The organism is Burkholderia sp. HI4860 (assembly GCF_002223045.2).
Taxonomy (GTDB): Bacteria; Pseudomonadota; Gammaproteobacteria; order Burkholderiales; family Burkholderiaceae; genus Burkholderia.
Genome location: NZ_NKFO02000003.1, coordinates 1521054 through 1577212 on the forward strand (window position 1 = coordinate 1521054; position 56159 = coordinate 1577212).

Annotated in this window: 57 protein-coding genes, 1 tRNA gene and 1 riboswitch (1 of these 59 only partly in view); of the genes, 6 read left to right on the top strand and 52 right to left on the bottom strand. The window is 66.9% G+C overall.

Features of this window, described 5'->3' with window-relative positions; translation table 11 throughout:
* Positions 1-47 precede the first annotated feature (47 nt).
* The 7 genes from CFB34_RS22285 to CFB34_RS22315 all read right to left on the bottom strand — a co-directional run bounded on the left by CFB34_RS22285 (position 48) and on the right by CFB34_RS22315 (position 5189).
* A tRNA-Thr gene (locus CFB34_RS22285) sits at positions 48-123 on the bottom strand.
* An 18-nt stretch (positions 124-141) separates the two neighbouring features.
* On the bottom strand, positions 142-669 hold the full coding sequence (locus CFB34_RS22290) for a ClpXP protease specificity-enhancing factor (protein ID WP_089439080.1): 528 nt from the start codon (positions 667-669) through the stop codon (positions 142-144).
* Positions 670-740: 71 nt separating this feature from the next.
* Entirely contained in the window at positions 741-1352 is a 612-nt protein-coding gene (locus CFB34_RS22295) for a glutathione S-transferase N-terminal domain-containing protein (RefSeq protein ID WP_006400565.1), read from the bottom strand.
* A gap of 92 nt (positions 1353-1444) precedes the next feature.
* Positions 1445-2203 (bottom strand): cytochrome c1, encoded by a 759-nt coding sequence (locus CFB34_RS22300; RefSeq protein WP_089439079.1) that lies wholly within the window; start codon positions 2201-2203, stop codon positions 1445-1447.
* A 21-nt stretch (positions 2204-2224) separates the two neighbouring features.
* Positions 2225-3607: a cytochrome bc complex cytochrome b subunit gene (locus tag CFB34_RS22305; protein ID WP_089439078.1), complete on the bottom strand. Its 1383-nt coding sequence runs from the start codon at positions 3605-3607 to the stop codon at positions 2225-2227.
* Positions 3604-4224, bottom strand: a complete 621-nt coding sequence (petA, locus tag CFB34_RS22310) for a ubiquinol-cytochrome c reductase iron-sulfur subunit (RefSeq protein ID WP_089439077.1) — start codon at positions 4222-4224, stop codon at positions 3604-3606. The genes CFB34_RS22305 and petA overlap by 4 nt, the downstream gene beginning before the upstream one ends.
* Before the next feature lie 218 nt (positions 4225-4442).
* Entirely contained in the window at positions 4443-5189 is a 747-nt protein-coding gene (locus CFB34_RS22315; protein ID WP_089439076.1) for a Nif3-like dinuclear metal center hexameric protein, read from the bottom strand.
* A 21-nt stretch (positions 5190-5210) separates the two neighbouring features.
* Between CFB34_RS22315 and CFB34_RS22320 the strand changes: the two genes are divergently transcribed.
* On the top strand, positions 5211-6416 hold the full coding sequence (locus tag CFB34_RS22320) for a Do family serine endopeptidase (RefSeq protein ID WP_089439075.1): 1206 nt from the start codon (positions 5211-5213) through the stop codon (positions 6414-6416).
* 213 nt (positions 6417-6629) lie between these two features.
* Here CFB34_RS22320 and tatC read toward each other — a convergent pair whose 3' ends face one another.
* The 29 genes from tatC to CFB34_RS22465 all read right to left on the bottom strand — a co-directional run bounded on the left by tatC (position 6630) and on the right by CFB34_RS22465 (position 28116).
* Entirely contained in the window at positions 6630-7418 is a 789-nt protein-coding gene (gene tatC, locus CFB34_RS22325) for a twin-arginine translocase subunit TatC (RefSeq protein WP_046544799.1), read from the bottom strand.
* 41 nt (positions 7419-7459) lie between these two features.
* Positions 7460-7990, bottom strand: a complete 531-nt coding sequence (gene tatB / locus CFB34_RS22330) for a Sec-independent protein translocase protein TatB (RefSeq protein ID WP_089439074.1) — start codon at positions 7988-7990, stop codon at positions 7460-7462.
* 26 nt (positions 7991-8016) lie between these two features.
* Positions 8017-8247: a Sec-independent protein translocase subunit TatA gene (tatA, locus tag CFB34_RS22335; RefSeq protein ID WP_089439073.1), complete on the bottom strand. Its 231-nt coding sequence runs from the start codon at positions 8245-8247 to the stop codon at positions 8017-8019.
* Positions 8248-8340: 93 nt separating this feature from the next.
* Positions 8341-8706 carry a histidine triad nucleotide-binding protein gene (locus tag CFB34_RS22340; protein ID WP_059491979.1) on the bottom strand — a complete coding sequence of 122 codons (366 nt, stop codon included), beginning with the start codon at positions 8704-8706 and terminating at the stop codon, positions 8341-8343.
* Between the two features lie 31 nt (positions 8707-8737).
* Positions 8738-9130, bottom strand: coding sequence for a membrane protein (locus CFB34_RS22345; RefSeq protein ID WP_046544796.1), 393 nt, complete (start codon positions 9128-9130; stop codon positions 8738-8740).
* Between the two features lie 69 nt (positions 9131-9199).
* Positions 9200-9565: a phosphoribosyl-ATP diphosphatase gene (locus tag CFB34_RS22350; RefSeq protein WP_011546603.1), complete on the bottom strand. Its 366-nt coding sequence runs from the start codon at positions 9563-9565 to the stop codon at positions 9200-9202.
* A complete protein-coding gene (gene hisI / locus CFB34_RS22355) occupies positions 9562-9978 on the bottom strand; it encodes a phosphoribosyl-AMP cyclohydrolase (RefSeq protein WP_039366640.1) in 417 nt (138 codons plus the stop codon). The genes CFB34_RS22350 and hisI overlap by 4 nt, the downstream gene beginning before the upstream one ends.
* Positions 9978-10751 carry an imidazole glycerol phosphate synthase subunit HisF gene (gene hisF, locus CFB34_RS22360; protein WP_011350732.1) on the bottom strand — a complete coding sequence of 258 codons (774 nt, stop codon included), beginning with the start codon at positions 10749-10751 and terminating at the stop codon, positions 9978-9980. Before hisF ends, hisI begins: the two co-directional genes overlap by 1 nt.
* A gap of 107 nt (positions 10752-10858) precedes the next feature.
* A complete protein-coding gene (gene hisA / locus CFB34_RS22365) occupies positions 10859-11614 on the bottom strand; it encodes a 1-(5-phosphoribosyl)-5-[(5-phosphoribosylamino)methylideneamino]imidazole-4-carboxamide isomerase (protein ID WP_039366646.1) in 756 nt (251 codons plus the stop codon).
* 164 nt (positions 11615-11778) lie between these two features.
* Positions 11779-12420 carry an imidazole glycerol phosphate synthase subunit HisH gene (gene hisH / locus CFB34_RS22370; protein WP_089439072.1) on the bottom strand — a complete coding sequence of 214 codons (642 nt, stop codon included), beginning with the start codon at positions 12418-12420 and terminating at the stop codon, positions 11779-11781.
* Complete coding sequence (locus tag CFB34_RS22375) at positions 12417-13037, bottom strand: YchE family NAAT transporter (protein ID WP_039366649.1); 621 nt, start codon at positions 13035-13037, stop codon at positions 12417-12419. The genes hisH and CFB34_RS22375 overlap by 4 nt, the downstream gene beginning before the upstream one ends.
* Positions 13038-13103: 66 nt before the next feature.
* Positions 13104-13691: an imidazoleglycerol-phosphate dehydratase HisB gene (gene hisB / locus CFB34_RS22380; protein WP_011350728.1), complete on the bottom strand. Its 588-nt coding sequence runs from the start codon at positions 13689-13691 to the stop codon at positions 13104-13106.
* A gap of 65 nt (positions 13692-13756) precedes the next feature.
* Positions 13757-14830, bottom strand: a complete 1074-nt coding sequence (gene hisC, locus CFB34_RS22385; protein WP_089439071.1) for a histidinol-phosphate transaminase — start codon at positions 14828-14830, stop codon at positions 13757-13759.
* A 144-nt stretch (positions 14831-14974) separates the two neighbouring features.
* A complete protein-coding gene (gene hisD / locus CFB34_RS22390; RefSeq protein ID WP_089439070.1) occupies positions 14975-16291 on the bottom strand; it encodes a histidinol dehydrogenase in 1317 nt (438 codons plus the stop codon).
* A gap of 24 nt (positions 16292-16315) precedes the next feature.
* Entirely contained in the window at positions 16316-16969 is a 654-nt protein-coding gene (gene hisG, locus CFB34_RS22395) for an ATP phosphoribosyltransferase (RefSeq protein ID WP_011350725.1), read from the bottom strand.
* Positions 16966-18315, bottom strand: coding sequence for a UDP-N-acetylglucosamine 1-carboxyvinyltransferase (gene murA, locus CFB34_RS22400; protein WP_089439069.1), 1350 nt, complete (start codon positions 18313-18315; stop codon positions 16966-16968). The genes hisG and murA overlap by 4 nt, the downstream gene beginning before the upstream one ends.
* Before the next feature lie 14 nt (positions 18316-18329).
* Positions 18330-18569, bottom strand: a complete 240-nt coding sequence (locus CFB34_RS22405) for a BolA family protein (protein WP_006477131.1) — start codon at positions 18567-18569, stop codon at positions 18330-18332.
* Positions 18570-18625: 56 nt separating this feature from the next.
* Positions 18626-19381: an ABC transporter permease gene (locus CFB34_RS22410; RefSeq protein WP_011350723.1), complete on the bottom strand. Its 756-nt coding sequence runs from the start codon at positions 19379-19381 to the stop codon at positions 18626-18628.
* Positions 19378-20304, bottom strand: a complete 927-nt coding sequence (locus CFB34_RS22415; protein WP_011350722.1) for an ABC transporter ATP-binding protein — start codon at positions 20302-20304, stop codon at positions 19378-19380. The genes CFB34_RS22410 and CFB34_RS22415 overlap by 4 nt, the downstream gene beginning before the upstream one ends.
* 192 nt (positions 20305-20496) lie before the next feature.
* On the bottom strand, positions 20497-20772 hold the full coding sequence (locus tag CFB34_RS22420) for an STAS domain-containing protein (protein ID WP_089424333.1): 276 nt from the start codon (positions 20770-20772) through the stop codon (positions 20497-20499).
* Positions 20769-21398 carry an ABC transporter substrate-binding protein gene (locus tag CFB34_RS22425; RefSeq protein ID WP_089439148.1) on the bottom strand — a complete coding sequence of 210 codons (630 nt, stop codon included), beginning with the start codon at positions 21396-21398 and terminating at the stop codon, positions 20769-20771. Before CFB34_RS22425 ends, CFB34_RS22420 begins: the two co-directional genes overlap by 4 nt.
* A gap of 111 nt (positions 21399-21509) precedes the next feature.
* Entirely contained in the window at positions 21510-22475 is a 966-nt protein-coding gene (locus CFB34_RS22430) for a VacJ family lipoprotein (protein WP_089439147.1), read from the bottom strand.
* Between the two features lie 30 nt (positions 22476-22505).
* Positions 22506-23069 (bottom strand): outer membrane lipid asymmetry maintenance protein MlaD, encoded by a 564-nt coding sequence (mlaD, locus tag CFB34_RS22435; RefSeq protein ID WP_089439068.1) that lies wholly within the window; start codon positions 23067-23069, stop codon positions 22506-22508.
* Positions 23070-23093: 24 nt separating this feature from the next.
* Positions 23094-23861: a lipid asymmetry maintenance ABC transporter permease subunit MlaE gene (gene mlaE, locus CFB34_RS22440; RefSeq protein WP_089439067.1), complete on the bottom strand. Its 768-nt coding sequence runs from the start codon at positions 23859-23861 to the stop codon at positions 23094-23096.
* On the bottom strand, positions 23858-24679 hold the full coding sequence (locus CFB34_RS22445; RefSeq protein WP_039366673.1) for an ABC transporter ATP-binding protein: 822 nt from the start codon (positions 24677-24679) through the stop codon (positions 23858-23860). The genes mlaE and CFB34_RS22445 overlap by 4 nt, the downstream gene beginning before the upstream one ends.
* An 84-nt stretch (positions 24680-24763) precedes the next feature.
* Positions 24764-25888, bottom strand: coding sequence for a thiamine phosphate synthase (gene thiE, locus CFB34_RS22450; protein ID WP_089439066.1), 1125 nt, complete (start codon positions 25886-25888; stop codon positions 24764-24766).
* Positions 25885-26700: a thiazole synthase gene (locus tag CFB34_RS22455; RefSeq protein ID WP_089439065.1), complete on the bottom strand. Its 816-nt coding sequence runs from the start codon at positions 26698-26700 to the stop codon at positions 25885-25887. Before CFB34_RS22455 ends, thiE begins: the two co-directional genes overlap by 4 nt.
* A 49-nt stretch (positions 26701-26749) precedes the next feature.
* Complete coding sequence (gene thiS / locus CFB34_RS22460; protein WP_011350713.1) at positions 26750-26947, bottom strand: sulfur carrier protein ThiS; 198 nt, start codon at positions 26945-26947, stop codon at positions 26750-26752.
* Between the two features lie 32 nt (positions 26948-26979).
* The gene (locus CFB34_RS22465) at positions 26980-28116 is read right to left on the bottom strand and encodes an FAD-dependent oxidoreductase (protein ID WP_089439064.1); all 1137 of its coding nucleotides are present in this window, start codon (positions 28114-28116) and stop codon (positions 26980-26982) included.
* A 225-nt stretch (positions 28117-28341) separates the two neighbouring features.
* Positions 28342-28465: riboswitch (TPP riboswitch) on the bottom strand.
* 259 nt (positions 28466-28724) lie between these two features.
* Here CFB34_RS22465 and CFB34_RS22470 point away from each other — a divergent pair.
* The 4 genes from CFB34_RS22470 to CFB34_RS22485 all read left to right on the top strand — a co-directional run bounded on the left by CFB34_RS22470 (position 28725) and on the right by CFB34_RS22485 (position 34105).
* On the top strand, positions 28725-30494 hold the full coding sequence (locus CFB34_RS22470) for an ABC transporter ATP-binding protein/permease (RefSeq protein ID WP_089439063.1): 1770 nt from the start codon (positions 28725-28727) through the stop codon (positions 30492-30494).
* Positions 30491-31267 (top strand): SDR family oxidoreductase, encoded by a 777-nt coding sequence (locus CFB34_RS22475; RefSeq protein ID WP_089439062.1) that lies wholly within the window; start codon positions 30491-30493, stop codon positions 31265-31267. The genes CFB34_RS22470 and CFB34_RS22475 overlap by 4 nt, the downstream gene beginning before the upstream one ends.
* Positions 31268-31500: 233 nt before the next feature.
* Positions 31501-32763, top strand: a complete 1263-nt coding sequence (locus CFB34_RS22480; protein WP_089430505.1) for an MFS transporter — start codon at positions 31501-31503, stop codon at positions 32761-32763.
* Positions 32744-34105 carry a D-amino acid dehydrogenase gene (locus CFB34_RS22485; RefSeq protein WP_347404559.1) on the top strand — a complete coding sequence of 454 codons (1362 nt, stop codon included), beginning with the start codon at positions 32744-32746 and terminating at the stop codon, positions 34103-34105. The genes CFB34_RS22480 and CFB34_RS22485 overlap by 20 nt, the downstream gene beginning before the upstream one ends.
* 87 nt (positions 34106-34192) lie before the next feature.
* On the opposite strand, the gene thpR is transcribed toward CFB34_RS22485, so the two are convergent.
* The 5 genes from thpR to CFB34_RS22510 all read right to left on the bottom strand — a co-directional run bounded on the left by thpR (position 34193) and on the right by CFB34_RS22510 (position 43897).
* A complete protein-coding gene (thpR, locus tag CFB34_RS22490) occupies positions 34193-34783 on the bottom strand; it encodes an RNA 2',3'-cyclic phosphodiesterase (protein ID WP_089439060.1) in 591 nt (196 codons plus the stop codon).
* Positions 34780-36270 carry an alanine/glycine:cation symporter family protein gene (locus tag CFB34_RS22495; protein WP_089439059.1) on the bottom strand — a complete coding sequence of 497 codons (1491 nt, stop codon included), beginning with the start codon at positions 36268-36270 and terminating at the stop codon, positions 34780-34782. The genes thpR and CFB34_RS22495 overlap by 4 nt, the downstream gene beginning before the upstream one ends.
* Positions 36271-36638: 368 nt before the next feature.
* Positions 36639-38105 carry a glutamate synthase subunit beta gene (locus CFB34_RS22500; RefSeq protein ID WP_039366713.1) on the bottom strand — a complete coding sequence of 489 codons (1467 nt, stop codon included), beginning with the start codon at positions 38103-38105 and terminating at the stop codon, positions 36639-36641.
* A gap of 85 nt (positions 38106-38190) precedes the next feature.
* The gene (locus tag CFB34_RS22505) at positions 38191-42894 is read right to left on the bottom strand and encodes a glutamate synthase-related protein (protein WP_089439058.1); all 4704 of its coding nucleotides are present in this window, start codon (positions 42892-42894) and stop codon (positions 38191-38193) included.
* A gap of 289 nt (positions 42895-43183) precedes the next feature.
* Positions 43184-43897 (bottom strand): transposase, encoded by a 714-nt coding sequence (locus tag CFB34_RS22510; RefSeq protein WP_006477151.1) that lies wholly within the window; start codon positions 43895-43897, stop codon positions 43184-43186.
* Positions 43898-44090: 193 nt separating this feature from the next.
* Between CFB34_RS22510 and CFB34_RS22515 the strand changes: the two genes are divergently transcribed.
* A complete protein-coding gene (locus CFB34_RS22515; protein WP_089439057.1) occupies positions 44091-44822 on the top strand; it encodes an OmpW family outer membrane protein in 732 nt (243 codons plus the stop codon).
* A 170-nt stretch (positions 44823-44992) separates the two neighbouring features.
* Here CFB34_RS22515 and ugpQ read toward each other — a convergent pair whose 3' ends face one another.
* The 11 genes from ugpQ to CFB34_RS22570 form a co-directional block, all read right to left on the bottom strand.
* Entirely contained in the window at positions 44993-45766 is a 774-nt protein-coding gene (gene ugpQ, locus CFB34_RS22520) for a glycerophosphodiester phosphodiesterase (protein ID WP_089439056.1), read from the bottom strand.
* 28 nt (positions 45767-45794) lie between these two features.
* Positions 45795-46880 carry a sn-glycerol-3-phosphate import ATP-binding protein UgpC gene (locus CFB34_RS22525; protein ID WP_089439055.1) on the bottom strand — a complete coding sequence of 362 codons (1086 nt, stop codon included), beginning with the start codon at positions 46878-46880 and terminating at the stop codon, positions 45795-45797.
* Between the two features lie 32 nt (positions 46881-46912).
* Positions 46913-47758: a sn-glycerol-3-phosphate ABC transporter permease UgpE gene (gene ugpE, locus CFB34_RS22530; RefSeq protein ID WP_039366729.1), complete on the bottom strand. Its 846-nt coding sequence runs from the start codon at positions 47756-47758 to the stop codon at positions 46913-46915.
* Positions 47755-48639: a sn-glycerol-3-phosphate ABC transporter permease UgpA gene (gene ugpA, locus CFB34_RS22535; protein WP_039366730.1), complete on the bottom strand. Its 885-nt coding sequence runs from the start codon at positions 48637-48639 to the stop codon at positions 47755-47757. The genes ugpE and ugpA overlap by 4 nt, the downstream gene beginning before the upstream one ends.
* Before the next feature lie 103 nt (positions 48640-48742).
* Positions 48743-50077 (bottom strand): sn-glycerol-3-phosphate ABC transporter substrate-binding protein UgpB, encoded by a 1335-nt coding sequence (gene ugpB / locus CFB34_RS22540; RefSeq protein ID WP_089439054.1) that lies wholly within the window; start codon positions 50075-50077, stop codon positions 48743-48745.
* A 90-nt stretch (positions 50078-50167) separates the two neighbouring features.
* The gene (locus tag CFB34_RS22545) at positions 50168-51352 is read right to left on the bottom strand and encodes a deoxyguanosinetriphosphate triphosphohydrolase (RefSeq protein WP_241025923.1); all 1185 of its coding nucleotides are present in this window, start codon (positions 51350-51352) and stop codon (positions 50168-50170) included.
* A gap of 65 nt (positions 51353-51417) precedes the next feature.
* A complete protein-coding gene (gene aroB, locus CFB34_RS22550; RefSeq protein WP_089439053.1) occupies positions 51418-52497 on the bottom strand; it encodes a 3-dehydroquinate synthase in 1080 nt (359 codons plus the stop codon).
* The gene (locus tag CFB34_RS22555) at positions 52494-53048 is read right to left on the bottom strand and encodes a shikimate kinase (RefSeq protein WP_089424313.1); all 555 of its coding nucleotides are present in this window, start codon (positions 53046-53048) and stop codon (positions 52494-52496) included. Before CFB34_RS22555 ends, aroB begins: the two co-directional genes overlap by 4 nt.
* A 40-nt stretch (positions 53049-53088) precedes the next feature.
* Positions 53089-54720: a type IV pilus secretin PilQ gene (gene pilQ, locus CFB34_RS22560; RefSeq protein WP_089439052.1), complete on the bottom strand. Its 1632-nt coding sequence runs from the start codon at positions 54718-54720 to the stop codon at positions 53089-53091.
* Positions 54717-55586 (bottom strand): pilus assembly protein, encoded by an 870-nt coding sequence (locus CFB34_RS22565; RefSeq protein WP_089439051.1) that lies wholly within the window; start codon positions 55584-55586, stop codon positions 54717-54719. The genes pilQ and CFB34_RS22565 overlap by 4 nt, the downstream gene beginning before the upstream one ends.
* Positions 55583-56159 carry the 3' portion of a fimbrial protein gene (locus CFB34_RS22570; RefSeq protein WP_089439050.1) on the bottom strand. 32 nt of this gene lie beyond the right edge of the window, so only the last 577 of its 609 coding nucleotides appear in the window; its start codon lies off the right edge, out of view — the gene reads right to left on this strand; its stop codon occupies positions 55583-55585. The genes CFB34_RS22565 and CFB34_RS22570 overlap by 4 nt, the downstream gene beginning before the upstream one ends.

The following is a 56159-nucleotide window of genomic DNA, read 5'->3' on the forward strand; positions in this document are numbered from 1 at the left end:
AACGAACAAGGGGTTACGCGAAAACTCACGTAACCCCTTGATTTTATTGGTGCCGGCTGCAGGACTCGAACCCGCCACCTGATGATTACAAATCAACTGCTCTACCAGATGAGCTAAGCCGGCGTAGCGCGAGATTCTACCTCATTTCACGATCTTGAGGCGAGGTCTGCTGCCACCTTTTGAACCGTCGCCATCGCCGTCGGTTTTCGGCGGTTCGTCGGCGCCTTCGGAGGGCTCCTCGTTCGCGCCGCTGTCGGCCACCGGCGTCAACACCGCAGGCGATTCGTCGCGCTGCGCCTCATCCGTCTGCGCCGCTTCATCATCGAACGCACCCGAATCCGCGCCTTCACCCGCGACCGCATCGACCTGGAACGCCATGCCCTGCCCGTTCTCGCGCGCATAGATCGCGAGCACGTTGGCAACCGGAATCTCGATCTTGTGCGCCTTCCCGGAGAACCGGGCCGTGAACTCGATCCACTCGTTGCCCATCTGCAACTGGCTCGTCGCCTCGAAGCTGATGTTGAGCACGATCTCGCCGTCACGCACGAACTGACGCGGTACGCGCGTCGAGTTGTCGACCCTCACCGCGATATGCGGCGTGTAACCGTTATCGGTGCACCACTCGTACAACGCGCGCAGCAGATAAGGCTTCGTTGAAATCTCTTGCATCACAATCCTCGAACCCGGAGCGGGGGCGCGGCACGCCGCGCCGCCCTCTCCGTCATGCACTCATTGCACCATCAACGACGCATGACCTTTTCGGACGGCGTCAGTGCTTCGATGTAGGCCGGACGGCTGAAGATCCGCTCGGCGTACTTCATCAGCGGCGCCGCGTTCTTCGACAGCTCGATGCCGTAGTGATCCAGACGCCACAGCAGCGGCGCGATCGCGACGTCGAGCATCGAGAATTCCTCGCCGAGCATGTACTTGTTCTTCACGAAGATCGGCGCGAGCTGCGTCAGGCGATCGCGGATCGCAAGGCGTGCCTTCTCGTGGTTCTTCTCCGCTGCCTTGCCCTTCTCGTTCTCGAGCGTGCTGACGTGGACGAACAGCTCCTTCTCGAAGTTGAGCAGGAACAGGCGTGCACGTGCGCGCTGCACGGGGTCGGCCGGCATCAGCTGCGGATGCGGGAAGCGCTCGTCGATGTACTCGTTGATGATGTTCGATTCGTACAGGATCAGGTCGCGCTCGACCAGGATCGGCACCTGACCGTACGGGTTCATCACCGAAATGTCTTCCGGCTTGTTGAACAGGTCGACGTCACGGATTTCGAAGTCCATGCCCTTCTCGAACAGCACCAGCCGGCAACGCTGGGAGAACGGGCAAGTTGTGCCGGAATACAGAACCATCATGTTTGCGTTTCCTCAAAAAAGCCGAGGGCCGGCACGCGGCGAACCCCTTCCGGGGTTCCACCTTGCGCCGGCCCCACGCCGGTCAGGCGTGATTACTTGATATCTTTCCAGTACGCGGCATTGAGCCGCCAGGCCAGGAAAGTCAGGACACCGAGAAAGATCAGCACCCATACGCCGAGGCGTTTGCGGGTCTGCTGAGCCGGCTCGGACATCCAGGTCATGTACGCCACCAGGTCGGCAACCGCAGAATCATAATCCACCGCGGACAGTGTCCCCGGTGTGACCTGCTGGAAGCCGACGAGCGTATGGACCTTCTCGCCCGTCTCCTCGTCCGTCTTGTCTTCGAATTTGGCGGTGCGCTGCCCCTGCAGTTGCCACAGTACATGAGGCATGCCGACGTTCTCGAACACCGCGTTGTTCCAGCCGCTCGGCCGTGTATCGTCGCGGTAGAAGCTCCGCAGATACGTATACAGCCAGTCGCGGCCGCGCGCACGCTCCTCGACCGACAGGTCGGGCGGCGAGGTGCCGAGCCAGTTCTTCGCGTCTTCGGGCCGCATCGCAACGGACATCGTGTTGCCGACCTTGTCGGTCGTGAACAGGAGATTCTTTTCGATCTCCTTCTGGGATATGCCCAGATCCGTCAGACGGTTGTAGCGCATCAGGTTCGCGCTGTGGCAGTTCAGGCAATAGTTTACAAACAATTGCGCGCCGTGCTGAAGCGAAACGAGATTTTCCGTGTTATCGGGCGCCCGGTCGAGCGGAAAATTACCTTCCGCCCGAACCGCCGGCGCCACCAGCAGCGCACACGCGATCGCCCCGATCAGCGCGAGTGTCGAAAGCAGTTTCTTCATGTCGTTCTCTCCTCGCTCACGTTAATGGGGCTTGAAGCGCACCCGCTCCGGCGGCTGCTTGAACGTGCCAAGCGGCGTCCAGACGGGCATGCCGAGGAAGAACGCGAAGTAGATCAGCGCACAGGCCTGCGCGATCAGCGTCGAAGCCGGCGATGGCGGCCGCGTGCCGAGGAACCCGAGGGTCAGGAACGCCACGACGAAGATCCCCAGGAACACCTTGTGGAACAGCGGCCGGTAGCGGATCGACTTCACCGGGCTGCGGTCTAGCCACGGCAGGAAGAACAGCGAGACCACCGCGGAACCCATCACGACGACGCCCCAGAACTTCGACTCCGTCAGGTACATGAACACGACGATCGCCGCGGCCAGCACCGGCAGGCCGACCTTCCACTTGCCGCGCGCGCGGATCAGCGCGAGCACGCCGAGCAGCGCGATCACGATCATCAGCACGATCTTGAACGGGTCGGTGGTCGCGCGCAGCATCGCGTAGAACGCGGTGAAGTACCAGACCGGCGCGATCTCGGGCGGCGTCTGCAGCGGGTTCGCCGGGACGAAGTTGTTCGCCTCGAGGAAGTAGCCGCCCATCTCCGGCGAGAAGAACACGATCAGCGCGAATACCATCAGGAACACGCACACGCCGAGGAAATCGTGCACCGAGTAGTACGGGTGGAACGGGATGCCGTCGAGCGGAATACCGTTCTCGTCCTTCTTCGCCTTGATCTCGATGCCGTCCGGGTTGTTCGAGCCCACTTCGTGCAGCGCGACGAGGTGCGCGATCACGAGGCCGACCAGCACGAGCGGAATCGCAATCACATGGAACGCGAAGAAACGGTTCAGCGTGACGTCCGACACGACGTAGTCGCCGCGAATCCACAGCGACAGGTCCGGGCCGACGAACGGGATCGCCGAGAACAGGTTCACGATCACCTGCGCGCCCCAGAACGACATCTGGCCCCACGGCAGCAGGTAGCCGAAGAACGCCTCGGCCATCAGGCACAGGAAGATCGCGCAGCCGAAGATCCACACCAGCTCGCGCGGCTTGCGGTACGACCCGTAGAGCAGCCCGCGGAACATGTGCAGGTAGACGACCACGAAGAACATCGACGCGCCCGTGGAGTGCATGTAGCGGATCAGCCAGCCCCACGGCACCTCGCGCATGATGTACTCGACCGACGCGAACGCGAGCGTCGAGTCGGGCTTGTAGTTCATCGTCAGGAAGATGCCGGTGACGATCTGGTTGACCAGCACCAGCAGCGCGAGGGAGCCGAAGAAGTACCAGAAGTTGAAGTTCTTCGGCGCGTAGTACTCGGAAACGTGCTTCTTCCAGGTGGACGTGAGCGGAAAGCGCTGATCGATCCAGCCGGTGAGACCTGTCGTGGAGACTTCCTTGTTGTCGGCCATCACGCTTCTCCTTTCTCGTCCTTGCCGATCACGAGGGTCGTTGCCGACGTGAACATGTAGGGCGGGATGTCGAGATTCTGAGGCGCCGGTTTGTTCTTGAACACACGGCCGGCGAGGTCGTAGGTCGAACCATGGCACGGGCAGAGGAAACCGCCCGGCCAGTCGTCCGGCAGGTTCGGCTGCGGACCCGGCGTGAAGCGTTGGCTTGGCGTGCAGCCGAGGTGCGTACACACGGCCATCACGACGAGAATGTTCTTGCGATCGGCCCGCGCGCGATATTCGTTCGCGCAATACGCGGGCAACGGCATCGTATAAGGCTTTTCGGTGGCCGGATCGGCCACTTCCTTGTCGGCCTTGACCACATCGGCGAGCATTGCGTCGGTGCGGTTCAGGATCCACACCGGCTTGCCGCGCCACGGCACCGTGACCATTTCACCAGGCTTCAGCCCGCTGATGTCGACTTCGACCGGTGCACCGGCCGCTTTCGCTTTCGCGGACGGCGCAAGCGACGCCGCGAAAGGTATGACGGTGGCTACGCCTCCCACGCCACCTGCTACGGATGTCGCAATCAGCCAGGTACGGCGGCCGCTGTCGACGCGTTTCTCTTCCTTGTCTCGCATCACACGCCCCACTTCTGAGTTGGATTTTCCGTCACGACTTTTCATTCCGCCGCTAGTTTGCGCGAATGGAGTCGCCATTTACAAGGCCCGGAGATGAAAATCCCTTCGAAGTGATTGATAGTTAAGGGTTTTCCCCCACTATCGGAGCGATTAAATCATTTCGCTTTTAAGCACTTGCTACATTGAGAAATTTCGATGCGCTGCCGCAAATCCGGTATTCAGACCGGGTTATGGATATCGATAAAAAGGTGTTCGATATCGAATTCTTCGGACAAGTGGGCGCCAAGTGCCTGGATTCCGTAGCGCTCGGTCGCATGGTGCCCTGCCGCAACGAACGCGACACCGCTCTCGGCCGCCGTATGCGTCACGTATTCGGACACCTCGCCGGTCAGGAACACGTCCGCGCCGGCGTCGATCGCCGCGTCGAAATAGCTTTGCGCGGCGCCCGTGCACCACGCGATGCGGCGCAGCTGCATGTCCGGATCGCCGAGTACGAGCGGCGTGCGGCCAAGCGTGCGCTCGACCTTCGCGACGAAATGCTCGAGCGTGACGGGCATCGGCAGCGTGGCCATCCAGCCGAGGTCGCCTTCGCCGAACCGCTGCTCGCCGATCAGGCCGAGCCGGTCGCCGAGCTGCGCGTTGTTGCCGAATTCGGGATGCGCGTCGAGCGGCAGATGGAACGCGAACAGGTTCAGGTCGTTCGCGAGCAGCAGCTTCAGGCGCTGGTACCTGCGGCCCGTGATCTGCGGCGGCTCGTTGCGCCAGAAATAGCCGTGATGGACCAGCACGGCATCTGCCCCCCATTCGAGCGCGGCTTCGAGAAACGCGACCGACGCCGTCACGCCGGTCGCGATCTTGTCGATCTTGCGACGCCCCTCGACCTGGAGGCCATTCGGGCAATAGTCCTTGAAGCGCGCGGTTTCAAGGGTATTGTTCAAGTACAATTCAAGTTCGATCCGATCCATATAAACCTCTAATCCATTCAGATGCTTAGACGCTTCTGGCTGTTCTTCGCGCAGGCGGTTACCGTGCTGCTCGCGCTGATGTTCATCGTCGTGACGCTCAAGCCGCAATGGCTGCAACGGCAAGGACAGCTCGGCAAGCAGCTCGCGACGCCGATCGTCGCGCTGCGGGAAGTCGCGCCGGGCATCGGCGGCGCACCGGCGACCACGTCGTACGCCGAAGCCGCGCAAAAGGCGATGCCGGCCGTCGTCAACGTGTTCTCCAGCAAGGACGGCTCGCTGCCGCCCGACCCGCGCGCGAAAGATCCGCTGTTCCGCTATTTCTTCGGCGACCGCAACGCCCGCAAGCAGCAGGACGAACCGGCCGCCAACCTTGGCTCGGGCGTTATCGTGAGCCCTGAAGGTTACATTCTAACGAACCAGCACGTCGTGGACGGCGCCGACCAGATCGAAGTCGCGCTCGCCGACAGCCGCACGGCCACCGCGAAGGTGATCGGCAGCGATCCCGAAACCGATCTCGCCGTGCTGAAGATCAACATGACGAACCTGCCGACGATCACGCTCGGCCGCTCCGACCAGTCGCGGGTCGGCGACGTCGTGCTCGCGATCGGCAACCCGTTCGGCGTCGGCCAGACGGTCACGATGGGGATCATCAGCGCGCTGGGCCGCAACCACCTGGGCATCAACACGTTCGAGAACTTCATCCAGACCGATGCGCCGATCAACCCCGGCAACTCGGGCGGCGCGCTGGTCGACGTGAACGGCAACCTGCTCGGCATCAACACCGCGATCTACTCGCGTTCGGGCGGCTCGCTCGGCATCGGCTTCGCGATCCCCGTGTCGACCGCGCGCACGGTGCTGGAAAGCATCATCACGACGGGCTCGGTCACGCGCGGCTGGATCGGCGTCGAGCCGCAAGACGTCACGCCGGAGATCGCCGAGTCGTTCGGGCTGACGCAGAAATCGGGCGCGATCGTCGCCGGCGTGCTGCAGGGCGGCCCGGCCGACAAGGCCGGCATCAAGCCGGGCGACATCCTGATCTCGGTCAACGGCGACGAGATCACCGACACCACGAAGCTGCTGAACACCGTCGCGCAAATCAAGCCCGGCACGGCGACCAAGGTGCACGTCGTGCGCAAGGGCAAGGCGTTCGACCTGAACGTGGTGATCGGCAAGCGGCCGCCGCCGCCGAAGCAGGCGCTCGACGAACAGGACAGCGATACCGAGTGACGTCGGGCGAGCGGCGCGCGGCCGCATGCCCCGAACACCGTCGGAAAATGACAAAGGGCAGCCGGTTGGCTGCCCTTTTGCTTTGTCTCGAAAGACCAGTGTTGCCGGGCAGATGGCCCCGCCCTCCGCTTACCGACCGACTACGCCACCGGGTTTCGCTCAAGCCCGGCGCCCGGAAGTCCGGCTACCCGCGCGCCGCCCGGTGCGCTGCCGTCAACTGGCGGCTTCGCCGTTCTCCGCCTCGCCTTCCTCGGCCGGCTTCTTCGGCACGAAGAACCGCGCCGCCAGCAGCCCGATTTCGAACAGCACGACCAGCGGCAAGGCGAGCATCAGTTGCGAGAACACGTCCGGCGGCGTGACGACCGCCGCGACGACGAACGCGCCGACGATCACGTACGGACGCATCTCCTTCAACTTCTTCAGCGACAGCACGCCCATCCGGACGAGCAGCACGACGACGATCGGCACCTCGAACGTGACCCCGAACGCGATGAACATCCCGAGCACGAAGCTCAGGTAGTTGTCGATGTCGGTGGTCATTTCCGCGCCGAGCGGCGCGTTGTAGTGCGCCATCACGCGGAAGATGGTCGGAAACACGAGGAAGTACGCAAACGCCATCCCGCACAGGAACAGCAGGTAGCTGCTGCCGACGAGCGGCGCGACGAGCTTCTTCTCGTGCTGGTACAGGCCGGGCGCGACGAACGCCCAGATCTGGTACAGCACGATCGGCAGCGCGATCACGAGCGCGACGAGCATCGTGACCTTCATCGGCACGAAGAACGAGCCGGTGACGTCGGTGACGATCATCTTGCCGTCCTTCGGCAGGTTCTCCATCAGCGGCCGCGCGAGCAGCCGGAAGATGTCGGGCGCCCAGTAGACGAGCCCGAGGAACACGACGATCACGGCCGCGCCCGCGCGAATGATGCGGTCGCGAAGCTCGACGAGATGGGAAATGAAGGTTTCTTCCGGGGCGTCGCCCGGGTTCTGCTGGGGGTCGCTCACACCGGCCCTCGGTAGGATTGACGAGCGAGCATGCGCTCGGCTCAGAAGAAGCGCGTCGGCCGGCGCAGGCTGGCCGGCTGGTGGCGCGCGACACGCGCGGCGCCCGACTGCACGTGCGTACGGCGGGTGGTCGCGCGCTTGTACCAGGCAGGCGCAGCCGCCTGCTTGACGCGCCAGTTGCGGCGCTTCGGCGCGAGCGCGGCCGTACTGCCGCGCCACGACGGCGTGGCAGGCATGCCGGAACCGATCGAACCGGCGTCGCCCGCCGCTTCGTTGAGACCGCCGACCGCGGAATGCCACGTGTCGTTCAGGTCCTTCTCGTGCTCACGCAGGTTGTCGTGAATCGTCGTCTCGACATTGCGCGCGGCCGCCTCGAAATCGGTCTTCATCGTGCGCAACGCGTCGAGTTCGATTTCGCGCGAGACCTCGGCCTTCACGTCGTTGATGTACCGCTGCGCACGGCCGAACAGCGCGCCTGCCGTGCGCGCAACGCGCGGCAGGCGCTCGGGGCCGAGCACCACGAGCGCGACGACGCCGATCAGCGCCATCTTCGAAAGACCGAGATCCAGCATCGCGAATGCCTGTCAGCGTACCGGCGTTACGCCTTGTTCGAGTCGGAACGCGTCGTTTCCTTCGCGTTGACGTCGACCGAGCCCGCACGCGGCAGTTGCTGCGCGTCCGCCGGTGCTTCGCCGTCCTTCATGCCATCCTTGAAACCCTTCACGGCGCTGCCGAGATCGTTGCCGATGTTGCGCAGCTTCTTCGTACCGAAAACCAGCGCGACGATCAGCAGCACGATCAGCCAGTGCCAAATGCTCAATCCACCCATGATGAAACCTCTCCTCAACCACGCCGCGATGCGGCGTAAATCGCCGGCAACGCGCCGGCTTCGACCATCGATGCGGGGAAACGCCCCGCGCCGTCAACCCATCCGCTGCCAGGGGCGCGGGCCGGCCAGGATATGCGCGTGCAGGTGGTAGACCTCCTGCCCGCCGCCCGGGCCCGTGTTGATCACCGTACGGAAACCGGTTTCGCCGCCCGTATATGCGACGCCGAGCTGGCCGGCGAGACGCGAGACGAGCAGCATCAGCCGGCCGAGCATCGGTGCATCGGCGTCGCTCGCGGCCGACAGCGTCGGCAGATGCTGGCGCGGAATCACGAGCACGTGTGTCTCGGCCGCCGGGCGGATGTCGCGGAACGCGACGAATTCGTCATCCTCGTGCACCTTCGTGCTCGGGATCTCGCCTGCCGCGATCTTGCAGAACAGGCAATTCGGATCGTGACTCATGTTGCTCCTGCAGACGCCCGAGCGCGGCCGGTCAGAACCAGGCCTGCGGATCGAGCGGCTTGTTGTCGTTCAGGTACAGCCAACCCTTGATGATACGGTACAGCGTCCAGATCCATGTGACAAACATCACTGCGAATCCGACCACCACGAACATCAGCGCGAACCCGATCACATAGGCGATCAGCGCGCGCCAGAACGTGCGGATCTGCCACTCGAAGTGGGCCGCATACGGCGTGCCGGCCACATCGTCGCGCTTCACGTAGTTGATGATGATCGCGATGATGCCCGTGACGCCGCCCGTCAGCCAATGAAACGCATAGAGGCCGTAGAGCACGTGAGTCAGCGTGCGCAGCCCGTTCAGGCGCTCGGCGTCCGCGGCCCCCGGCACCGACGGCGGCGGAAACTGGCTTGGCGTATCGGTCATGATGCTACCCCCGTTAGATGACAATTCTTACAGCTTACCGCACTGTGGCCATCCTGCGACAAGGGCCTGTCAACCGCCGTTTTCCTCGCGCTCGCGACGCTTGCGCAGGGCCTTCTCCTCGATACCCGACAGCCCTTCGCGGCGCTCGAGCTCGGCGATCACGTCGGCCGGGCTCAGGTCGAAATGCGACAGCATCACGAGGCAGTGGAACCACAGGTCGGCCACCTCGCCGACGAGCGCGCTCGGCGCGCCGCCCTGGCGCACGTCCTTCGCGGCCAGCACGACTTCCGTCGCCTCTTCGCCGATCTTCTTCAGCACCGCGTCGTCGCCCTTGTGGAACAGGCGCGATACGTACGATTGATCGGGATCGCCGCCCTTGCGGCTATCGATCACGGCCGCGAGGCGCAGCAGCGTGTCTTCGGTCGATTGCGTCATTTGTAGATGTGTTCGGGATCTTTCAGCACCGGTTCGACCGCGACCCAGTCGCCGCTGTCGACGGTGCCTTCGAATTTCTGGAAGAAGCACGAATGCCGGCCGGTGTGGCACGCGATGCCCGACACCTGCTCGACCTTCAGCAGCACGACGTCCTCGTCGCAGTCGAGCCGCACCTCGTGCACGTGCTGCACGTGGCCCGACTCCTCGCCCTTGAACCACAGGCGCTTGCGCGAGCGCGAATAGTAGACCGCGCGCTGCGTCTCGATCGTCTTCGCCAGTGCCTCGCGGTTCATCCACGCGAACATCAGCACGTCGTTCGTCGACGCTTCCTGCGCGATCACCGGCACGAGGCCGTTGTCGTCCCAGCGGACCTTGTCGAGCCACGCGGGCAATGCATTCGTTTCCGTATTCATCACAGCCTCACCGGGATGCCCTGGTCGGCCATGAAGCGCTTCGCCTCGCCGACCGTGTGCTCGCCGTAGTGGAAGATACTCGCGGCCAGCACCGCGTCGGCGCGGCCGTCCTTGATGCCGTCGGCCAGGTGCTGCAGCGAGCCGACACCGCCCGATGCGATCACCGGCACCGGCACCGCGTCCGACACGCCGCGCGTGAGCGCGAGGTCGAAGCCCGACTTGGTGCCGTCGCGGTCCATGCTCGTGAGCAGGATCTCGCCCGCGCCGAGCTCGGCCATCTTGCGCGCCCATTCGATCGCGTCGAGGCCCGTGTTCTTGCGGCCGCCGTGCGTAAAGACTTCCCAGCGCGGCGTCTCGCCATCGGCCGACACGCGCTTCGCATCGATCGCGACGACGATGCACTGCGAGCCGTACTTGTCGGCCGCGTCGCGCACGAGCTGCGGGTTCGCGACCGCCGACGAATTCATGCTGACCTTGTCCGCGCCCGCGTTCAGCAGGCGCCGCACGTCCTCGACGGCGCGCACGCCGCCGCCGACGGTCAGCGGAATGAACACCTGCGACGCGACGGCTTCGATGATCGGCAGGATCAGGTCGCGCTGGTCGGACGTCGCGGTGATGTCGAGGAACGTCAGTTCGTCGGCGCCCTGGTCGTCGTAGCGGCGGGCGATTTCGACGGGATCGCCGGCATCGCGCAGCTCGACGAAGTTGACGCCCTTGACGACACGCCCGGCAGTCACGTCCAGGCAGGGGATGATGCGTTTAGCTAGAGCCATGATGTTGCGCCAAATGCCGCGATGGGACGGCCGGTTGCGGAAAGCCTCGCGCGAGGCTTCCGGTCGGGGCCGCCTGCAGGCAGCCCCGGCGAGCGGGACAACCGCGCTTACGCGTTGTCGAGTTCGCCGTTCAGTTCGTCCGCGCGCTTTTGCGCGGCCGCGAAATCGAGATCGCCGGAGTAGATCGCACGGCCGCAGATCACGCCTTCGACACCGTGCTCCTCGACTTCGCACAGGTTCTCGATGTCCGTGAGGTTCGACAGGCCGCCGCTGGCGATCACGGGGATGCCGACTGCCTGCGCGAGCTTCACAGTCGCCTCGATGTTGATGCCCTGCAGCATCCCGTCGCGGCCGATGTCCGTGTAGACGATCGATTCGACACCGTAGTCCTCGAACTTGCGCGCAAGGTCGATCACTTCGTGGCCGGTCAGCTTGCTCCAGCCGTCGGTCGCGACCTTGCCGTCCTTCGCGTCCAGGCCGACGATGATGTTGCCGGAGAACGCGGTGCACGCGTCCTGCAGGAAGCCGGGGTTCTTCACCGCGGCCGTACCGATGATCACGTAGGACAGGCCGGCGTCGAGATACTTCTCGATCGTCTCGAGGCTGCGGATGCCGCCGCCGAGCTGGACGGGAATTTCATCGCCGACCTCGTCGAGGATCGCTTCGATCGCCTCGAGATTCTTCGGCTTGCCGGCGAACGCGCCGTTCAGGTCGACGAGATGGAGCCGCCGGGCGCCGAGATCGACCCACTTGCGGGCCATCGCCGCCGGGTCCTCGGAAAAAATCGTGGCCTGGTCCATATCGCCCTGTTTGAGGCGCACACACTGACCGTCTTTGAGGTCGATGGCCGGAATCAGCAACATAGCAATCGGGTGTCGTCGTGGAAAAAGAAAAGAATCCGGCGCGTACCGGCCAATCCGGTACCGCGCCGTCTCGCTAGTTTAGTACAACTCTTTCGGCGCTTAGGCGCGAGCGCGCCGTGCGACAGGCCGTTCGGCCAGATCGACTGTGGCTCGCGCACCACGTTTCACGGTTTCCAGTGTACGAAGTTGCGATACAGACGCAACCCGACCTCCGCGCTTTTCTCGGGGTGGAATTGGGTCGCGAAGAGGTTGTCCCGCGCGACCGCGGACGTAAACGGCGCGCCGTAGGCCGTTTCGCCAACCGTATGCGCCGGGTTGTCCGGCGTGACGTAATAACTGTGCACGAAGTAGAAATACGCGTCGTCGGGCACGCCGTCCCACAGCGGGTGCGGCTGCGACTGGCGCACGCGGTTCCAGCCCATCTGCGGCACCTTGAAGCGCGAGCCGTCGTCCTGCAGGCGGCCGTCGAGCGCGAAACGCACGACCTTGCCGGGCAACAGGCCGAGGCCCTTGGTGTCGCCTTCCGCGCTCCAGTCGAACAGCATCTGCTCGCCGACGCACACGCCGAGCAGCGGCTTGGTGCGCGAGGCCTCGATCACGGCCTCCTGCAGGCCCGATTCGCCGAGGCTGCGCATGCAGTCGGGCATCGCGCCCTGGCCGGGCAGCACGACACGGTCGGCCGCGCGGATCGCGGCCGGCGTGTCGACGATCGCCACGTCGGCGGCCGGTTCGGCCTTCTTGAGCGCCTGCGCGACCGAGCGCAGGTTGCCCATCCCATAATCCACAATCGCAATCGAAGTTTTCATCTCAGTGCAGGCAGTAGCGCCCTCAGTCCATTGACGATGAATTCCACCGCCAGCGCCGACAGCATCAGACCCATCAGCCGCGTGGCGATGTTGATGCCCGTGCGGCCGATCCAGTTCGCGATCGGCTCGGCGAGCCGCATCGCGACGAAACACAGAAAAGCCAGGACCGCGCCGATCGCGACCAGCCCGGCCCGCTCATACCAGTGATGCGAGTTCGCCGCATAGATGATCACCGTGCTGATCGAGCCGGGGCCCGTGAGCAGCGGAATCGCCAGCGGCACGACCGCGATGTTGTCCTTCAGCTCGGCCTCGTGGCGCTCCTCCGGCGTCGATCGCGTGTTGCCGATCTGCGCGTTCAGCATGTTGATCGCCATCAGCAGCATGATGATCCCGCCGCCCACTTCGAGCGACCCGACCGAAATGCCGAAGAAGTCGATGATCTGCTGCCCGAGCAGCGTCGTCACCGTGATCACGCAGAACACCGACACCGACGCGATCCGGATCGTGCGCCGCCGCTCGGCATCCGTCTGCTGCGCCGTCAGGCTCAGGAAGAACGGCACCGCGCCGACCGGGTTGATCAGCGCCAGCAGCGAGATGAACGATTTGAGCAGATCCATCGCAAGCCGGCGCCGCGCGCCGAAGCCGTGAGGTTGTCCTTGACGCGCCGTCCGGTCAGTTCAGGTTCAGAGACTGCCCTTCGTCGACGGGATCTGCCCCGCCGCACGTTCGTCCAGCTCCACCGCTGCGCGCAGCGCACGGCCGAAGGCCTTGAACACCGTTTCGAGCTGATGGTGCGCGTTGATCCCGCGCAGGTTGTCGATGTGCAGCGTGACGCCCGCGTGGTTCACGAAACCGCGGAAGAATTCGATCGACAGGTCGACGTCGAACGTGCCGATCCGCGCCCGCGTGAACGGCACGTGGAATTCGAGGCCCGGCCGGCCGGAGAAGTCGATCACGACGCGCGACAGCGCCTCGTCGAGCGGCACGTACGAATGGCCGTAGCGGCGGATGCCCTTGCGGTCGCCGATCGCCTTCGCGACGGCCTGGCCGAGCGTGATGCCGACATCCTCGACCGTGTGGTGGTCGTCGATATGCGTATCGCCATGCGCTTCAACCTCGAGATCGACCAGACCGTGTCGCGCGATCTGGTCGAGCATATGGTCGAGGAACGGCACGCCGGTGGCCAGCTTCTGCTGGCCCGTGCCGTCGAGATTGAGCTTCACACGGATCTGCGTTTCGCTGGTATTGCGAACGACTTCCGCCACACGCATGGCAATTCCTTGACTGAGTCGATGTAAATGGGGATTGATCGTTTCGCGCTGCGGCGCCCTGAGGCTCAACCGGGCAGCGCGAGTTTCAAAGCGGCCAGCAGGCGCGCGTTTTCGTCGGGAGAACCGACGGTCAGCCGCACGCATTCAGCCAGCAACGGATGCATTTTACTCACGTTTTTGACCAACACCCGCTCGGTGAGCAGCGCGTCGAACACGGCGGCCGCGTCCGGCACGCGCACCAGCAGGAAATTGCCGGCGCTCGGGAACACCGTCGTGCCCGGCAGCGCGGCCACTTCCCGTGCGAGGCGCGTGCGTTCCGCTCGCAGGTTGGCCGCCTGCGCGTCGAGCACGTCGAGGTGATCGAGCAGGAAATCGGCGGTCGCCTGGGTCAGCACGTTGATGTTGTACGGCGGGCGCACCTTGTCGAATTCGGTCAGCCACGCGGGCGAACCGACCAGATAGCCGAGGCGGATGCCCGCGAGGCCGAGCTTCGACACCGTACGCATCACGACGACGTTGTCGAATTCGGCGGCGCGCGGCAGCCACGAGCGCACGGCGAACGGCTGGTAAGCCTCGTCGATCACGACCAGGCTGTGCCGCGCGGCCGCGACGATCCGTTCGATGTCGGCATCGTCGTACAGCGTGCCGGTCGGGTTGTTCGGGTACGCGAGATAGACGAGCGCCGGACGATGCTCGGCAACAGCCGCGAGCATCGCGTCGACGTCGAGCGTCAGATCGGCCTTCAGCGGCACGCCGACGAATTCGAGCTGCGCGAGCTTCGCGGACAGTTCGTACATCACGAAGCCCGGCACCGGCGCGAGCACCTTCGCGCCCGGCTTCGCACAGGCCATCGACATCATGCTGATGATTTCGTCCGAGCCGTTGCCGAGCAGCACGTCGCAGCCGGCCGGCACGCCCATCGCATGGCGCAGCTTGTCGAGCAGCGCGGCCGGGCGCGGCGCCGGGTAGCGGTTCAGCGCGACCTGCGCGAGACGCTCGCCAAGCGCCGCGGCGAGCGGTTCGGGCAGCGGGTACGGGTTCTCCATCGCGTCGAGTTTCACGAACCCGCTCGCGTCAGGCACCGGATAGCTCGTCATCGCGAGCACGTCGCGGCGGATGATGTCTTGTGGCGTCGTCATGGTCTCAAGCCGGCGTACGTCGCGCCGGCGTCAATGGGTCGGCAAAGCGGCGGCTGCCGCCCTGCCCAGATGTCTCCCGCCCCGGCCTTCCGGGGCAGGCCGGGCGGCACGTCAGCGCCGGCCGCGGCCCCGCGCAGCGCGCGGTCAGTTCTTCATCCGGAACTCGGCGCTCTTCGCGTGCGCCTGCAGCCCCTCGCCGTACGCGAGCTCGGATGCGATCTCGCCGAGCGTCTGCGCACCTTCCGCACTGACCTCGATCACGCTCGAGCGCTTGATGAAGTCATACACGCCGAGCGGCGACGAGAAGCGCGCGGTGCGCGACGTCGGCAGCACGTGGTTCGGGCCCGCGCAGTAGTCGCCGAGGCTTTCGCTCGTGTAGCGGCCGAGGAAGATCGCGCCCGCATGGCGGATCTGCTGGCCCCATTGCTGCGGCTCCAGCGCGGAAATTTCCAGGTGCTCGGGCGCGATGTCGTTCGCGATCCGGCAGGCCTCGGCCATGTCGCGCACCTTGATCAGCGCGCCACGGCCTTCGAGCGACGCGCGGATCACGTCCTGGCGCGGCATCGACGGCAGCAGCTCGTCGATCGCCTTTGCGACGCGCTCGAGGAACGCACCGTCCGGGCACAGCAGGATCGATTGCGCGAGTTCGTCGTGCTCGGCCTGCGAGAACAGGTCCATCGCGACCCAGTTCGGATCGGTCGTGCCGTCGCACAGCACGAGGATTTCCGACGGCCCGGCGATCATGTCGATGCCGACCGTGCCGAACACGCGGCGCTTCGCCGACGCGACGTACGCATTGCCGGGGCCGCAGATCTTGTCGACGGCCGGCACCGTCGCCGTGCCGTAGGCGAGCGCGCCGACCGCCTGCGCACCGCCGATCGTGAACACGCGATCGACGCCGCCGAGCAGCGCCGCGGCGAGCACGAGGTCGTTCTTCACGCCGTCCGGCGTCGGCACGACCATCACGATCTCGCCGACGCCCGCGACGCGCGCGGGAATCGCGTTCATCAGCACCGACGACGGATACGCGGCCTTGCCGCCCGGCACGTACAGGCCGACGCGGTCGAGCGGCGTGATCTTCTGGCCGAGCACCGTGCCGTCGCTTTCCGTGTATTGCCAGCTATGCGTGCCGCACTCGATCTTCTGCTTCTCGTGGTACGCACGCACCCGCGCGGCAGCGGCTTCCAGCGCCGCGCGCGCCTTCGGCGCGAGGCCGTCGAGCGCCGTCTGCAGCGCGTCCTGCGGCAGCTCCAGCGCGGCGACGCTCGTCGCGTTCAGCCGGTCGAAGCGGTTCGTGTACTCGAGCACCGCGGCGTCGCCGCGTGACTTCACGTCGGCGAGGATCTGCGCGACCGATTGCTCGATCGCCGCGTCTTCGCTCGCCTCGAATGCGAGCAGCGCGCGCAGCTCGGCGCCGAAGCCTTCGCTCGTCGAATCGAGCTTGCGGATGGTGATGGACATGGGAGTTCCGTTACGGTGATGCGCTCAACCGCCATTCTGCGACGCGCGTTCGAACGCGTCGAGGATCGGCTTGAGCGCCGTGCGCTTCAACTTCAGCGCAGCCTGGTTCACGACGAGGCGCGACGAGATCGCCATGATCTCCTCGACCTCGACCAGATTGTTCGCCTTCAGCGTGCCGCCCGAGCTGACGAGGTCGACGATCGCATCGGCCAGCCCGACCAGCGGCGCCAGCTCCATCGAGCCGTACAGCTTGATCAGGTCGACGTGCACGCCCTTCGCGGCAAAGTGTTCGCGGGCGGTTTCGACGTACTTCGTCGCGACGCGCAGCCGCGCGCCCTGGCGCACCGCGCTCGCGTAGTCGAAACCGGCCGATACGGCCACCGACATCCGGCAGCGCGCAATGTTCAGATCGATCGGCTGGTACAGGCCCGAGCCGCCGTGCTCGACCAGCACGTCCTTGCCGGCCACCCCGAAATCGGCCGCGCCGTATTCGACATAGGTCGGCACGTCGCTCGCGCGCACGATGATCACGCGCAGGTCCGGGTTCGTCGTCGGCAGGATCAGCTTGCGCGACGTTTCGGGATCCTCGGTCACCTGCACGCCGGCCGCGGCCAGCAGCGGCAGGGTTTCCTCGAAAATCCGGCCCTTCGACAGGGCAAGGGTCAGCGGCGCGGTCATGCTTGGCTCCCGGAAAGGCGGCGCACGTTCGCGCCGACGGCGGTCAGTTTGGCTTCCATGCGGTCGTAGCCGCGGTCCAGATGATAGATGCGGTCGACCAGCGTTTCGCCGTCGGCACGCAGCCCGGCGATCACGAGGCTCGCCGACGCGCGCAGGTCGGTCGCCATCACGTTCGCGCCCGACAGCTTCTCGACCCCCGTCACGAGCGCGGTGTTACCGTCGATCGTGATGTTCGCGCCGAGCCGGTTCAGCTCCTGCACGTGCATGAAACGGTTCTCGAAAATGGTTTCGACGACCTGCGCGGTGCCCGTCGCGACCGTATTGAGGGCCATGAACTGCGCCTGCATGTCGGTCGGGAACGCCGGGTATTCCGACGTGCGGATCGTCACCGCCGACGGGCGGCGGTCCATCTTCACGCGCAGCCAGCTGTCGCCTTCCTCGATCGACACGCCGGCTTCGCGCAGCTTGTCGATCACCGCGTCGAGGATGTGCGGGCGCACGCCCGTCAGCATCACGTCGCCGCCGGCCGCCGCGACCGCGCACAGGAACGTGCCGGCCTCGATGCGGTCGGGGATTACCGAGTGGCGCGCGCCGTGCAGCCGCTCGACGCCCTGGATCACGAGGCGATCGGTGCCGATGCCGTCGATTTTCGCGCCCATCGCGACCAGCAAGTGTGCGAGATCGCTCACTTCCGGCTCGCGCGCGGCATTTTCGATCACCGTCTCGCCATCGGCGAGCGTCGCGGCCATCAGCAGGTTTTCCGTGCCCGTCACCGTGATCATGTCGGTCACGATGCGCGCGCCCTTCAGGCGCTTCGCGCGGGCTTCGATGAAGCCGTGCTCGATGCTGATCTCGGCGCCCATCGCCTGCAGGCCCTTGATGTGCTGGTCGACCGGACGCGCGCCGATCGCGCAGCCGCCCGGCAGGGACACCTTCGCCTCGCCGAAGCGCGCGAGCAGCGGCCCGAGCACGAGGATCGACGCGCGCATCGTCTTCACGAGCTCGTACGGCGCGACGAGGTTGTCGACGCGCGACGCGTCGAGCCGCACGCGGCAGCCGTCCGTCTCGCTCTTCACGCCCATCTGGTTCAGCACCTTCAGCGTGGTCCGCACGTCCTTGAGATTCGGCACGTTGTCGAGATCGACCGGGTCACCGGTGAGCAGCCCCGCGCACAGGATCGGCAGCGCGGCATTCTTCGCGCCCGACACGACGATCTCGCCCGACAGGCGGTGGCCGCCTTCGATCACGAGCTTGTCCATCCCATGGCCATGCGCTTCCCCGTTGGCGGCCGGGTGTGCCGTGGCGACGCTCTGGACGGCGTCGCGCTCGTTGACGGTGACTTGCACTCAGTGATTTCCGTTTATGCGTTCTGCCATTCGGCGGGCGTCAGCGTCTTCATGCTGAGCGCGTGAATTTCCTGTTTCATGCGATCGCCGAGCGCCGCATAGACGAGCTGGTGCCGCTGGATCGGCCGCTTGCCTTCGAAGGCCGCCGACACGATCGTCGCGAAGAAATGCTGGCCGTCGCCTTCGACTTCCAGATGCGTGCAGGCGAGACCGCCGGCGATGTATTGCTTGACCTGTTCGGGAGTCGGCAACATGGTGTAAGGCTCCTGTCGGCGCGCGCCGCCCGGATGGCGGCCGCTGCCTGTCGATATCAATGACGCAGTTTGTAGCCGGTCGCGAGCAGCCGCATCGCGATCAGCGCGAGCAGCACGAAGAAACCGGTGACGATCGCGAGGCTCGCGAACGGGTTGATGTCGGACGCGCCGAAGAACCCGAAACGGAAGCCGTCGATCATGTAGAAAAACGGATTGAGACGCGAGATCTCGCGCCACACGGGCGGCAGCGAGTGCGTCGAATAGAACACGCCGGACAGGAACGTCAGCGGCATGATCAGGAAGTTCTGGAACGCGGCGAGCTGGTCGAACTTCTCGGCCCAGATCCCGGCGATCAGGCCGAGCGTGCCGAGGATCGCCGAGCCGAGCAACGCGAACGCAATGATGAACAGCGGCGCCGCGAAATGCATCGGGATAAACCAGATCGTCACGACGAACACGCCCGTGCCGACGGCGAGGCCACGCACCACGGACGCGAGCACGTACGCGCCGAAGATGTCGCGGTACGACAGCGGCGGCAGCAACATGAACACGAGGTTGCCGGTGATCTTCGACTGGATCAGCGACGACGAGCTGTTCGCGAACGCGTTCTGCAGCACGCTCATCATCACGAGGCCCGGTACGAGAAAGCTCACGTACTCGACGCCCGGATAGACCTCGACGCGGCCCGACAGCGCATGACCGAAGATCGTCAGATACAGCAGCGCCGTGACGATCGGCGCGCACACCGTCTGGAACGACACCTTCCAGAAACGCAGCAGTTCCTTGTAGAACAGCGTTTGAAACCCGCTCATGCCAATCCCTCGATGACGTCGGCTCCGTTCATCACCTGGACGAACACATCCTCGAGGTCGGCCTTGCGGACCTCGATCTCGTCGAACGTGCAGCCCGCCGCGCGGCACTGCGCGAGGATGCGTTCGACATCGTCGTAGCTCGTCAGGCGCAGCAGGTGCTCGCCCGGCGCGCGGGCGGCCGGGTCGGACTCCAGCCCGCGCAGCTCGGACGGCAGCGCGCCGGTCGCGAGGCGCAGGTAGAGCTGCAGCCCCGCGAAGCGGCGCAGCAGCGCATCGGTGCGGTCGAGCGCAACCACTTCGCCACGGCGCAGCATCGCGATACGGTCGCACAGCGACTCGGCTTCCTCGAGGTAATGGGTGGTCAGCACGATCGTGTGGCCTTCGCGGTTCAGGCGCGAGATGAATTTCCACAGCGTCTGGCGCAATTCGACGTCGACGCCGGCGGTCGGTTCGTCGAGCACGATCACGGGCGGCCGGTGCACGAGCGCTTGCGCGACCAGCACGCGGCGCTTCATCCCGCCCGACAGCGCGCGCATGTTCGCGTCGGCCTTCTCGGTCAGGTCGAGATTGGCCATCACTTCGTCGATCCAGTCGTCGTTGCGGCGCAGCCCGAAATAGCCGGACTGGATCCGCAGCGTCTCGCGGACGGTGAAGAACGGATCGAACACGAGTTCCTGCGGCACGACGCCGAGTGCACGGCGCGCGCCACGGAAGTCCTTGACGACGTCGTGACCGCGCACCGAGATACTGCCTTCGTCGGCCCGGGCGAGCCCGGCGAGGATACTGATGAGCGTGGTCTTGCCTGCGCCGTTGGGGCCGAGCAGACCGAAAAACTCGCCCTCCTCGACCGACAGGCTGACGCCCTTGAGCGCCTGAAGCGACTTGTAGCGCTTCTTGACGTGACGGATTTCTATGGCTGACATGACTGTGCGCGACGCCAGGGCCGCGACGCCTATTCTGTGCTTGCTGCGTATGAAAATGGGGGCCGGACGCCGATTGGCTGCCCCGCAAAACGCTTGATTATAGGGCAAACCGGCTGGGGGAGCCGGTGCCGGAGGCACGCGGCCTGAAGCTTGCGCGCGCCGGGCGGCGCGGCAGGCTCCGGTCGGACAGGGTCAATGTCGCCCGGTGCCGTCGATGAGCGCGTCGACGCCGTACGCGCGCGCGAGGCTGGCGAGCTTCGGGGGGAGATTGTGGATGTCGAGGGTCGCGCCGCGCGCCTTGGCGGCACGTTGCCATGCGAGCAGCACGGCGAGCGCGGACGAGTCGAACTGCGTCAGCGCCGCGCAATCGACGGCGGTCGCGCCCGCGCCGATGCGCGCAAGACCGTCCGCGAGCGCGGACTTCGCGCTCGCGACGGTCAGCGAGGAACCGGCTTCGAAGCCGCTCACGACGCTTGCTTGCCGGCGGCAAGTTGCTGGTTGCGCTGCGTGAGGAACTGGATCAGGCCTTCCACGCCGCTTTGCTGGATCTTCTCGTTGAACTGCTGCTGGTACGTCTGGATCAGCCACGCGCCGAGCACGTTCAGGTCATACACCTTCCAGCCGTTGGCCGTCTTGTACAGGCGGTAGTCGATCTGGACCGGCTGGCCGTTGTTCATCGCGACCGTCTTGACCACGACATCGGTATCGGCCGGATCGGCACGGAACGGCGGGTACTGGATCTGCTGGTCCGGCTTCAACTGCGCCAGCGCACCCGAGTACGTGCGGATCAGCAGCAGCTTGAACTGCTCCTGAACCTGCTGTTGCTGGTCGGCCGTCGCGGTGCGCCAGTTACGGCCCATCGCGAGCTGCGTGGTGCGGCGGAAATCGGTGTACGGCAGGATGTCCTTGTTGACGATCGAAATGATGCGGTTGGTGTCGCCCTGCTTGATCGTCTGCTGCTTGACTTCGTCGAGCACCTGCTGCGTCGCCGTCTTGATCAGCGCCTGCGGGTTCGACTGGTCGACTTGCGCGTGGGCTGCGCTGCCGAACGAGAACAGCGCCGCGAAAACGGGGATCAGGAACAGTTTTTTCATCATAGTGGCCTGCATGAATGAGTCGATGCGAAGGTTGGAGCAGGTAGCTTACGCGCAAGTTCGCATACGCTACCGACTGAATCGTTTCCGGCTGTAACGAATGTAAATCCGTCAGTGCAGCCGGATGCTCGGGAAGCGGAACCCGCCCGGCGACGGCGGCGCCACCTGCATCGCCGGCACGTTCGTTTCGCTGGCCGGGTTCGGCGATTCGGCCGTGCCCGAAGCCGGCGCGGCCACCGCCGCGCCCGATGCGCCTGCCGGCGCCGTTGCACCGCCCACCGCCGCTGCGCCCGCCGCACCGGCCGCGCCGGCTGCCGCCGGGGCCGCGCCGTCTTCCGGCAGGTCGTACTTCGGCAGCGCGTCGTTGCCCGACGTCGCGGCCGCCTCGCCGCGCGCGTTGCTGATCAGCATCTGGCGGCGTTGCAGGTACGCGTTACGGACGAACGAATACTTGTCGAGCGCCGCGGCATCCAGCACGTCGCCCGCGCCGAGCAGGTTCGAGCGCGTGTTGACGAGGTTCACGCCGAACAGGCCCCAGCTCAGGCCATCCGGTTTCACGTACGTAAGCGGGTTGCCGACGTAGTCGACGCCCAGGCCGGCCGTGTCGCGCAGCGTGCTCGGGCCGAGCAGCGGCAGCACGAGGTACGGACCCGACGGCATGCCGTAGCGGCCCATCGTGATCCCGAAGTCGGCCGTGTGCTTCGGCAGCTTCGCGATCGTCGCGACGTCGAACAGGCCGCCGACGCCGAACACCGTGTTGATCACGACGCGCATGATGTCGCCCACGCCGTCGGCAATGCGCAGCTGCACGATGTTGTTCGCCGCGATGTAGACGTCGCCGATATTCGAGAAGAAGTTCGTCACGCTGTCGCGCACCGGCTGCGGCACCACGTACTGGTAGCCCTTCGCGACCGGCTTCAGCGCGTACGTGTCGACCGTGTCGTTGAACTTGTACATCGACCGGTTGAAGCCTTCGAGCGGATCGCCCTTGGTCGGCGTCTGCACGGTCGCGCAGCCGCTCAACGCGGCGACTGCCGCTACCGCCAGCGCGGCCTGCCTGATGCGGATCGTCTGCATGGTCATTCCCTCTTGTTTTCTCTCGTGTGGTTATTGGCCGGCCGAACCGGACACCGCCGACGCCGGCACCGCCACCGGTGCGGGCGCGGCGGGCGCGGCGGCCGATGCGCCGGCGGCCGGCTTCGCACCGCCCGCATCGGCGGCCTTGCTGTACAGGAACTGGCCGATCAGGTTCTCGAGCACGATCGCCGATTGCGTCATCGTGATCGTATCGCCCGACTTCAGCATTTCGGTGTCACCGCCCGGATCCAGGCCGATATATTGCTCGCCGAGCAGGCCCGACGTCAGGATCTTCGCCGACGAATCCTTCGGGAACTGATACTGGCCGTCGACATCGATCGTGACGAGCGCCTGGTACGTGTTCGTGTCGAAGCCGATCGACTTCACGCGGCCGACCACGACGCCCGCGCTCTTCACGGCCGCGCGCGGCTTCAGCCCGCCGATATTGTCGAATTTCATCCTCACCGAATAGGTCGGCTGAAACGACAGCGAGCTCATGTTGCCGACCTTGAGCGCCAGGAACAGCACCGCAAGGAAGCCCACCACCACGAACAGGCCGACCCAGAAGTCGAGAGCAGTCTTTTTCATCGTCATCCCAAAATTTGGCTTGGCTGAGGCTTAGCTGAACATCAGCGCGGTCAGCAGGAAATCGAGGCCGAGTACGGCGAGCGACGCGAACACGACCGTCTTGGTGGTCGCGCGCGACACGCCCTCGGGCGTGGGCTTCGCTTCATACCCTTGATACAGCGCAATGAAGGTCACGGCGAACCCGAACACGATGCTCTTGATCACGCCGTTGCCGACGTCGGCCCAGACCTGCACGCCGCCCTGCATCTGCGACCAGAACGCGCCCGGATCGACGCCGATCAGCACGACGCCGACGAAGTAACCGCCGAGCACGCCGACCGCGTTGAAGATCGCCGCCAGCAGCGGCATCGCGATGATGCCCGCCCACATGCGCGGCGCGATCACGTTCTTGATCGGGTCCACCGCCATCATCTCGAGCGCGGTGAGCTGTTCGCCGGCTTTCATCAGGCCGATCTCGGCCGTGAGCGACGTGCCCGCACGCCCCGCGAACAGCAGCGCGGTGACGACCGGCCCGAGCTCACGCACGAGCGACAGCGCGACCAGCAGGCCGAGCGCCTGCTCGGAACCGTAGCGGTTCAGCGTGTAATAGCCCTGCAGGCCAAGCACGAAGCCGACGAACAGCCCCGACACGGCAATGATCACGAACGAATAGTTGCCGAGGAAGTGGATCTGCTTCGTGACCAGCCGCGGCCGGCGCAGCAGCGGGAAGAATTGCAGCACGAGGCGCGCGAACAGCCGCGTGCCGTAGCCCGCGCGTTCGAGGCCGCCGATGACGTAACGTCCGATCGCGCTGATCATGCGCGCCCTCCGCCGAGGCCGAAATCCGCTGCGAGCGGCGGGCTCGTGTAATGAAATTTGAACGGGCCGTCCGGCGCGCCGTCGATGAACTGCCGCACGCTCGGATCGGTCGACGCGCGCAGCTCGTCGGGCGTGCCCTGCGCGAGCACGCCGCCGTTGGCCAGGAAATACACGTAGTCGGCGATCGCGAACGATTCCGGCACGTCGTGCGTGACGAGGATCGACGTGGCACCCAGCGCCTGGTTCAGCGTGCGGATCAGGTTCGCGGTGATGCCGAGCGAGATCGGATCGAGGCCCGCGAACGGCTCGTCGTACATGATGAGCTGCGGATCGAGCGCGATCGCGCGTGCCAGCGCGATACGGCGCGCCATCCCGCCCGACACCTCGGACGGCATCAGGTCGCGCGCGCCGCGCAGCCCGACCGCGTTGAGCTTCATCAGCACGAGGTCGCGGATCAGGTCTTCGGGCAGGTCGGTGTGCTCGCGCAGCGCGAACGCGACGTTCTCGAACACCGACATGTCGGTGAACAACGCGCCGAACTGGAACAGCATGCCCATCTTGCGGCGCAGCGCGTACAGGCCGTCGCGCGTCTGCGCGCCGACATCGGCGCCGTCGAACAGCACCTGGCCGCGGCGCGCACGCACGAGACCGCCGATCAGGCGCAGCACGGTCGTCTTGCCGCAACCCGACCCGCCCATGACCGCAACAACCTGCCCACGCCCGAAGCGCAGGTTCAGGTTGGACAGGACGAGGCGGTCGCCGTAGCCAAAGTCGACGTCGCGAAGTTCCAGCAGTGACTCGGTAGGAGTGGGGCTCACGGAGCTGACAGTCCTTTTACGCAGAACGCCGAATTATAGGGCCTGCATTGGAATGATGTCGTGAAGCCGTTCCGGGCCCTGCGGTCAACGATTGTCAAATTGTCCCGGAAAGCATTGCTGCAACGCAGCAATGGCAGCCCGATAGTCAGCCGCGCCGGTCACCGCACTGACCACCGCGACACTGCCGACGCCCGTTGCCAGCACGCCCGGCAGCGCGTCGAGCCCCACTCCGCCGATCGCGACGAGCGGCGCCTGGGTGCCCGCGAAGCGCGCATAGCGGGTGATCCGCGCGAGGCCCTGTGGCGGCGCAGCAACGGCCTTGGTCGCAGTCGCGTACACGGGGCCGAGCGCGAGGTAGCTCGGGCGCTCGTGCAATGCCCGCAACATTTCGTAATAGCCGTGGCTCGAAAGTCCGAGCCGCAGGCCCGCGCGCGCGATCGCGGCCAGATCGGCCGTCTCGAGGTCTTCCTGACCCAGATGCACGCCGTACGCGCCCTCTTCTGCAGCGATCTGCCAGTGATCGTTGATGAACACGCGCGCATCGGGATAGCGTCGCCCGGCCGCGACCGCGCGGGCGATTTCCCGTCGCATCACGTCCGGCGTCGCGCCTTTCACACGCAGTTGCACGGTCCGCACGCCGCAATCGAGCACGCGTTCGACCCATTCGGCGTCCGGCACGACCGGATACAGGCCGAGTTGCGCGGGGCACGGCGCGAATGCGGGTTCGGGCGCGGCCGGCAGCCCGGCGACCCGCGGGAACTGCGCGGCGTCGACCGGCCACGCATCGGCGGCGCGGGTTTCATCGCCGTCGCGCCAGGCCAGCGCGAGCACCAGCGCATCGATCGGCGCGAAGCCGCAATCGAGGAACGCCGCAAGTGCGGCGATCCAGTCGTCCCCGAGCGGATGCGCGGCGTCGAGCGCATAACGCGCGCCCGCTGCGTGAAACACCGCGCCCTGCTCGTCGAATTCGATCGCGACGGCGCCCGGCGCCGCGGGCCGCGACGCGGCCGACACGCGCGCCTGCGCGGCGCGGTCGCCAGCCGAGACGATCAGCACGTCGCCATCGGCCGGCGCATCGGGCACCGCGACGCAGAGCCGCCACGGCGCAGCGCCGCGCGGCCAGTCGCCGAGCCGTGCGCGAATCCGTTCGGCCGCTTCGGCCAGTTCGTCGGCCGGCGGCCAGAATGCATCGGCGAAACGCGCGCTCATGCACCGCCTCCGTCCTGGTGCCAGAACGGCATCCCGACGACCGGCGTGCTCGCATGCGCGGTCTCGCGCGCATCCATCGGCCCGGCGAGATACGCGGCACGGCCGGCCTCGACGCCCTGCGCAAACGCGCGCGCCATGATCTCGGGATGCGTGGCCTGCGACACGGCCGTGTTCAGCAACACGCCGTCGAAGCCCCACTCCATCACCTGGCACGCATGCGACGGCACGCCGAGCCCCGCGTCGACGATCAGCGGCACGTCCGGCAGCCGCTCGCGCAGCACGCGCAGGCCGTACGGGTTCACGACGCCCTTGCCCGTGCCGATCGGCGCGCCCCACGGCATCAGCGCCTCGCAGCCGACGTCGAGCAGGCGCCGGCCGATCACCAGATCCTCGGTGCAGTACGGCAGCACCTTGAAACCGTCCTTGACCAGTTGCGCGGCCGCTTCGATCAGGCCGACCGGGTCGGGCTGCAGCGTGTAGTCGTCGCCGATCAGTTCGAGCTTGATCCAGTCGGTGCCGAAGACCTCGCGCGCCATGAGCGCGGTCGTCACGGCTTCGGCGACGGTCTGGCAGCCGGCCGTGTTCGGCAGCAGCGGCACCGCGTGGCGCTTGAGCAGGTCGAAGAAGCCGGCTTCGGCCGTGCCGCCCGTCATCTGGCGGCGCAGCGCGACCGTCACCATCCCGGGACGCGACGCGGCGATCGAATCGGACAGCGACTGCAGCGACGGGTAGCGCGACGTGCCGAGCAACACGCGGCTTGCGAAGGTTTCGCCGTACAGCGTCAACGCGTCGGCGGAGGTGAGGGACGTCATGTCGTTTTCCTGAATGAGCGGGGACGATGCGTGAACAACGCGGCGGCGCTCAGCCGCCCGCGACCGGGTGCACGACGTCGAGCTTGTCGCCCGCCGCGAGTGCGCGCGCCGCGTGCTGCGTGCGCGCGACGAAGTTGCCGTTCAGCGCGACCGCGTACGGCGGACGCGCGCCGTATGCGGCGAGCGCGTCGGCCACCGTTGCGCCGTCGGGCAACGTCAGGTTCTGTTGGTTGATCTGGATGTCCATGAGGCTTCGTCGAATTCGGTCGGCAACGCGCGTCAGGCCGGCTGGCGCGCGTCGTTGCGGTGATGAAGGAGCGTCGGCCAGCGCTCGGCGTCGCGCCACGCGGCGAACGCATCGGCATCGCCGAACGCGCCGCCGAGCGCGGCTTCGGCGAACGCGACCGCCGCGTGCGCGACTTCCGGCGCGATCATGAAGCCGTGCCGGTACAGGCCGTTGACGGCGAGCGTCGACGCGCCATCCCAGATCACCGCCGGGCGATGATCGGGCAGCGTCGGCCGGCACTGCGCATTGAGTTCGAGGATGCGCGCCTCGCCGAACGCCGGATGCACGGAGAACGCCGCGCTCAGCAGTTCGAGCGCGGAGCGCACGCTGACGGGCGACATGTCCTCGCCCTCCACCTCGGTCGCGCCGATCACATAGAGATCGTCCTGCTTCGGTGCGATGTACAGCGGGTAGCGCGGATGCAGCAGCCGCACGGGCCGCGTGAGCCCGATGCCGGGCGCGCGCACGCGCGCGACTTCGCCGCGGATGCCGCGCAACGCGGGCAGCGTGGGTTTCGCGCCGAGCCCGCGGCAATCGATCGTGAAATGCGCGGCAGGCAGGTTCGCGTCGTCGATCGTGACGTGCCAGTGCAGGTCGACGCCGCGCTCGACGAGGCCGGCCGCGAGCGCGCGCAGCGCCTGGCGATTGTCGAGCTGGCCTTCGTTCGGCAACAGCAGGCCACGCGCGAAGCGGCCCGCGAGCACGGGCTCGGCCGCGTCGACCTGCGCGCCGGCGAGCGTCACGAAACCGCGGTCGAACAGGTCGGCCGGCGCGTTCGCGCGCACGCGCCGCTCGAACAGCGGCGCCTCCGCGCGATCGGCGTGGTGCCAGACGACGAGCGTGCCGTGCTGCTGGAAGAAGACGGGTTCGGGCAGTTCCGCGAGCCACTGCGGCCAGCGCGCGAGCGACGCGGCGCCCAGCTCGGTGATCAGCAGCTCGGCGCTCGCCGCTTCCGCGAGCGGCGCGAGCATCGCGGCCGCGATCCACGCGGCCGACTGCTCGCCGTCCGGGCCGCCGCGCTCGTAAAGCGCGACGCGATGCCCGTCGCCCGCGAGCCGCCAGGCGATCAGGCGGCCGACGAGGCCGCCGCCGAGCACCGCGAAATCGGGTCGGGAATCCCGGGCGTTCATCGCGCGCCCTCCGCGCCCGCGCGCACGACGAGCGTCGACGCGCACGCGCCGCCGGATGCGAACGCACGCGGCATCGGGCCGGGAATCATGCAAAAGACTGAAGATTGTGCGGTCATCATTCCTTCCGTAACGCGCAAAGCGCGTACCCAAAAGGACGAAACCGGCACCAAAGGCCGGCCGGGCGGGACAAGGGCGCTGACCATGTGGGATGGCAGCCAGCGCGACCCGGCGGGATCAGAAACTTCCCTCGCCGGTATTACCCGGATCGGGTGCGAAGGGTCTTTCTCAGCCTCATCGCGCTGCCCGGAACATCTGCCGGCCGCGCCACGAAGCACCCCTGTTTCGTCGTCGGCCATTAGACCATAAAAGCGGAAAGCGCCGCAAACTGTCCCCCTTGCGGCAAATTCGCCGACGTGACGCGCCGCTCTGGCACAATGCCCGCAGGCCGGCCGCGCGAGCGGCCGGTTGCCGCGTCACCGCCGGCCTTAAGTGCCGTTTAAGACGCGCGGGCGACCATCCGGACGCCCGCCGTCAGTCGGCGCCGCGTCCCGGCATGCCGTATCGCGGCGCGCGCCCGGCCCGCGCGCCGGCTACTCATCAGGAAGCACATGACCCAATCGATCGATCCCGTCCGCTCCGCCTCCGACGCGCCGCAGGACGAGCGCCCGGTATCCGCATGGAGCCTCATCAAGCCCTACTGGGTATCGTCCGAATGGAAAATCGCGTGGGGCCTGCTGGTCACGATCATCGCGATCAACCTCTGCGTGGTCTGGATCAACGTCCGGCTGAACAAGTGGAATGCGGAGTTCTACAACGCGCTGCAGTCGAAGGACGTCCACGACTTCCCGAACCTGCTGATGCAGTTCTCCGCGCTCGCGTTCGCGTTCATCATCCTCGCCGTGTACGGCCGCTACCTGCGGCAGATGCTCGGCTTCCGCTGGCGCCAGTGGCTCACCGACCGCTTTCTCGGCCAGTGGCTCGGCGATCGCGCGTTCTACCGGATCGAGCGTGACCGCCTCGCCGACAACCCCGACCAGCGGATCACCGACGACCTCCAGTCGTTCGCGACGACCACGCTCGCGCTGTCGCTCGACCTGCTGTCGACGGTCGTCACGCTCGTGTCGTTCATCACGATCCTGTGGTCGCTCGCCGGCGCGCTGACGATTTCGCTCGGCGCGACGCCGATCGCGATCCCCGGCTACATGGTGTGGGCGGCCGCGCTGTACGCGGTGGTCGGCTCGCTGATCATCCAGAAGGTCGGCCATCCGCTCGTGTCGATCAACTACCAGCAGCAGCGCGTCGAGGCCGACTTCCGCTTCGGGCTGATCCGCGTGCGCGAGAACGCCGAGCAGATCGCGTTCTACGACGGCGAGAAGACCGAGACCGGCAACGCGCAAAACCTCTTCATGCGCATCCGTGACAACTGGTGGCGCGTGATGAAGTACACGAAGCGACTCACGTTCGTGCTGAGCTTCTACGGGCAGATCGCGATCATCTTCCCGCTCGTCGTCGCCGCGCCGCGCTATTTCGCGGGCGCGTTCTCGTTCGGCGTGCTGATGCAGATCTCGTCCGCGTTCGGCACCGTCAGCGACTCGTTCTCGTGGTTCATCAACAGTTACTCGACCCTCGTCGAATGGCGCGCCACCGTCAACCGTCTGCGCGAATTCAAGCGCGTGATGGGCACGTCGCACCTGAAGGAAAGCCTGTCGCCCGCGACCGAGCACGGCGGCATCAACCTGCACTACGTCGACGACGCGAAGCTGTCGACGTCGTCGCTCAAGCTCGCGCTGCCGAACGGCAACGCGCTCGCGACCATCGGCAGCGTCACGATCGAGCCCGGCTCGCGCTGGCTCGTGGTCGGCAAGTCGGGTTCCGGCAAGAGCACGTTCATGCGCGCGCTCGCGGGCCTGTGGCCGTTCGGCGACGGCGCGATCGATGCACCGGTCGGCGCGCGGATGATGTTCGTGCCGCAGACGAGCTACTTGCCGATCGGCACGTTGAAGGCCGCGCTCACCTATCCGGCGACGGCCGACGCGTTCAGCGACGAAGCCTGCCGCGACGCGCTGCGCGCATGCCGCCTCGAGGATTACGTCGGCCGCCTCGACGAAACCGCGCACTGGACCCGCGTGCTGTCGCCGGGCGAACAGCAGCGCCTGGCCGGCGCGCGCGTCCTGCTGCACAAGCCCGACTTCCTGTTCCTCGACGAAGCGACCAGCGCGCTCGACGCCGACAACGAAGCGCGCCTGTACCACCTGTTCGCCGAACGGCTGCCGAAGGCCGCGATCGTCAGCATCGCGCACCGCGAGTCGCTGGCCGCGTTCCATGTGGGCACGATCAACGTCGAGCGCGTGAACGACAGCGATAAGGTCGCGGCTTGAGCGCACGCGCCGCGCCCATCGCACGGATCGCGCTGATCACCGGCGCGGGTTCGGGGATCGGTGCGGCGCTCGCGCGGCGGCTCGCGGCACCCGGCATCGCGCTGGCGCTGCACGCGCGCGGCGCGGACGAAGCGGCGCGCGCCCGGCTCACCGACGTTGCTCATGCATGCACGGCGGCCGGCGCGGAGTGCGTCACGCTCACCGGCGATCTCGGCGAGCCGGGCGTCGCCGCGTCTCTCGTCGATGCAACCGCCACGCACTTCGGCGGCCTCGATCATCTCGTCGCCAATGCCGGCTTCGCCGCGCGGCAATCCTTTTCCGGTCTTTCCGCGGATGCGCTCACGTCGGCCTTCGCGGCGATGCCCGGCGCGTTCTCGGCGCTCGCGGGCCGCGCGCGGCCGCTGCTCGAAGCGTCGGTGGCGCCGCGAATCGTCGCGGTCAGTTCGTTCGTCGCGCACCGCTACCGCGCCGACGCGCCGTTCGCGGCCACCGCCGCGGCGAAGGCCGCGCTCGAATCGCTCGTGCGCTCCGCGGCCGCCGAATTCGCCGCGCGCGGCATCACCGTCAATGCGGTCGCGCCCGGCTTCACGCGCAAGGACCACGGGCCGAGCGCCGGCAATGCCGCCGCCTGGGCGCAGGCCGAACAGGCGACACCGCTCGGCCGGATCGCCGAACCCGACGATGTGGCCGCGCTGATCGCGTTCCTGCTGTCGGACGCCGCGCGGCAGATCACCGGCCAGGTCGTGCATGTCGACGGTGGCCTGACGCTCTGAAGCACGTGCCGGCGCACGGTGCCGGCGCGTGGACCGCCACCTTTGCCCAGGCCTGCACGACGCCCCAGCGCGATTGGGTCCGCCATCCCGCCTTCCGCGAGCGAACACCCGCCGCCCTCACCGCTCATTGAGCCGCCACGCACCGGCACTCCCCTTTTTGGCACCCCGCATCCCGCCCGTAAAATAGCCGCCAGACGGCAGCGCGAGACGAGACAGAAGAGGGGGCGGCAAGCATGCAGGCATTCCAGTGGTTCAACGAGCTGTCGACGCGCGAGCGCAGGACGCTGTACGCCGGCTTCGGCGGCTACGCGGTCGATGCGTTCGACTTCATGATCTATTCGTTCCTGATTCCGACGCTGATCGCCACCTGGGGCATGACGAAGAGCGAGGCCGGGATGATCGCGACGAGCTCGCTGATCTCGTCGGCGCTCGGCGGCTGGGTCGCCGGCATCCTCGCCGACCGCTACGGCCGCGTACGCGTGCTGCAGTGGACCATCGCGACGTTCGCGCTGTTCACCTGCCTGTCCGGCTTCACCCATTCGTTCTGGCAACTGCTCGCGACGCGCACGCTGCAGGGCTTCGGCTTCGGCGGCGAATGGTCGGTCGTGACGATCATGATGGCCGAGACGATCCGCTCGCCCGAGCATCGCGGAAAAGCGGTCGGCACCGTGCAGAGCAGCTGGTCGTTCGGCTGGGGCGCGGCCGCGATCCTCTACTGGGCCTTCTTCGCGCTGCTGCCCGAGCAGGTCGCGTGGCGCGCGTGCTTCTGGATCGGCATCCTGCCCGCGCTGTGGATCCTGTATATCCGCCGCAACGTCAGCGATCCCGACATCTACACGGCCACCCGCCGCGCGCGCGACGAAGGCCGCGTGTCGGGCCACTTCCTCGAGATCTTCTCGCCGCCGCACCTGCGCGCGACGCTGTTCGGCAGCGCGCTGTGCACCGGGATGCTCGGCGGCTACTACGCGATCACGACGTGGCTGCCCACCTACCTGAAAACCGTCCGCCACCTGTCGGTGTTCAACACGAGCGGCTATCTCGTCGTGCTGATCGTCGGCTCGTTCGTCGGCTACGTGGTCGGCGCGATCCTGTCCGACCGGCTCGGCCGCCGCGCGTCGTTCATCCTGTTCGCGATCGGCTCGTTCTCGCTCGGCATGGCGTACACGATGCTGCCGATCACCGACACCGCGATGCTGCTGCTCGGCTTCCCGCTCGGCATCGTCGTGCAGGGAATCTTCGCGGGCGTCGGCGCTTATCTGTCGGAGCTGTATCCGGGCGCGATCCGCGGCTCGGGCCAGGGCTTCTGCTACAACCTCGGGCGCGGGCTCGGCTCGTTCTTCCCGATTCTCGTCGGCGCGCTGTCGCAATCCATGTCGCTCGTGAAGGCGATCGGCCTCGTGGCGGGCGGCGGCTACCTGCTCGTGATCGTCGCCGCGCTCGTGCTGCCGGAAACGCGCGGCAAGTCGCTCGTCGACGATCCGGCCGTCGCGTCATGAGCGGCCTCCTCGTTCGGGAAACCGCATGCACGTGATCGTTCTCGGCGCCGGCGTGATCGGCGTCACCACCGCCTGGCACCTGTGCGAAGCAGGCTGCGACGTCACCGTGATCGAACGCGAAGCCGACGTCGCGCTGGCGACGAGCCTCGGCAACGCGGGCGTGATCGCCCCCGGCTACGTGACGCCGTGGGCCGCGCCGGGGATGCCGGGCAAGATCCTCAAGTACCTGTTCAAGCCCGCTTCGCCGCTGATCTTCCGGCCGACGCTCGACGCCGCACAGTGGCGCTGGATCGCGCACTGGCTGCGCGAATGCGAGTTCGAGCGGTTCCGTGTGAACAAGCAGCGGATGCAGCGCATCGCGTACTACAGCCGCGCGTGCCTGCACGCGTTTCGCGACAGCCATCCGTTCGACTACGGCGCGAGCCGCGGCTACCTGCAACTGCTGCGCGGCGCGTTCGACGTCGAGATGGTGCAGCCCGCGTTGAAGGTGCTGCGCGACGCGGGCATCACGTTCCGCGAACTCGACGCGGCCGGCTGCACGGCGATCGAGCCGGGCCTGCGCTGGGCGCGGCAGGCACCCGTCGGCGGCATCTACCTGCCCGACGACGAAGCCGGCGACTGCGCACGCTTCACGCGCGAACTGCGAGCGCTGTGCGAAGCCAACGGCGTGACGTTCCGCTTTCGCATGGAAGTGCGGGCGCTCGACGTTGCAGCCGGCCGCGTGCGCGGCGTGCGGATCCTCGGTAACGGCGGCGATGCTGGCGGACCGAACCCGCGCGCATCGAACCCCGGCGGCAAGCACCGCGACGTGCGGCTCGCCGCCGATGCAATCGTCGTCGCGCTCGGTGTCGACAGCGCCGGCCTGCTGCGGCCGCACGGCATCGACGTGCCGCTGTATCCGGTGAAGGGCTACTCGGCGACGCTCGCCGTCGTCGACGACGAAAAATCGCCGCACGCCGCGCTGATGGACGAATCGCTGAAGACGGCGATCACGCGTTTCGGCCCGACGCTGCGCGTCGCGGGTACCGCGGAACTCGGCAACCGGCACGCCGCACTGCGCCAGCAGGCGCTCGATACGCTGATGAAGGTACTCGACGACTGGTTCCCGCACGCGGCCGATCGCGCGTCGGCGCGCTTCTGGGTCGGCCGCCGACCGATGACACCCGACGGGCCGCCGCTGCTGGGCGCGAGCGGGGTCGACGGACTCTGGCTGAACGTTGGCCACGGTTCGACGGGCTGGGCGATGTCGATGGGCTCGGGGAAGGTGGTGGCGGATCTCGTCACGGGGCGAGAACCGGAGATCGACCTGTCGGGATTGACGCTCGCGCGCTACGCTCGGTAGGCACGGCAGGCACGTCGATATCGTCGACGCGATGCGCTGACGCGATACCCATGGCTGCCGGCAATCGCAACGCGGCTCACAAGCCGCTCACTGCGCCGCGTGGCCGCCCGCGTCACCGTCCGCCTCTCCATCCGCCCGCGCAATCGGCGCCGACACGATCGGCCGATGCGACACGCCTTCGTGCGACAGCCGGCTTTCGAACAGCGTGAGCGCGTCGAACCGCAGCGCGACCGGCCGCTTCACTACACCGCCGTGCGCCGGCTGCCCGACCGCATCGTGCGGCAGCCGCGCGAGCGTCACGTGCGGGCGGAACGGCCGCCGGTCGGCCGGCACGCCGAGTTCGCGCAGCTTCGCCGACAGTGCGAGATTCAACGCCGCACACGCCGGCTCGGCGGCCAGCTCGGCGACGATCAGCCGCGCGCGCGGCAGGCTCGGCCACCATGCGATCCGTTCGACCGGCATCAGCGGCAGCGCATGCGCGGCCGCGAGCGCCGGCAGGCACGCGGCCAGCGCGTCGCAGCACGCCCGCTCGATCGCGCCGACGAACGCAAGCGTCACATGCAGTTGCGCGGGCAGCGGACGCCGCGCGCCCCGGGTAACCGGCAGCGCGTGCAGCGCGTCGCGCGATGCCGCATCGGGCATCAGCGCGACGAACACGCGCAGCCGGTCGCCGTTCATGACCCGCTCGCCACCGCGCGCGGCGCGCGCGCCGGATCAGCCGCGGCCGGACGTTGCGGCAGCGGGCCATGCTCGCCCCACACGTCGGTCGGCAGCACGTTCGCGAGTTCCGGAATCGTGTTGCGCGTGAACACCGGCTCGGCCACGCCGTCCGCGCGCTGGCGGCGATAGTCGCGCCAGGCCGCATGCGCGTACTTGCCGAGCGCGAGGATCGCGATCAGGTTGATGATCGCCATCAGCCCCATGCTCGTATCGGCCATCGCCCACACGAGCGGCAGTTGCCCGACGCTGCCGAACATCACCATCGCGAGCACCGCGACGCGGAACAGCGGCAGCACGCCGCGCCGCTTCGTGATGAATTCGACGTTGCCTTCCGCATACGCGTAGTTGCCGATCACCGACGAGTACGCGAAGAAGAAGATCGCGAACGCCATGTAGATGCCGCCCCAGTCGCCGACGTGGCTCGCGATCGAGCGCTGCGTGAGCGCCGCGCCTTCCATGCCGGTGCCCAGCTCGTACTGGCCCGACAGCAGGATCACGAAGGCGGTCGCGCTGCAGATCACGATCGTGTCGACGAACACGCCGAGCATCTGGATCAGCCCCTGCACGACCGGATGCCGCGTGCTGGCGGTTGCCGCCGCATTCGGCGCGCTGCCCATGCCGGCCTCGTTCGAGAACAGCCCGCGCTTCACGCCCATCGCGACCGCCTGACTGACCGCATAGCCCGTCAGGCCACCCGCCGCCTGCTCGAGACCGAACGCGCTCTTCACGATCAGCGCGATCACGCCCGGCACCAGCGCGATATGCGTGGCGACCGCATAGACCGCGAGCGCGAGATAGCCGATCGCCATCAGCGGCACGATCACCTGCGCAACCGCCGCGATCCGGCGAATCCCGCCGAAGATGATCGGCGCGGTCAGCAGCACGAGCCCGAGGCCGACCGTCGCGCGGCTCCAGCCGAACGACGTGTCGAACGCATCGGCGATCGCGTTGGCCTGCACCGCATTGAACACGAAGCCGAACGCGAGGATCAGCGACAGCGAGAACAGCACGCCGAAGCCGCGCGAGCGCAGGCCCGTCTGGATGTAGTACGCGGGGCCGCCGCGATAGCTGCCGTCCGAATGCGACACCTTGAAGATCTGCGCGAGCGTCGCCTCGACGAACGCGGACGACATCCCGACCAGCGCCGTCATCCACATCCAGAAGATCGCGCCCGGCCCGCCGACGGTCAGCGCGACCGCGACGCCGGCGATGTTGCCGGTGCCGACGCGGCTCGCGAGCCCGGTCGCGAACGCCTGGAACGACGAGATGCTGCCCGGCTCGCCCTTGCTGCCGACCAGCTTCACGCTGAGCAACAGCGCCTTCAGCTGGATCATCCGGAACCGCAACGTGAACCACAGGCCCACGCCGAGCAGCAGCGCGATCAGCACGTAGTTCCACAACACGCCGTTGACGGCGTCGATCAGCCCTTGCACGAGTGCTTCCATCCAGAATCCTTGTAAATAGGGTCAGTCACATGTGATAGCCGCTCGCTTCACGGCCGGAGGGGCGACATGATATGACAGTTTGCAAGGATCATTACAAAACGAAAGGTTTGGGATGACCGGAAATTGCTGCCGGATGTGATCAGATTAGGCGACGCTTCGCGAAAATGCGGAGTCGCCAGGATCGCGACGGCCGCGGCGTGGGATCGTGTCGTGGCGCGCCCGGCGCGGTGTCCGACGCAGCGAGACGCCGGCCGGTCGCCCGATACGAAGCGCACGGCGCGCGCACCGCACGACCACCGAATCGTGTGCGCAAAAAAACCGGGCGCCCTTTCGGACGCCCGGTTTCCACGACGGCTACCGACCTGCGCTCATCGCGGCAGGTTCGAATGCCCCATCAGATACGCATCGACCGAGCGTGCGCACTGGCGGCCTTCGCGGATCGCCCACACCACGAGCGACTGGCCGCGGCGCATGTCGCCCGCCGCGAACACCTTGTCGACCGACGTGTAGTACGAACGATCGCCTTCGGTCGCCGCACGCGCATTGCCGCGCGCATCCTTCGCGACGCCGAATGCCTCCAGCACGGGCGCTGCCGGCTGTGTGAAGCCCATCGCGAGCAGCACGAGGTCGGCCTTCATCTCGAACTCGGAACCCGGCACTTCCTGCATCTTGCCGTCCTTCCACTCGACGCGCACCGCGATCAGCTTCTCGACCTTGCCGTTCTTGCCTTCGAGACGCTTCGTCGCGACCGCCCAGTCGCGCTCGCAACCTTCCTCGTGCGACGACGACGTGCGCAGCTTGATCGGCCAGTACGGCCACACCAGCGGCTTGTTTTCCTCTTCCGGCGGCTGCGGCAGCAGCTCGAACTGCGTGACCTGCTTCGCACCGTGACGGTTCGACGTGCCGACGCAGTCCGAACCCGTGTCGCCACCACCGATCACGATCACGTGCTTGCCCTTCGCGAGCAGCTGGTCGACGAGCTTGTCGCCCGCGTTCACGCGGTTCTGCTGCGGCAGGAAGTCCATCGCGAAATGCACGCCCGCGAGTTCGCGGCCCGGCACCGGCAGGTCGCGCGGCGTTTCCGAACCGCCGGCGATCACGACCGCGTCGAATTCTTCCTTCAGCGTGTCCGGCGAGATGGTTTCCTTCGCGAGACTGCCGATCGACTCGGGCAGCGGATCCTTGCCGATGAACACGCTGGTGCGGAACGTCACGCCTTCCGCTTCCATCTGGCGCATGCGGCGGTCGATCAGCCACTTCTCGAGCTTGAAATCGGGGATCCCGTAACGCAGCAGGCCGCCGACCCGGTCGTTCTTCTCGAACACCGTCACGTCGTGGCCTGCACGCGCGAGCTGCTGCGCGGCGGCGAGGCCCGCAGGGCCCGAACCGACGACCGCGACCTTCTTGCCCGTCTTGTGCTCGGCCGGCAGCGGCTTCACCCAGCCTTCCGCCCAGGCCTTGTCGATGATCGCGTGCTCGATCGACTTGATGCCGACCGGGTCGTTGTTGATCCCGAGCGTGCAAGCTGCCTCGCACGGCGCCGGGCAGATGCGGCCCGTGAATTCCGGGAAGTTGTTGGTCGAATGCAGGACTTCGATCGCCTGCTGCCAGTCCTGGCGATAAACGAGATCGTTGAAGTCCGGAATGATGTTGTTGACCGGGCAGCCGTTGTTGCAGAACGGGATGCCGCAATCCATGCAGCGCGCGCCCTGGACCTTCGCGTCCGCGTCGGTCAGTGCCGCGACGAATTCCTTGTAGTGCTTCACGCGCGTGAGCGGTGCTTCGTACGCCTCGTGGCGGCGTTCGAACTCCAGAAAACCGGTTGCCTTGCCCATAAGGTGCTCTTCTGTTCGGTGTATCGGGTGGGGGAGCCGCGCGCGGCAGTCAGGCGCGCGCGGCATTCGCTATGTCGTTCGTCGCTCAGGCGGCCAATTCTTCCTTCGCCGCCTTCTTCGCACCGATCTCGCCCAGCGCGCGCTTGTATTCGTGCGGGAACACCTTCACGAACTGGCGGCGCGCCGCGTCCCAGTTTTCCAGCAGCGACTTCGCGCGCGGCGAACCCGTGAACTGGAAATGACGCTCGACGAGCCCCTTGAGCAGCGCTTCGTCCGTCGTGCCTTCGTGCCAGAGCGCGCGGTCGACCGTGCGCTCCTGCTCGGCCTGCTGCAGCACCGGCTCGAGCGCGACCATCGACTTGTTGCACTTCGCCGCGAACGTGCCTTCCGGATCGTAGATGTACGCGAGACCGCCCGACATGCCGGCCGCGAAGTTGCGCCCGGTCTCGCCGAGCACGACGACCGTGCCGCCCGTCATGTATTCGCAACCGTGGTCGCCCGTGCCTTCGACGACTGCCGTCGCGCCCGAGTTGCGCACGCAGAAGCGCTCGCCCGCCACGCCGCGGAAGAACGATTCGCCTTCGATCGCGCCGTACATCACCGTGTTGCCGCAGATGATGTTTTCCTCGGACTTGCCGCGGAAGTCGTTGGTCGGGCGGATGATGATCCGGCCGCCCGACAGGCCCTTGCCGACGTAGTCGTTGCCGTCGCCGACGAGGTCGAGCGTCACGCCCTTCGCGAGGAACGCGCCGAAGCTCTGGCCGGCCGTGCCCTTCAGCTGGATGTGCACCGCGTCGTCGGCCAGGCCCTCGTGGCCGTGCTTCTTCGCGATCACGCCCGACAGCATCGCGCCGACCGTCCGGTTCACGTTGCGCACCGGCTGGATGAACGACACATGCTCGCCGTTCTCGATCGCGGCCTTCGCCTTCTCGATCAGCACGTGGTCGAGCGCGCGCTCGAGGCCGTGATCCTGCACGTCGACGTGACGCGGCGCGACGTCCTCGCATTCTTCCGGCTGGTAGAACACGCGCGAGAAGTCGAGGCCCTTCGCCTTCCAGTGCTCGATGCCCTTGCGGGTGTCGAGCAGGTCGGCGCGGCCGATCAGGTCATCGAACTTCGCGACGCCGAGCTGCGCCATGATCTCGCGCACTTCCTCGGCGACGAAGAAGAAGTAGTTCACGACGTGCTCGGGCTGGCCCTTGAACTTCGCACGCAGCACCGGATCCTGCGTCGCGACGCCGACCGGGCACGTGTTCAGGTGGCACTTGCGCATCATGATGCAGCCTTCGACGACGAGCGGCGCCGTCGCGAAGCCGAATTCATCCGCGCCGAGCAGCGCGCCGATCACGACGTCGCGGCCCGTCTTCATCTGGCCGTCGGCCTGCACGCGGATACGGCCGCGCAGGCGGTTCAGCACCAGTGTCTGCTGCGTTTCGGCCAGGCCGAGTTCCCACGGCGTGCCTGCGTGCTTGACCGACGACAGCGGCGACGCACCCGTGCCGCCGTCATGGCCGGCGATCACGACGTGATCGGCCTTCGCCTTCGCGACACCGGCCGCGACCGTGCCGACACCCACTTCCGACACGAGCTTCACGGAGATGCTCGCGCTCGGGTTCACGTTCTTCAGGTCGTGGATCAGCTGCGCCAGATCCTCGATCGAGTAGATGTCGTGGTGCGGCGGCGGCGAGATCAGGCCGACGCCCGGCACCGAGTAACGCAGCTTGCCGATGTATTCGGATACCTTGTGGCCCGGCAGCTGGCCGCCTTCGCCCGGCTTCGCGCCCTGCGCCATCTTGATCTGGATCTGGTCGGCCGACGCGAGGTACTCGGCGGTGACGCCGAAGCGGCCCGACGCGACCTGCTTGATCTTCGAGCGCAGCGAATCGCCATCCTTCAGCGGAATGTCGCTGACGATTTCATCGCCGATCACCGACTTCAGCGTCTCGCCCGACTTGATCGGGATGCCGCGCAGTTCGTTGCGGTAACGCTTCTCGTCTTCGCCGCCTTCGCCGGTGTTCGACTTGCCGCCGATCCGGTTCATCGCGATCGCAAGCGTTGCGTGCGCTTCGGTGCTGATCGAACCGAGCGACATCGCGCCCGTCGCGAAGCGCTTGACGATGTCCTTCGCCGGTTCGACGTCGTCGATCGGGATCGCCTTGGTCGGCTCGACCTTGAACTCGAACAGGCCGCGGAACGTCATGTGACGCTTGGTCTGGTCGTTGATCAGGTGCGCGTATTCCTTGTACGTCTGGTACGAATTGCTGCGCGTCGCGTGCTGCAGCTTCGCGATCGAATCCGGCGTCCACATGTGGTCTTCGCCACGCACGCGGTACGCGTACTCGCCGCCCGCGTCGAGCATGTCGCGCAGGACCGGGCTGTCGCCGAACGCATCGCGGTGCAGGCGGATCGCCTCTTCCGCGACTTCGAACAGGCCGATGCCGCCGACCTTCGACGCCGTGCCCTTGAAGTACTTCTCGACGAGGTCGCTCGACAAGCCGAGCGCTTCGAAGATCTGCGCGCCCGTGTACGACATGTACGTCGAGATGCCCATCTTCGACATCACCTTCTGCAGGCCCTTGCCGACTGCCTTCGTGAAGTTGTAGACAGCCTTCTCCGGCGACAGGTCGCCCGGTAGCCCTTCGGCCATCTTCGCGAGCGTTTCCATCGCGAGGTACGGGTGCACGGCTTCCGCGCCGTAGCCCGCGAGCAGCGCGAAGTGGTGCGTTTCACGCGCGGAGCCCGTCTCGACGACGAGGCCCGTGCTCGTGCGCAGCCCTTGCTGGACGAGGTGCGAGTGGATCGCCGACGTGGCGAGCAGCGCCGGAATCGCGACATGCTCGGCGTCCGTCTTGCGGTCCGACACGATCAGCATGTTGTAGCCCGACTTCACCGCGTCGACGGCTTCCGCGCACAGCGACGCGAGGCGTGCTTCGATGCCTTCCTTGCCCCACGCGACCGGGTAGCAGATGTTCAGTTCGTATGCGCTGAACTTGCCGCCCGTGTACTGGTCGATCGCGCGGATCTTCGCGATGTCCTTGAAGTCGAGCACCGGCTGCGACACTTCGAGACGCATCGGCGGGTTGATGTTGTTCGTGTCGAGCAGGTTCGGCTTCGGGCCGATGAACGACACGAGCGACATGACCATGTTCTCGCGGATCGGGTCGATCGGCGGGTTCGTGACCTGCGCGAACAGCTGCTTGAAGTAGTGATAGAGCGTCTTGTTCTTGTTCGACATCACCGCGAGCGGCGAGTCGTTGCCCATCGAACCGACGGCTTCCTCGCCCTGCTGCGCCATCGGCGCCATCAGGAACTTCAGGTCTTCCTGCGTATAGCCGAACGCCTGCTGGCGGTCGAGCAGCGCGGCGCCCTGCGTGCGGCCGGCCGCGACTTCCTCGGCCTTCGGCTCGATCTCGTCGAGCTTGATGCGCACGGCGTCGATCCAGCTCTTGTACGGCTTCGCGTTCGCGAGGTTGTCCTTCAGTTCCTTGTCGTCGATGATGCGGCCGTGCTCCATGTCGATCAGGAACATCTTGCCCGGCTGCAGGCGCCACTTCTTGACGATCTTCGATTCAGGGATCGGCAGCGTGCCGGCTTCCGACGCCATGATCACGAGGTCGTCGTCGGTGACGATGTAGCGCGCCGGACGCAGGCCGTTACGGTCGAGCGTCGCGCCGATCTGGCGGCCGTCGGTGAACGCGATCGCGGCCGGGCCGTCCCACGGCTCCATCATCGCGGCGTGGTATTCGTAGAACGCGCGGCGGTTCTCGTCCATCAGCGTGTGCTGTTCCCATGCTTCCGGGATCATCATCATCACCGCGTGCACGAGCGGGTAGCCGGCCATCACCAGCAACTCGAGACAGTTGTCGAACGACGCGGTATCCGACTGGCCCGGGTAGATCAGCGGCCACAGCTTCGGCAGGTCGTCGGCGAGCACGTGCGATGCGATCGCGCCGGTACGCGCGTTCAGCCAGTTCACGTTGCCCTTCACGGTGTTGATCTCGCCGTTGTGCGCGATCATCCGGTACGGGTGAGCCAGTTCCCACGCCGGGAACGTGTTGGTCGAGAAGCGCTGGTGCACGAGCGCGAGAGCGGACACGACGCGCGTGTCCTGCAGGTCGCGGTAGTACACGCCGACCTGGCCCGCGAGCAGCAGCCCCTTGTAGACGATCGTGCGCGCCGACATCGACGGCACGAAGTATTCCTTGCCGTGCTTGAGCTTCAGCGCCTGGATGCGGTGGCTCGCCGTCTTGCGGATCACGTACAACTTCCGCTCGAGCGCGTCCGTCACCATGATGTCCTTGCCGCGGCCGATGAAGATCTGGCGGATCAGCGGCTCGCTCGCCTTGACCGTCGGCGAAATCGGCATCGCATGGTCGACCGGCACGTCGCGCCAGCCGAGCACGACCTGGCCTTCGGCCTTCACCGTCCGCTCGAGCTCCTGCTCGCATGCGAGACGCGACGCGTTTTCCTTCGGCAGGAAGATCATGCCGACCCCATATTCACCCGCCGGCGGCAGCTGCACGCCCTGCTTCGCCATTTCCTCGCGATAGAACGCGTCCGGAATCTGGATCAGGATGCCCGCGCCGTCACCCATCAGCGGATCGGCGCCGACCGCGCCACGGTGATCGAGGTTCTCGAGGATCTTCAGACCCTGCTGAATGATCTCGTGGCTCTTCTTGCCCTTGATGTGAGCGACGAAGCCGACGCCACAGGCGTCGTGTTCGTTTTGCGGGTCATACAGACCTTGTGCGGCGGGCACCGCGGCGAGCGGCTGCTGGTGGTCGTTCATGGGGACACCGTCGTAAAGGGGGCCTGGAGGCCGTTGAACCATTTTCTTGTTGCCGTCGATCCCGCTCCCGGCGGGAGACGGCGCGGCCGACCGTGGATGGGCATGCTTCGCCCGGGCCACCGGAATTCGGAATATACGCGACGAATCAAAGGAATAGCAACAAAAACCGCTTGATCGAACCCCAATAAAATGGATGCCTCGATCTGGTGCCGTTTTATTGGGGCTGTATCGTTTTGGTGCAAAAAGAAGCGGCGCCCGCAGCGCCGCCTCCTGAACTGCCGTTCCTGCTTTATTGCTGGATCGGCGGCGTGTTTTCACGCACCTTTCTGGGGCGTCCGCGCGGCAGCGGCGACACGCGCCGGTTCGCGGTACGCGCCGCCCATTCGCGATAATTCTCGCCGCCGAGCACCCAGCCCTTCAACGTCGCCTGCTGCAGCTGGTCGGCCTGGCGCTCGTCGAGCGGCTGCTCGCACAGCTCCTTGTACGCGCGCTGGCGGTCGAACGGCGTATTGCCGAGCGCCCAGTAGAGCGGATGGTCGGTGATCAGGCTGTCGACGGTGAGCCCGACGTGGTGCCGGTAGCTCGACCAGCGATAGGCCTCGGGCGTCGCGACGAGCTGCGCGCGCACCGGGCTCATCTCGACCACGCGGCTCGCGAGCAGGAAATAGCGCTCGCCTTCGATCACGGTCGCGCGATAGCGGCCTTCCCACAGGGTGCCGCGCCGCGAGTAGCGGCGGTTGAAATGCGCGACGTAGCGGCGACCGACGGCCTGCATCGCTTTCGGCAGGCTCGCTTCGTCGCTCGGCGTCACGAGCAGTTGCACCTGGCGCGGCAGCAGCACGTAGGCGTGCACCGACAGGTGATGATCGCGCGCGGCGGCCTTCAGGCAATCGATGAAGAGTTCGTAGTCCTGGTCGTCGACGAACGCGGGTTGCTGATCCAGGCCGCGCAGTATCACGTGCTGCGGCTGGTCGGGAACGTAGAGTCGTGCTAACCGTGCCATGCTGAATGTCCGTTTGAACGCGTTAGGAAATACCCTGGGGTCCGAAATTGCGCACCTGCGTAGAATGCCTTTCCCCGCGGGGCGCGAAAGCGTACGGTCGTACGAAACCTAGGGAGAAAACTCTAACTTACGAGCTTGTTTGGTTTTAAACGCAGTCGTCATAATGAGCACGCCTTTGATCGGAGGAGACACAATGAAACGAAAACTGGCCATTACGGGGGCCGCAGCGCTCGCATTCGCTTTCGCGGGCGGTACGGCACATGCACAATCCGCAGGTGATTTCTACGTCAGCACCGGCTGGTTCCACCTTGCGCCGCAGGACAGCAGCGACCCGCTGTTCGTCTACGGCGTAGGCGGCACGCCCATCAACCAATCGATTCCCAACACCGGCGCCGGCATCAACGACGCTGATACGCTTGGACTCGCAACGGGCTACTTCATCACCGACCATATCTCCACCGAGCTCGTTATGGGGATACCGCCGAAGTTCGACATTACCGGCAAGGGTCAGTTCGATAGATTCGGCGTACTCGGCCGTGCGTACCAGTGGAGCCCCGCCGTATTGCTGCGCTACCACTTCAACGACGCCAACGCGAAGTTCCGTCCGTATGTCGGCATCGGCGCGACGTACGTCTGGTTCACCGGCGCAAAGATCACGAACAGCAGCTTCGAGAACGGCGTGCTCGGCGGCCCGACCAGCGCCACGACCAGCAACCAGTGGGCGCCTGTCTTCAACGCCGGCTTCACGTACAACTTCACGAAACACTGGTTCGCAGGCCTGTCGCTCTCGTACATCCCGGTCAGCGTGACGGCGACCTTCACGACGGCCCGCCGGACGCCGGTCGGCACGCTGACGGAAACGTCGAAGGCCCACATCTCGCTGAACCCGATCGTCACGTATCTGAACGTCGGCTACCGCTTCTAAGCGTAGTCGAATATTTGGGGAATGGTTAATCCTGCTGCAATTTGTAGCGGATTTTTCCTGGCGTAACGTCTCCACGATGCAAAACGCCCCGGCGGAAATCCCGTCGGGGCGTCGTTTTTTCGCGTCAGGCACGTTCCGCGCAAGGGTTTCGCCGGCCGTCGGCGCGGCCGTCAGGGGATGGCGATGTCGTCCAGCGCGTCGGGCGCGATCAGATCGATGCGATCCGTGCAGACCGCATCGACACCCCAGCGCGCGAGTTCGCGTGCCCGTTCGAGGTCGTTCACCGTGTAAACCAGGATGCGCAGCCCGGCCGCCTTGATCGCACGCGCGAGCGGTTCGTCGAGCTGTTTGTGGTCTGCATGCAACGAAACGCAGCCGAGCGCGCCGACGACTTGCGCATGCCAATCGTCCGGCACGGCCTCGTAGAGCATCCCGCGCGGCAGCGCAGGCGCCGTCGCGCGTGCCTGTTGCAGCGCATCGAACGAGAACGACGACAGGAGCGGCGGAACCGCGGCATCACGCCAGTACGCAGCCGCGTCGGCCGCCACGCGCTGCCCCGTCTCGCGCTCGCGCCCCGGGCACGGCTTGATCTCGACATTTGCTGCCAGCCCGTGGGCGAGGCAGCGCGCCGCCGCCGCCTCGAGCGTCGGCATCCGCTCGCCCGCGAAGCGCGCGTCGCGCCACGTGCCCGCATCGAGCGCGGCCAGCGCCGCATAACGCATGCCCGCCGCCGCGCCGTGACCGTTCGAGGTCCGGTCGACCGTGTCGTCGTGCAGCAGGAACGTCACGTCGTCGGCCGACAGCTTCGCGTCGAACTCGACCATCCGGTGGCCACGGCGCGCGCCCTCGTCGAGCGCGGCGAGCGTGTTCTCCGGCGCGAGCGTGCCGCCGCCGCGATGGGCGACGACGCGCGGATAAGGCCACCAGTCGGTACGGGTCGTCATCGTCGGTCTCTCGGCAAGGTCAGCGGGTTCAGCCGGCACGCTTGCCGGTCTCGGGATCGAAGAAATGCAGCCGGTGCGCGGGCAGCGCGGCCGCCAGCGCCGTGCCGCGCGCCGGGCGGTCCGCGTGCGGCAGGCGCACCGCGACGTCGTGACTGCCCCACCGTCCGTGCGCGAGATTGTCCGCGCCGAGCAGCTCGCACGAGTCGACCGGCAGCGTCGCCTGCGCGACGCCCGGCTGCGGCGTCATGTGCTCGGGACGCACGCCGAGCACCCAGTCGCGCCCGGTGGCGATCGCCGCGCCGATGCCGGGGGCGCCGGCAACCGGCAGCGTGGGGCCACCGCCCGCGACCGTAAACGTCGCGCCGTCGTCCGACAGCCGGCCGTGCATCAGGTTCATCGCGGGCGAGCCGATGAAGCCCGCGACGAACACCGTCGCCGGCTTCTCGTACACGTCGACCGGCGCGCCGATCTGCTCCGCGTAGCCGCGGTTCATCACGATCACGCGCTGCGCGAGCGTCATCGCCTCGATCTGGTCGTGCGTCACGTAGACGCTCGTCGTCGCGAGTCGCGCATGCAGCCGCTGGATCTCGAGCCGCATCTGCACGCGCAGCTTCGCGTCGAGGTTCGACAACGGCTCGTCGAACAGGAACACCGACGGCTCGCGCACGATCGCGCGCCCCATCGCGACACGCTGCCGCTGGCCGCCCGACAGCTCGCGCGGCCGCCGCGCGAGCAGCGGCTCGAGTTCGAGGATCTTCGCGGCAGCCGCCACCCGCGCGTCGATCGTCGCGCGCTCGATCCCGCGGATCTTCAGCCCGTAGCCCATGTTCTGCGCGACCGTCATGTGCGGGTACAGCGCATAGTTCTGGAACACCATCGCGATGTCGCGATCCTTCGGCTCCAGCGCGTTGACGACGCGCTCGCCGATCGCGATCTCGCCGTCCGTCACCGTCTCGAGCCCCGCGATCATCCGCAGCAACGTCGACTTGCCGCAGCCCGACGGGCCGACCAGCACGATGAATTCGCCGTCGGCGATCTCCACGTCGATGCCATGCAGCACGTGCTGCTTGCCGTCGTAGGATTTCCTGACGCCCTTCAAGCTCAGCGCAGCCATTCTTGGTCTTTCTCCCGGTTGCCGTCCGTCATTTATTTCTCGGAATCGACGAGGCCGCGCACGAACCAGCGCTGCATCGCCAGCACGACGACGAGCGGCGGGATCATTCCCAGCAGCGTCGCCGCCATCACGTATTGCCATTCGGTCGCGGCGTCGCCGCTCGCGATCATCGTCTTGATACCCACCACCGCCGTCGACAGCGACGCCTCCGTCGTGATCAGGATCGGCCACAGATACTGGTTCCAGCCGTAGATGAACGTGATCACGAACAGCGCCGCGATGCTCGTCTTCGACAGCGGCAGCACGACGTCCCAGAAGAACCGCAGCGGCCCCGCGCCGTCGATGCGCGCCGCATCCATCAGCTCGTCGGGCAGCGTCATGAAGAACTGGCGGAACAGGAACGTCGCGGTCGCCGATGCGATCAGCGGCAGCGTGAGCCCCGCGTAGGTGTTCGTCAGGTGCAGCGTCGACACGACCTGCACGGTCGGGAAGATCCGCACTTCCACCGGCAGCATCAGCGTGACGAAGATCAGCCAGAACGCCGTGTTGCGGAACGGGAAGCGGAAATAGACGATCGCGTACGCGGACAGGATCGACACCGCGATCTTGCCCACCGCGATGCCCAGCGCCATCGCGAAGCTGTTCACGAGCAGGCGGCCGAACGGCGCCGTCGTGCCGCCACTGCCGTGCCCCCAGATGTACGCGACGTTCTCGAACAGGTGCGTGCTCGGCACGAGCGACAGCGGCACCGTGAACACTTCCTGCGCGTTCATCGTCGCCGCGCAGAACGCGACGTAGACGGGAAACACGATCAGCACCACACCGGCGATCAGCACCGCGTGGCAGAACAGGTCGAAGCCCTTGCGATTTTCGATCATGCGTATTGCACCCTGCGTTCGACGAAGCGGAACTGGATCACCGTGAGCCCGACGACGATGATCATCAGCACAACCGACTGCGCGCCCGAGCTGCCGATGTCGAGCCCCTGGAAGCCTTCCGCGAAGATCTTGTAGATCAGCGTCTTCGTGCTCTGCGCCGGGCCGCCGCCGGTGGCCGCGTCGATCACCGGGAACGTGTCGAAAAACGCGTAGACGAGGTTCACGACCAGCAGGAAGAAGCTGGTGGGAGACAGCAGCGGCAGCACGATGTTGAAGAAGCGCCGCACCGGCCCGGCGCCGTCGATCGCTGCCGCCTCGATCAGCGAGCGCGGGATCGCCTGCAGGCCCGCATAGAAGAACAGGAAGTTGTAGCTCACCTGTTTCCACACCGACGCGAGCACGACGAGGAACATCGCCTGCCCGCCGTTCAGCGCGTGGTTCCACACGATGCCGCTCTTCGCGAGCGCATAGGTGATCAGGCCGATGCTCGGGTTGAACAGGAACGCCCACAGCACGGCGGCGATCGTCGGCGCGACTGCGTACGGCCAGATCAGCAGCGTGCGGTACACGCGCGCGCCACGGATCACGCGGTCGGCGCACGCGGCGAGAATCAGCGACACGACGAGCCCGCTCACCGTGACGAGCGAGCTGAACACGAGCGTCGTGCGGAACGAATCGAGATACAGCGGATCGGCGAACAGGTGCGTGAAGTTCGCGAGGCCGACGAATTCGCTCGACGTGCCGAACGCATCCTGCATCTGCGTCGACTGCCACAGCGCGACGCCGGCCGGCCACAGGAAGAACACGGCGGTGATCGCGAGCTGCGGCGCGATCAGCAGGTACGGCAGCAGGCTCGTACCAAAACGGGAACGGGATTGCATCGCGGATATCCGGTCAGGCGTAACGGAAAGGGGGTCGTGCCGCCGGCCGGCGCACGCATCCGGACAGGACGCGACGCGGCCGGCGGCACGGTGCGATGCGGGCTCAGCCGCCCGACTTCTCGAAGCGGCGCAGCAGTTCGTCGCCGCGCGACGCGGCCGAATCGAGCGCGTCCTTCGGCGATTTCTTCTGCGCCCAGACCTGTTCGAATTCCTCGTCGACCACCGTGCGGATCTGCGGCATGTTGCCCAGGCGCAGCCCCTTCGTGTACGGCAGCGGCGGCTTGTTCAGCATCTGCTTGATCGCGGTTTCGGCGCTCGGGTTCTTCGCGTAGAAGCCCTGCTGGCGCGTGAGGTCGTACGCCGCGGTCGTCACGGGCAGGTAGCCCGTGTCCTGGTGCCACTTCGCGGCGACGGCCGGCGAAGCCAGGTATGCGAGGAATTTCGCGACGCCCTTGTAGGTCGCCGGATCCTTGCCCGCCAGCACCCACAGGCTCGCACCGCCGATGATCGCGTTCTGCGGCGCGCCCTTCACGTTCGCGTCGTACGGCATCATGCCCGTGCCGTAGCTGAACTTCGCGAACTTCTGCACGTTCGCGAGCGCGCCCGACGACGTCGTCAGGATCCCGCAGTCGCCGCTGTAGAACTTCGCCGACGCTTCATCCTTGCGGCCAGCGTACGTGAACGTGCCGTCCTTCGCCATCTGCTGCAGGAACGAGATGTGTGCGATCTGCTGCGGCTTGTTGAATTCGAGCACCGCGTCGGTACCGTCGAAGCCGTTGTTGCGGCTCGCGAACGGCAGCCCGTGCCACGCGCTGTAGTTCTCGAGCTGGATCCAGCCCTGCCAGCCGGTCGTGAAGCCGCATGCCATCCCCGACTTGCGCAGCTTCTCGGCATCGGCCTGCACGTCGGCCCACGTCTTCGGCGGCTGGTTCGGGTCGAGCCCGGCCTTCTTGAACGCGTCCTTGTTGTAGTACAGCACCGGCGTCGAGCTGTTGAACGGCATCGAAACGAGATGGCCCGTCTTCGCGTCGCTGTAGTAGCTCGCGATGGTCGGCACGAACGCCTTTTCGTCGAGCGGCACGCCGGCCTGCTTGAACACGTCGTAGACCGGCACGACGGCCTTCTTCGCCTGCATCATCGTGGCCGTGCCGACTTCATAGACCTGGAGGATCGCCGGCGCGTTGCCGCTGCGATAGGCGGCGATGCCGGCCGCGAGCGCCTGGTCGTAGGTGCCCTTGAAGACCGGCACGATCTTGTAGTCGCTCTGCGACGCATTGAACTGGTCGGCGATCGCATTGACCCGCTCGCCGAGCGCGGCCTCCATCGCATGCCAGAACTGGATTTCCGTCGCGGCGAGCGCCACGTGCTGCATCCCGAACATCAGCGCGCCGCCGAGCGCGATCGAACGAACCAGTGTCCCCGCAGGCTTCTTCTTCATCGACCTCTCTCCTATGAAAACGTTACCAACAGCGTCTGCAACATTCCCGTCGCCATTGAACCGGCGAAGTCTAGTGATCGTTTGTGACAGTCAGTTGTCGCCGATGACGAACAGGCGCTGATACTCCTTCAGCGCGAAGCGGTCGGTCATGCCGGCGATGTAGTGCGCGACGAGGCGCGGCTGCTGCGCGGTGTCGTCGGACTGATACGGCGGCGGCAGCAGGCGCGGATCGTCGATGAACGCGTCGAACAGGCCGGTGACGACGCGCTGCGCCTTGCTCGCCATGCGCATCACCTTGTAGTGGCGATAGAGGTTCTTGAAGAGGAAACGCTTGAGGGCGGCCGCTTGCGCAGCGACCGTTTCGCTGTGCGACACGAGCGGCGGCGCGGCGCGCACGTCGTCGAGCGATGCGGGCGCGACACGCGCGAGATTGCGCGTCGTCTCGTCGATCAGGTCGACGATCAGCGTGTTGATGATGCGGCGCACCGTCTCGTGCACGAGGCGGCGGCCTTCGAGGTGCGGGAATTCGGCGAGCGCCGCCTCGTAGTGGCGCTGCCACAGCTCGACTTCCGCGAGCTGCTCGATCGTGATCAGGCCGGAACGCAGGCCGTCGTCGACGTCGTGGTTGTTGTATGCGATCTCGTCCGCGATGTTGGCGAGCTGCGCTTCGAGCGACGGCTGGCGGCCCTGCAGGAAGCGCTCGCCGAGCGCGCCGAGCTTGCGCGCATTCTCGCGCGAGCAGTGCTTCAGAATGCCTTCGCGCGTCTCGAAGCACAGGTTCAGCCCGTCGAACGCGCCGTAGTGCTCCTCGAGCTCGTCGACGACCGCCAGGCTCTGCAGGTTGTGCTCGAAGCCGCCGTGCTCGCGCATGCAGGCATTCAGCGCATCCTGCCCGGCATGGCCGAACGGCGTATGACCGAGGTCGTGCGCGAGCGAGATCGCTTCGACGAGATCCTCGTTCAGGCGCAGGTTGCGCGCGACCGAGCGCGCGATCTGCGCGACTTCGAGACTGTGCGTGAGGCGTGTGCGGAACAGGTCGCCTTCGTGATTGACGAAGACTTGCGTCTTGTATTCGAGCCGGCGGAACGCGGTCGAATGGACGATGCGGTCGCGGTCGCGCTGGAATTCGGTGCGCGCCGCCGGCGGTGCTTCCGGATGGCGACGGCCGCGCGACTGTGACGCATGTGCGGCATACGGAGCGAGATGGGCTTCCAGCGCCGCCAGCGTCGGCGGCTCGGCCACCGGCGCAGCTGACGCGTGGCCGGCTTCGGGCAGTGTGCTGCTGGATGTCTCGCTCACGTCTCCTCCATGTCAGGGGCGCCGGGGCATCCGGGCCGCCGTTAGCGGGTGGTCTGCGCCAGTGTGGCGAACACGGCTTCGTCCGGCGCCTGCGTGATCAGCGTATCGCCGAATCGCTTCAGCAGGATGAACTTGATCGCACCGGCCTCGGCCTTCTTGTCGACGCGCATCAGGTCCATATAGCGCGCATCGCCGAGCGCGGGCCCGCGGGTCGGCAGGTGCGCAGCCGCGATCACCGCATCGAGGCGCTGCCGCGACGCTTCGTCGAGCAGGCCGAGCCGCACCGACAGGTCGCCCGCCATCACCATCCCGCAGCCGACCGCTTCGCCGTGCAGCCACTCGCCATAGCCGAGCCCGGCCTCGATCGCATGGCCGAACGTGTGGCCGAAATTCAGGATCGCGCGCAGGCCGCCTTCGCGTTCGTCGGCCGCCACCACGCTCGCCTTGATCTCGCACGAGCGCTTCACCGCATGCGCGAGCGCAGCCGGGTCGCGACGGTTCAACGCGTCGACGTTCGCCTCGATCCAGTCGAAGAATTCCGCATCGGCGATCGCGCCGGTCTTGATGATCTCGGCGACGCCGGCCGCCAGTTCGCGGTCGGGCAAGGTCGTCAGCGCGCCGATGTCCGCGATCACGGCCTGCGGCTGGTAGAACGCGCCGATCATGTTCTTGCCGAGCGGGTGGTTGATGCCCGTCTTGCCGCCGACCGACGAGTCGACCTGCGACAGCAGCGTCGTCGGCACCTGGATGAACGGCACGCCGCGCATGTAGCACGCGGCCGCGAAACCCGTCATGTCGCCGATCACGCCGCCGCCGAGCGCGACGAGCGTCGTCTTGCGATCCGCGCGGTCGGTCAGCAGGCCGTCGAAGATCAGGTTCAGCGTTTCCCAGTTCTTGTACGCCTCGCCGTCCGGCAGCACGACCGTCGACACGCGCTTGCCGAGCGGCGCAAGCGCCGCACGCAGCGCGTCGCCGTAGAGCGGATCGACCGTCGTGTTCGTGACGATCGTGACGGACGAGCCCTTGATATGCGGCGCGAACAGCTCGGCGCGGCCGATCAGGCCGGCGCCAATGTGAATCGGATAGGCGCGGTCGCCCAGGTCGACGTTGACAGTAATCATGCTTGTAGCGGCTTGGCGATGACGCCGGCCAGTTCGAGTTGCATCAGCACCATGTTGACGAGACCGTTGACCGACGGACGGCCGGTCTCGATGACGAAATCCGCGCATTCGCGGTACAGCGGGTCGCGTACCTCGTACAGCGCTTCGAGACGCCCCTTCGGATCTTCGGTCTGCAGCAGCGGGCGGTTCTTGTCCTTGCGCGTGCGCAGCCACAGATCGTGCGGATTGGCGCGCAGGTAGACGACGATGCCGTGGTTTTTCAGGCAGTCGCGGTTTTCCGGGCGCAGCACCGCGCCGCCGCCCGTCGCGAGCACGATGTTCTCGCGCTGCGTGAGATCGGCGATCACCTGCGTTTCGCGATCGCGAAACCCGGCCTCGCCCTCCATCTCGAAGATCACCGGAATGCGCGCGCCCGTGCGGGCCTCGATTTCGTGGTCGGAGTCGAAGAACGTCCTGTCGAGACGACGCGCGACCGCACGGCCCACGGTGGTCTTACCCGCTCCCATAAGGCCGACGAAAAATACGTTTGCATGTGGGTCCCGCGCTTGCAACGGCTTCCTCTGCTTCAATCTTGCTGGTGTGTGGCGCAGCTTACTGGCAAAGCGGCTGCCTTGTCGAGCCTGCGTCGGCGGCTTCCGTCCCCGTTTTCTCGGCATCCGTGCTGACCGCGCCGCGCGCATTGCAGCGCGCATCGACGACGGTCGGCGTGATGAAAACGACCAGTTCGTTACGCTGATCGCGTTGCGCGCGGTGCCGGAAAAGCGCGCCCAGAAACGGTATTTTGCCCAAGAGCGGCACGCGCGTCACATCGTTCCGGTTCAGTTGTTCATAGATCCCGCCGATCGCGACTGTCCCGCCGTTCTCGACCTCAACGCGCGTCTGGACGTGCTTCGTATGGATCGCGGGGCCGGCCGCCGTCGGCTCGCCGATGCTGTCCTTCGTCACGTCCAGGTCAAGCACTACGCGCCCGTCCGGCGTGATTTGCGGCTCGACCTCCAGTTTGAGCGTGGCCCGGCGGAACTGCACGCCGCTCACGCCGTTCCCGACCTTCGCCTGGTACGGCAACTCCGAGCCCTGTTCGACGATGGCCTTGACGCGATCGGCAGTCACCACGCGCGGGCTCGACACGACCTGGCCCCGCCCTTGCGCCTCGAGCGCGCTCAGCTCGACGTCGAGCACACGGCTGAGCGGCGCGGCGAACAGCGTGAAGCCGGCGGTTGCCGCTTCGAAGCCGCCGAGCGGCCGCGCAGCCAGGTCGAGCGCGTTGCCGGCAACGGTCGTAGACGTGCCGCTCTCGCCCGACGGCGGCCGCTCCCGCGCCCGCAGCGCGACGCGTGCGCCGAGATTGCGCGAAAAACCCTGCTCGCCCTCGACGATGCGGGCCTCGATCCGGACCTGCCGCGACGGCCGGTCAATCGCCTCGATCAGGCTCGCGATCTGGTCGAGACGCGGCGCGAGATCGGTGACGAACAGCAGGTTCGTGCGCGGATCGGCCGCCGCGGCGCCGCGCTTCGACAGCAGGCGCTGGCCGGTCGCGCCGGCCAGCAGTCGCTGCACGTCCTGCGCACGCGGGTAGTGCAGCGCGAACGTCCGGCTCGCAAGCGGCTCGAGATCGGCGGCCCGCGCGTGCATTTCGAAGCGCTCGCGTTCGCGGGCGGCCAGTTCGACCGCCGGCGTGACCCATATCACGTTGCCCCGCCGGGTCATCGCGAGCCCGTGCGTGTCGAGCAGCGTGTCGAAGGCATCGCGCCAACGGACATTGTTCAGACGTAACGTGACGGTGCCGCGCACCTGCTCGCTGACGACGATATTGAGCCCCGTGAACCGCGCGAACGCGTCGAACGCGGCTGCAAGCCCTGCGCCCTGCAGATTCAGCGAGATCCGCCGCGTGTCGTCCGCATCGCCCGGTTGCCGGGCCGCAGCGTCGCCCATCCGGGCCGGTGGCGCCAACGGGATCGGCGGCCCCTCCAGCCCGGGTGCGCGGGCGGCGGCCTCCGCTTGCAGCGCCGCGCGAGCCGCCTGATCGAACGGCGGCGGATCGGCCTCCGTCGCTACGGTGTGATCCGCACCGTCCACCGCGCCTTGTGGCAACGGCAGGCCCGGCACCTGCGTATCCAACGATGCGGCAGGCCAGACGGCCGGCAGCGGCGGCAATGACGCGCTTGCACCGGACGCGGTCAATCCGGCCCAAACGGCGAGCACCCGGCATCCGTGCTTGATCATGGCTGCCTCCCGTCGTCCAGCGTGACCCGGTACGCGCCGTCCGCTGTCGCGAGCGTCACGGCGACGGGATCGACTCGCACCACCCGCGCGGCCCCGAGGGTGTCGCCGGGGACCACGGCCGTGAACGCGCCGTCACCGTCGTCGAACAGCGCGAGACCGGTACGCCCGTCGCGAATCGTGCCGGCCAAGCGGACAGCCGCTCCCTCCGCTTCAGACGAACCGCCCTCGCCGAACGGATCGGCGCCGGGCACGTCGGCCAGAACCGACGCGTCTCCGCCCGTGGACGTTGGCGCCGGCAACCCCGGAAACACGTCGACGGACATTTCCACGCGCGCGGCCTCCTTTCCCCGTTCGACACGTAGCGCGGACGGCACTGCCAGAACCGGGAAACGAGCCAGCCCGCCGACCATCTGCAGCAACGCGTGAAAACGGCCCTCCGCGACGATGCGCACCGTGCGCCGACCGTCCGGCACCGCGCCATCGGTGTGCAGCGGTTCGATCGATATGTCGCGCAACCCGCTCGACGCGGCGCGATTTGCCAGTTCCAGCATCAACGCAGCCCATTCCGGCGTGCGCGGCGAGCGATCGCCGTGTGCCGCCGCCGGTTGCACCCCGCGTTGCCGTTCAGCGGCAGCCAGGACGCGCCGCGCGTCGGCCTCCCGCATCTGCGCCGCGGCGAGCAGCGCGCGGCTATGCGCGAGCCCGCTCCAGTCGGCAGCATTCGCCAGATGAATGCCGCCCGCCAGCACGGCCGCGAATGCGAGCGCGCAGCCTGCGACGTGCACAGCCGCCGGCGGCACGCGCCGCATGCCGCCCCGCCATCCGTCGCCGCGCAGTGCGAACCGATGCGCGAGCACCGCCGTCATGCGCCACCTCCCGACGCATTCCGGGATGCCATCGCGTCGAGCCAGCGCAGCTGGACCGAGAACCGGAACGGCTTCCCGCCTGTCACGACCGGAGCACCGGAAGCAGGCTTCAGTGCATCGATATCGATCCGCCAGCCACGTTGCTCGCGCGCCATCCCACCGAGCCATCGCGCGGCCGCCCGGTAGCTCGCGGCGCGTGCATCGAGCACGGCACCGGCCGACGTCGTGCGCAGCGCGTCGAGCCGGACGGTGCCGTCACGCACCTGCGCCAGCGTGGCCAGCAGCCCTGCGACGTGCCGATAAGGCGCGGCGAGCGCGGCCGCCTGCGCGTCGCGTTGCGCGGCAACGGCCGCAGCCTTGGCTGCACGTGTCGCGGCCGCCACCTGCGGCTGCAACTGCCGCAGCCGCGCCTCCACACTCGCGCGCTGGGCATCCACGCGCCACCGCGCCCCGGTGGCGGCGCCCGTCCACAGGCCGGCGCCGAGCACACCGAACAGAATCGCCGCACCGCACTGCGCGGCGCGGCGACGTCGCAACGCCTGCGCCAGCCGCTCGCGGTACGGCAGCAGGTTG

Coding starts and splice junctions, on each gene's coding strand:
- CFB34_RS22290 (WP_089439080.1), bottom strand. CDS start 669: ATGCAAGAGATTTCAACGAAGCCTTATCTGCTGCGCGCGTTGTACGAG.
- CFB34_RS22295 (WP_006400565.1), bottom strand. CDS start 1,352: ATGATGGTTCTGTATTCCGGCACAACTTGCCCGTTCTCCCAGCGTTGC.
- CFB34_RS22300 (WP_089439079.1), bottom strand. CDS start 2,203: ATGAAGAAACTGCTTTCGACACTCGCGCTGATCGGGGCGATCGCGTGT.
- petA (WP_089439077.1), bottom strand. CDS start 4,224: ATGCGAGACAAGGAAGAGAAACGCGTCGACAGCGGCCGCCGTACCTGG.
- CFB34_RS22315 (WP_089439076.1), bottom strand. CDS start 5,189: ATGGATCGGATCGAACTTGAATTGTACTTGAACAATACCCTTGAAACC.
- CFB34_RS22320 (WP_089439075.1), top strand. CDS start 5,211: ATGCTTAGACGCTTCTGGCTGTTCTTCGCGCAGGCGGTTACCGTGCTG.
- tatB (WP_089439074.1), bottom strand. CDS start 7,990: ATGCTGGATCTCGGTCTTTCGAAGATGGCGCTGATCGGCGTCGTCGCG.
- tatA (WP_089439073.1), bottom strand. CDS start 8,247: ATGGGTGGATTGAGCATTTGGCACTGGCTGATCGTGCTGCTGATCGTC.
- CFB34_RS22340 (WP_059491979.1), bottom strand. CDS start 8,706: ATGAGTCACGATCCGAATTGCCTGTTCTGCAAGATCGCGGCAGGCGAG.
- CFB34_RS22345 (WP_046544796.1), bottom strand. CDS start 9,130: ATGACCGATACGCCAAGCCAGTTTCCGCCGCCGTCGGTGCCGGGGGCC.
- CFB34_RS22350 (WP_011546603.1), bottom strand. CDS start 9,565: ATGACGCAATCGACCGAAGACACGCTGCTGCGCCTCGCGGCCGTGATC.
- hisI (WP_039366640.1), bottom strand. CDS start 9,978: ATGAATACGGAAACGAATGCATTGCCCGCGTGGCTCGACAAGGTCCGC.
- hisF (WP_011350732.1), bottom strand. CDS start 10,751: ATGGCTCTAGCTAAACGCATCATCCCCTGCCTGGACGTGACTGCCGGG.
- hisA (WP_039366646.1), bottom strand. CDS start 11,614: ATGTTGCTGATTCCGGCCATCGACCTCAAAGACGGTCAGTGTGTGCGC.
- hisH (WP_089439072.1), bottom strand. CDS start 12,420: ATGAAAACTTCGATTGCGATTGTGGATTATGGGATGGGCAACCTGCGC.
- CFB34_RS22375 (WP_039366649.1), bottom strand. CDS start 13,037: ATGGATCTGCTCAAATCGTTCATCTCGCTGCTGGCGCTGATCAACCCG.
- hisB (WP_011350728.1), bottom strand. CDS start 13,691: ATGCGTGTGGCGGAAGTCGTTCGCAATACCAGCGAAACGCAGATCCGT.
- hisC (WP_089439071.1), bottom strand. CDS start 14,830: ATGACGACGCCACAAGACATCATCCGCCGCGACGTGCTCGCGATGACG.
- hisD (WP_089439070.1), bottom strand. CDS start 16,291: ATGTCCATCACCATCCGCAAGCTCGATTCGACGAGCGAAGGCTTCGGC.
- hisG (WP_011350725.1), bottom strand. CDS start 16,969: ATGACCGCGCCGCTGACCCTTGCCCTGTCGAAGGGCCGGATTTTCGAG.
- CFB34_RS22405 (WP_006477131.1), bottom strand. CDS start 18,569: ATGTTGCCGACTCCCGAACAGGTCAAGCAATACATCGCCGGCGGTCTC.
- CFB34_RS22410 (WP_011350723.1), bottom strand. CDS start 19,381: ATGAGCGGGTTTCAAACGCTGTTCTACAAGGAACTGCTGCGTTTCTGG.
- CFB34_RS22415 (WP_011350722.1), bottom strand. CDS start 20,304: ATGTCAGCCATAGAAATCCGTCACGTCAAGAAGCGCTACAAGTCGCTT.
- CFB34_RS22425 (WP_089439148.1), bottom strand. CDS start 21,398: ATGAAAAAACTGTTCCTGATCCCCGTTTTCGCGGCGCTGTTCTCGTTC.
- CFB34_RS22430 (WP_089439147.1), bottom strand. CDS start 22,475: ATGCAGACGATCCGCATCAGGCAGGCCGCGCTGGCGGTAGCGGCAGTC.
- mlaD (WP_089439068.1), bottom strand. CDS start 23,069: ATGACGATGAAAAAGACTGCTCTCGACTTCTGGGTCGGCCTGTTCGTG.
- mlaE (WP_089439067.1), bottom strand. CDS start 23,861: ATGATCAGCGCGATCGGACGTTACGTCATCGGCGGCCTCGAACGCGCG.
- thiE (WP_089439066.1), bottom strand. CDS start 25,888: ATGAGCGCGCGTTTCGCCGATGCATTCTGGCCGCCGGCCGACGAACTG.
- CFB34_RS22455 (WP_089439065.1), bottom strand. CDS start 26,700: ATGACGTCCCTCACCTCCGCCGACGCGTTGACGCTGTACGGCGAAACC.
- thiS (WP_011350713.1), bottom strand. CDS start 26,947: ATGGACATCCAGATCAACCAACAGAACCTGACGTTGCCCGACGGCGCA.
- CFB34_RS22465 (WP_089439064.1), bottom strand. CDS start 28,116: ATGAACGCCCGGGATTCCCGACCCGATTTCGCGGTGCTCGGCGGCGGC.
- CFB34_RS22470 (WP_089439063.1), top strand. CDS start 28,725: ATGACCCAATCGATCGATCCCGTCCGCTCCGCCTCCGACGCGCCGCAG.
- CFB34_RS22480 (WP_089430505.1), top strand. CDS start 31,501: ATGCAGGCATTCCAGTGGTTCAACGAGCTGTCGACGCGCGAGCGCAGG.
- thpR (WP_089439060.1), bottom strand. CDS start 34,783: ATGAACGGCGACCGGCTGCGCGTGTTCGTCGCGCTGATGCCCGATGCG.
- CFB34_RS22495 (WP_089439059.1), bottom strand. CDS start 36,270: ATGGAAGCACTCGTGCAAGGGCTGATCGACGCCGTCAACGGCGTGTTG.
- CFB34_RS22500 (WP_039366713.1), bottom strand. CDS start 38,105: ATGGGCAAGGCAACCGGTTTTCTGGAGTTCGAACGCCGCCACGAGGCG.
- CFB34_RS22505 (WP_089439058.1), bottom strand. CDS start 42,894: ATGAACGACCACCAGCAGCCGCTCGCCGCGGTGCCCGCCGCACAAGGT.
- CFB34_RS22510 (WP_006477151.1), bottom strand. CDS start 43,897: ATGGCACGGTTAGCACGACTCTACGTTCCCGACCAGCCGCAGCACGTG.
- CFB34_RS22515 (WP_089439057.1), top strand. CDS start 44,091: ATGAAACGAAAACTGGCCATTACGGGGGCCGCAGCGCTCGCATTCGCT.
- ugpQ (WP_089439056.1), bottom strand. CDS start 45,766: ATGACGACCCGTACCGACTGGTGGCCTTATCCGCGCGTCGTCGCCCAT.
- CFB34_RS22525 (WP_089439055.1), bottom strand. CDS start 46,880: ATGGCTGCGCTGAGCTTGAAGGGCGTCAGGAAATCCTACGACGGCAAG.
- ugpE (WP_039366729.1), bottom strand. CDS start 47,758: ATGATCGAAAATCGCAAGGGCTTCGACCTGTTCTGCCACGCGGTGCTG.
- ugpA (WP_039366730.1), bottom strand. CDS start 48,639: ATGCAATCCCGTTCCCGTTTTGGTACGAGCCTGCTGCCGTACCTGCTG.
- ugpB (WP_089439054.1), bottom strand. CDS start 50,077: ATGAAGAAGAAGCCTGCGGGGACACTGGTTCGTTCGATCGCGCTCGGC.
- aroB (WP_089439053.1), bottom strand. CDS start 52,497: ATGATTACTGTCAACGTCGACCTGGGCGACCGCGCCTATCCGATTCAC.
- pilQ (WP_089439052.1), bottom strand. CDS start 54,720: ATGATCAAGCACGGATGCCGGGTGCTCGCCGTTTGGGCCGGATTGACC.
- CFB34_RS22565 (WP_089439051.1), bottom strand. CDS start 55,586: ATGACGGCGGTGCTCGCGCATCGGTTCGCACTGCGCGGCGACGGATGG.